Source organism: Lacrimispora brassicae, assembly GCF_054772055.1.
The window spans coordinates 57,672-115,342 of record NZ_BRYH01000031.1 but is presented as its reverse complement, the minus strand read 5'-3'; the positions used below and the strand labels follow the sequence as shown (position 1 = coordinate 115,342).

At 47.0% G+C, this 57,671-nt stretch carries 55 protein-coding genes and 1 other annotated feature (2 of these 56 cut by a window edge); of the genes, 45 read left to right on the top strand and 10 right to left on the bottom strand.

The features are described 5' to 3' along the window. From lon to ACYVD3_RS16145, 5 genes are all read left to right on the top strand, one after another. On the top strand, positions 1–403 hold the final stretch of the coding sequence (gene lon, locus ACYVD3_RS16165) for an endopeptidase La (RefSeq protein ID WP_460643509.1). It extends 1,916 nt beyond the left edge of the window; 403 of the gene's 2,319 nt are visible here — the last part of the coding sequence; its start codon lies beyond the left edge, outside the window; the stop codon is at positions 401–403. A 273-nt stretch (positions 404–676) separates the two neighbouring features. Further along, positions 677–1,276: a ribosome biogenesis GTP-binding protein YihA/YsxC gene (gene yihA, locus ACYVD3_RS16160; RefSeq protein WP_460643508.1), complete on the top strand. Its 600-nt coding sequence runs from the start codon at positions 677–679 to the stop codon at positions 1,274–1,276. 67 nt (positions 1,277–1,343) lie between these two features. Continuing rightward, positions 1,344–2,222 carry a transporter substrate-binding domain-containing protein gene (locus tag ACYVD3_RS16155; RefSeq protein WP_460643507.1) on the top strand — a complete coding sequence of 293 codons (879 nt, stop codon included), beginning with the start codon at positions 1,344–1,346 and terminating at the stop codon, positions 2,220–2,222. Between the two features lie 176 nt (positions 2,223–2,398). After that, positions 2,399–3,193 (top strand): amino acid ABC transporter permease, encoded by a 795-nt coding sequence (locus tag ACYVD3_RS16150; protein WP_460643549.1) that lies wholly within the window; start codon positions 2,399–2,401, stop codon positions 3,191–3,193. Then, positions 3,194–3,937: an amino acid ABC transporter ATP-binding protein gene (locus ACYVD3_RS16145; protein ID WP_460643506.1), complete on the top strand. Its 744-nt coding sequence runs from the start codon at positions 3,194–3,196 to the stop codon at positions 3,935–3,937. 134 nt (positions 3,938–4,071) lie between these two features. On the opposite strand, the gene ACYVD3_RS16140 is transcribed toward ACYVD3_RS16145, so the two are convergent. From ACYVD3_RS16140 to ACYVD3_RS16130, 3 genes are all read right to left on the bottom strand, one after another. Continuing rightward, positions 4,072–4,383 (bottom strand): glycoside hydrolase family 23, encoded by a 312-nt coding sequence (locus tag ACYVD3_RS16140; protein WP_460643505.1) that lies wholly within the window; start codon positions 4,381–4,383, stop codon positions 4,072–4,074. Positions 4,384–4,419: 36 nt separating this feature from the next. Beyond that, entirely contained in the window at positions 4,420–4,944 is a 525-nt protein-coding gene (locus ACYVD3_RS16135) for a DUF4364 family protein (RefSeq protein ID WP_460643548.1), read from the bottom strand. 186 nt (positions 4,945–5,130) lie between these two features. After that, positions 5,131–6,285 carry an NAD(P)-dependent malic enzyme gene (locus tag ACYVD3_RS16130; protein ID WP_460643504.1) on the bottom strand — a complete coding sequence of 385 codons (1,155 nt, stop codon included), beginning with the start codon at positions 6,283–6,285 and terminating at the stop codon, positions 5,131–5,133. Positions 6,286–6,521: 236 nt separating this feature from the next. Between ACYVD3_RS16130 and ACYVD3_RS16125 the strand changes: the two genes are divergently transcribed. The 17 genes from ACYVD3_RS16125 to ACYVD3_RS16045 all read left to right on the top strand — a co-directional run bounded on the left by ACYVD3_RS16125 (position 6,522) and on the right by ACYVD3_RS16045 (position 26,259). After that, a complete protein-coding gene (locus ACYVD3_RS16125; RefSeq protein WP_460643503.1) occupies positions 6,522–10,094 on the top strand; it encodes a DUF5717 family protein in 3,573 nt (1,190 codons plus the stop codon). A 16-nt stretch (positions 10,095–10,110) separates the two neighbouring features. After that, complete coding sequence (locus ACYVD3_RS16120) at positions 10,111–11,334, top strand: DUF5716 family protein (protein WP_460643502.1); 1,224 nt, start codon at positions 10,111–10,113, stop codon at positions 11,332–11,334. After that, positions 11,331–12,146 carry a hypothetical protein gene (locus ACYVD3_RS16115; protein ID WP_460643501.1) on the top strand — a complete coding sequence of 272 codons (816 nt, stop codon included), beginning with the start codon at positions 11,331–11,333 and terminating at the stop codon, positions 12,144–12,146. Before ACYVD3_RS16120 ends, ACYVD3_RS16115 begins: the two co-directional genes overlap by 4 nt. A 90-nt stretch (positions 12,147–12,236) precedes the next feature. Beyond that, positions 12,237–12,461: a binding site (T-box leader), on the top strand. Between the two features lie 49 nt (positions 12,462–12,510). Then, positions 12,511–12,639: a hypothetical protein gene (locus ACYVD3_RS16110; RefSeq protein ID WP_460643500.1), complete on the top strand. Its 129-nt coding sequence runs from the start codon at positions 12,511–12,513 to the stop codon at positions 12,637–12,639. Next, positions 12,639–15,278 carry a valine--tRNA ligase gene (locus ACYVD3_RS16105; protein ID WP_460643499.1) on the top strand — a complete coding sequence of 880 codons (2,640 nt, stop codon included), beginning with the start codon at positions 12,639–12,641 and terminating at the stop codon, positions 15,276–15,278. The genes ACYVD3_RS16110 and ACYVD3_RS16105 overlap by 1 nt, the downstream gene beginning before the upstream one ends. Positions 15,279–15,520: 242 nt before the next feature. After that, the gene (locus tag ACYVD3_RS16100) at positions 15,521–16,414 is read left to right on the top strand and encodes a sigma-E processing peptidase SpoIIGA (RefSeq protein ID WP_460643498.1); all 894 of its coding nucleotides are present in this window, start codon (positions 15,521–15,523) and stop codon (positions 16,412–16,414) included. 28 nt (positions 16,415–16,442) lie between these two features. After that, a complete protein-coding gene (gene sigE, locus ACYVD3_RS16095; RefSeq protein WP_460643497.1) occupies positions 16,443–17,183 on the top strand; it encodes an RNA polymerase sporulation sigma factor SigE in 741 nt (246 codons plus the stop codon). Between the two features lie 116 nt (positions 17,184–17,299). Beyond that, positions 17,300–17,779: an RNA polymerase sigma factor gene (locus tag ACYVD3_RS16090; protein ID WP_460643496.1), complete on the top strand. Its 480-nt coding sequence runs from the start codon at positions 17,300–17,302 to the stop codon at positions 17,777–17,779. Positions 17,780–17,798: 19 nt separating this feature from the next. Then, positions 17,799–18,668, top strand: a complete 870-nt coding sequence (gene rsiV / locus ACYVD3_RS16085; RefSeq protein ID WP_460643495.1) for an anti-sigma-V factor RsiV — start codon at positions 17,799–17,801, stop codon at positions 18,666–18,668. A 666-nt stretch (positions 18,669–19,334) separates the two neighbouring features. Then, positions 19,335–20,438 (top strand): L-ascorbate 6-phosphate lactonase, encoded by a 1,104-nt coding sequence (gene ulaG, locus ACYVD3_RS16080; protein ID WP_460643494.1) that lies wholly within the window; start codon positions 19,335–19,337, stop codon positions 20,436–20,438. Positions 20,439–20,457: 19 nt separating this feature from the next. After that, positions 20,458–20,913: a PTS sugar transporter subunit IIA gene (locus tag ACYVD3_RS16075; RefSeq protein WP_460643493.1), complete on the top strand. Its 456-nt coding sequence runs from the start codon at positions 20,458–20,460 to the stop codon at positions 20,911–20,913. Positions 20,914–20,931: 18 nt separating this feature from the next. Further along, positions 20,932–22,422, top strand: a complete 1,491-nt coding sequence (locus tag ACYVD3_RS16070) for a PTS ascorbate transporter subunit IIC (protein WP_460643492.1) — start codon at positions 20,932–20,934, stop codon at positions 22,420–22,422. Positions 22,423–22,446: 24 nt separating this feature from the next. Next, entirely contained in the window at positions 22,447–22,758 is a 312-nt protein-coding gene (locus ACYVD3_RS16065; protein ID WP_460643491.1) for a PTS sugar transporter subunit IIB, read from the top strand. Between the two features lie 101 nt (positions 22,759–22,859). Next, positions 22,860–23,630: a DeoR/GlpR family DNA-binding transcription regulator gene (locus ACYVD3_RS16060; RefSeq protein ID WP_460643490.1), complete on the top strand. Its 771-nt coding sequence runs from the start codon at positions 22,860–22,862 to the stop codon at positions 23,628–23,630. Then, positions 23,631–24,473, top strand: a complete 843-nt coding sequence (locus tag ACYVD3_RS16055) for an L-ribulose-5-phosphate 3-epimerase (RefSeq protein WP_460643489.1) — start codon at positions 23,631–23,633, stop codon at positions 24,471–24,473. Positions 24,474–24,488: 15 nt separating this feature from the next. Continuing rightward, the gene (locus tag ACYVD3_RS16050) at positions 24,489–25,538 is read left to right on the top strand and encodes a hypothetical protein (protein WP_460643488.1); all 1,050 of its coding nucleotides are present in this window, start codon (positions 24,489–24,491) and stop codon (positions 25,536–25,538) included. Between the two features lie 10 nt (positions 25,539–25,548). Next, positions 25,549–26,259 (top strand): L-ribulose-5-phosphate 4-epimerase, encoded by a 711-nt coding sequence (locus tag ACYVD3_RS16045; RefSeq protein WP_460643487.1) that lies wholly within the window; start codon positions 25,549–25,551, stop codon positions 26,257–26,259. Between the two features lie 167 nt (positions 26,260–26,426). Here ACYVD3_RS16045 and sigG read toward each other — a convergent pair whose 3' ends face one another. Together sigG and ACYVD3_RS16035 are read right to left on the bottom strand one after the other, a co-directional pair. After that, on the bottom strand, positions 26,427–27,203 hold the full coding sequence (sigG, locus tag ACYVD3_RS16040; RefSeq protein WP_460643486.1) for an RNA polymerase sporulation sigma factor SigG: 777 nt from the start codon (positions 27,201–27,203) through the stop codon (positions 26,427–26,429). Positions 27,204–27,411: 208 nt separating this feature from the next. Continuing rightward, a complete protein-coding gene (locus ACYVD3_RS16035) occupies positions 27,412–28,182 on the bottom strand; it encodes a type III pantothenate kinase (RefSeq protein WP_460643485.1) in 771 nt (256 codons plus the stop codon). A 114-nt stretch (positions 28,183–28,296) separates the two neighbouring features. Here ACYVD3_RS16035 and coaBC point away from each other — a divergent pair, with 114 nt between their 5' ends. The 15 genes from coaBC to efp all read left to right on the top strand — a co-directional run bounded on the left by coaBC (position 28,297) and on the right by efp (position 41,304). Then, the gene (coaBC, locus tag ACYVD3_RS16030; RefSeq protein ID WP_460643484.1) at positions 28,297–29,505 is read left to right on the top strand and encodes a bifunctional phosphopantothenoylcysteine decarboxylase/phosphopantothenate--cysteine ligase CoaBC; all 1,209 of its coding nucleotides are present in this window, start codon (positions 28,297–28,299) and stop codon (positions 29,503–29,505) included. Positions 29,506–29,511: 6 nt separating this feature from the next. Then, complete coding sequence (locus ACYVD3_RS16025; RefSeq protein ID WP_460643483.1) at positions 29,512–30,327, top strand: alpha/beta hydrolase; 816 nt, start codon at positions 29,512–29,514, stop codon at positions 30,325–30,327. Positions 30,328–30,451: 124 nt separating this feature from the next. Continuing rightward, positions 30,452–32,041 carry a peptide chain release factor 3 gene (locus tag ACYVD3_RS16020; protein WP_460643482.1) on the top strand — a complete coding sequence of 530 codons (1,590 nt, stop codon included), beginning with the start codon at positions 30,452–30,454 and terminating at the stop codon, positions 32,039–32,041. 141 nt (positions 32,042–32,182) lie between these two features. Further along, positions 32,183–32,635 carry a GatB/YqeY domain-containing protein gene (locus ACYVD3_RS16015; protein ID WP_460643481.1) on the top strand — a complete coding sequence of 151 codons (453 nt, stop codon included), beginning with the start codon at positions 32,183–32,185 and terminating at the stop codon, positions 32,633–32,635. Positions 32,636–32,652: 17 nt separating this feature from the next. After that, the gene (gene pepV, locus ACYVD3_RS16010; RefSeq protein WP_460643480.1) at positions 32,653–34,056 is read left to right on the top strand and encodes a dipeptidase PepV; all 1,404 of its coding nucleotides are present in this window, start codon (positions 32,653–32,655) and stop codon (positions 34,054–34,056) included. A 397-nt stretch (positions 34,057–34,453) separates the two neighbouring features. Next, the gene (locus ACYVD3_RS16005) at positions 34,454–35,476 is read left to right on the top strand and encodes a methionine ABC transporter ATP-binding protein (RefSeq protein ID WP_460643479.1); all 1,023 of its coding nucleotides are present in this window, start codon (positions 34,454–34,456) and stop codon (positions 35,474–35,476) included. Further along, entirely contained in the window at positions 35,466–36,131 is a 666-nt protein-coding gene (locus tag ACYVD3_RS16000; protein WP_460643478.1) for a methionine ABC transporter permease, read from the top strand. Before ACYVD3_RS16005 ends, ACYVD3_RS16000 begins: the two co-directional genes overlap by 11 nt. Positions 36,132–36,177: 46 nt before the next feature. Continuing rightward, complete coding sequence (locus ACYVD3_RS15995) at positions 36,178–37,086, top strand: MetQ/NlpA family ABC transporter substrate-binding protein (RefSeq protein ID WP_460643477.1); 909 nt, start codon at positions 36,178–36,180, stop codon at positions 37,084–37,086. A gap of 265 nt (positions 37,087–37,351) precedes the next feature. Continuing rightward, a complete protein-coding gene (locus tag ACYVD3_RS15990; RefSeq protein WP_460643476.1) occupies positions 37,352–37,699 on the top strand; it encodes a hypothetical protein in 348 nt (115 codons plus the stop codon). Beyond that, positions 37,696–38,526, top strand: coding sequence for a DUF975 family protein (locus ACYVD3_RS15985; RefSeq protein WP_460643475.1), 831 nt, complete (start codon positions 37,696–37,698; stop codon positions 38,524–38,526). Before ACYVD3_RS15990 ends, ACYVD3_RS15985 begins: the two co-directional genes overlap by 4 nt. Positions 38,527–38,580: 54 nt before the next feature. After that, a complete protein-coding gene (locus ACYVD3_RS15980) occupies positions 38,581–38,841 on the top strand; it encodes a PRC-barrel domain-containing protein (protein WP_460643474.1) in 261 nt (86 codons plus the stop codon). Positions 38,842–39,014: 173 nt separating this feature from the next. Further along, positions 39,015–39,467 carry a transcriptional regulator NrdR gene (nrdR, locus tag ACYVD3_RS15975; protein ID WP_460643473.1) on the top strand — a complete coding sequence of 151 codons (453 nt, stop codon included), beginning with the start codon at positions 39,015–39,017 and terminating at the stop codon, positions 39,465–39,467. Positions 39,468–39,474: 7 nt separating this feature from the next. After that, positions 39,475–39,984, top strand: a complete 510-nt coding sequence (locus tag ACYVD3_RS15970; RefSeq protein ID WP_460643472.1) for a YqeG family HAD IIIA-type phosphatase — start codon at positions 39,475–39,477, stop codon at positions 39,982–39,984. A gap of 221 nt (positions 39,985–40,205) precedes the next feature. Further along, positions 40,206–40,634 (top strand): type II 3-dehydroquinate dehydratase, encoded by a 429-nt coding sequence (aroQ, locus tag ACYVD3_RS15965; protein WP_460643471.1) that lies wholly within the window; start codon positions 40,206–40,208, stop codon positions 40,632–40,634. A 112-nt stretch (positions 40,635–40,746) separates the two neighbouring features. Further along, a complete protein-coding gene (gene efp, locus ACYVD3_RS15960) occupies positions 40,747–41,304 on the top strand; it encodes an elongation factor P (protein ID WP_460643470.1) in 558 nt (185 codons plus the stop codon). Between the two features lie 494 nt (positions 41,305–41,798). On the opposite strand, the gene ACYVD3_RS15955 is transcribed toward efp, so the two are convergent. From ACYVD3_RS15955 to ACYVD3_RS15935, 5 genes are all read right to left on the bottom strand, one after another. Further along, complete coding sequence (locus ACYVD3_RS15955) at positions 41,799–41,978, bottom strand: hypothetical protein (RefSeq protein ID WP_460643469.1); 180 nt, start codon at positions 41,976–41,978, stop codon at positions 41,799–41,801. Beyond that, a complete protein-coding gene (locus ACYVD3_RS15950; protein WP_460643468.1) occupies positions 41,975–43,837 on the bottom strand; it encodes a heavy metal translocating P-type ATPase in 1,863 nt (620 codons plus the stop codon). The genes ACYVD3_RS15955 and ACYVD3_RS15950 overlap by 4 nt, the downstream gene beginning before the upstream one ends. A 113-nt stretch (positions 43,838–43,950) precedes the next feature. Next, complete coding sequence (locus ACYVD3_RS15945) at positions 43,951–44,226, bottom strand: metal-sensing transcriptional repressor (RefSeq protein WP_460643467.1); 276 nt, start codon at positions 44,224–44,226, stop codon at positions 43,951–43,953. Between the two features lie 317 nt (positions 44,227–44,543). Next, the gene (locus ACYVD3_RS15940) at positions 44,544–45,719 is read right to left on the bottom strand and encodes an ROK family transcriptional regulator (RefSeq protein WP_460643466.1); all 1,176 of its coding nucleotides are present in this window, start codon (positions 45,717–45,719) and stop codon (positions 44,544–44,546) included. Between the two features lie 8 nt (positions 45,720–45,727). Then, positions 45,728–47,191 (bottom strand): arylsulfatase, encoded by a 1,464-nt coding sequence (locus ACYVD3_RS15935; protein WP_460643465.1) that lies wholly within the window; start codon positions 47,189–47,191, stop codon positions 45,728–45,730. Between the two features lie 297 nt (positions 47,192–47,488). Here ACYVD3_RS15935 and ACYVD3_RS15930 point away from each other — a divergent pair, with 297 nt between their 5' ends. The 8 genes from ACYVD3_RS15930 to ACYVD3_RS15895 form a co-directional block, all read left to right on the top strand. Beyond that, positions 47,489–48,805, top strand: coding sequence for an ABC transporter substrate-binding protein (locus ACYVD3_RS15930; RefSeq protein WP_460643464.1), 1,317 nt, complete (start codon positions 47,489–47,491; stop codon positions 48,803–48,805). Between the two features lie 104 nt (positions 48,806–48,909). Beyond that, on the top strand, positions 48,910–49,803 hold the full coding sequence (locus ACYVD3_RS15925) for a carbohydrate ABC transporter permease (protein WP_460643463.1): 894 nt from the start codon (positions 48,910–48,912) through the stop codon (positions 49,801–49,803). An 11-nt stretch (positions 49,804–49,814) separates the two neighbouring features. Beyond that, positions 49,815–50,648, top strand: a complete 834-nt coding sequence (locus ACYVD3_RS15920) for a carbohydrate ABC transporter permease (protein ID WP_460643462.1) — start codon at positions 49,815–49,817, stop codon at positions 50,646–50,648. A 12-nt stretch (positions 50,649–50,660) separates the two neighbouring features. Further along, complete coding sequence (locus ACYVD3_RS15915; RefSeq protein ID WP_460643461.1) at positions 50,661–51,971, top strand: alkaline phosphatase family protein; 1,311 nt, start codon at positions 50,661–50,663, stop codon at positions 51,969–51,971. After that, complete coding sequence (locus tag ACYVD3_RS15910) at positions 51,971–52,807, top strand: MBL fold metallo-hydrolase (RefSeq protein ID WP_460643460.1); 837 nt, start codon at positions 51,971–51,973, stop codon at positions 52,805–52,807. The genes ACYVD3_RS15915 and ACYVD3_RS15910 overlap by 1 nt, the downstream gene beginning before the upstream one ends. A gap of 40 nt (positions 52,808–52,847) precedes the next feature. Further along, the gene (locus ACYVD3_RS15905) at positions 52,848–53,132 is read left to right on the top strand and encodes an MgtC/SapB family protein (protein WP_460643459.1); all 285 of its coding nucleotides are present in this window, start codon (positions 52,848–52,850) and stop codon (positions 53,130–53,132) included. Positions 53,133–53,439: 307 nt separating this feature from the next. After that, positions 53,440–55,209, top strand: coding sequence for an arginine--tRNA ligase (argS, locus tag ACYVD3_RS15900; RefSeq protein WP_460643458.1), 1,770 nt, complete (start codon positions 53,440–53,442; stop codon positions 55,207–55,209). A 23-nt stretch (positions 55,210–55,232) separates the two neighbouring features. Next, on the top strand, positions 55,233–57,671 hold the 5' portion of the coding sequence (locus ACYVD3_RS15895; RefSeq protein WP_460643457.1) for a DEAD/DEAH box helicase. It continues 705 nt past the right edge of the window; 2,439 of the gene's 3,144 nt are visible here — the first part of the coding sequence; the start codon lies at positions 55,233–55,235; the stop codon falls past the right edge of the window.

The window sequence follows — 57,671 nt, the reverse complement described above, 5'->3', positions numbered from 1 at the left end:
TTTAAGCTATGTCAGGTCGGTGTGTCCGGAATTTAAGGTGAAGGATGACTATTTTGAAAAGCACGATATCCATCTTCACATTCCGGAAGGAGCTGTGCCAAAGGATGGCCCGTCGGCGGGAATCACTATGGCAACGGCTATGCTGTCAGCAGTTACCAACCGGAAGGTAAACGCCAGGGTGGCCATGACAGGGGAGATCACTCTCCGCGGCCGTGTTCTGCCCATCGGAGGCCTTAAGGAAAAGATCCTGGCTGCCCGTATGGCCCATGTGGAGAAGGTTCTTGTTCCTGAGAGAAACCGTCCGGATATTGCAGAACTGTCAGAGGAGATCACCGGCGGCCTTGAAATCGTTTACGCAAAGGACATGTCAGAGGTTTTAAAAGAAGCTTTCGCCCAGGAATAGAGACGCTCAAAGAACCATGGGATGGGAGTGGAAAGGAAATACTTTCTGGATGTACCGTTGCACCCGTAAAAGCGGGGTGGCCTTGCCAAAAGAGCGTGGGCAAGAAAGAGGAAACCCCTTACAGGGATACCTGTATGCCCAAAAACATGGGCAAGAAAGAGGAAACCCCTTACAGGGATACCTGTATGCCCAAAAAACATGGGCAAGAAAGAGGAAACCCCTTACAGGGATACCTGTATGCCCAAAAAACATGGGCAAGAAAGAGGAAATCATATGATCATTAAAACAGTAGAACTGGAGACTGTATGTGGAATCACCAGCAAGCTTCCGGAGAATACAAAACCGGAGTTTGCCTTTGCAGGCAAGTCCAATGTGGGAAAATCTTCTCTCATTAATGCCCTGATGAACCGCAAATCCTTTGCCAGGATCTCGTCCCAGCCGGGGAAGACTCAGACCATTAATTTTTATAATATCAACGATGCGTTTTACTATGTGGATCTTCCAGGCTACGGCTATGCCAAGGTATGTCTGGAAGTAAAGGCCAAATGGGGGAAAATGATAGAAAATTACCTCCATAAGTCACCAATGCTCCGGTGTGTGTTTTTGTTGATCGATATCCGTCACGAGCCTTCTGAAAATGATAAGACCATGTATGACTGGATCGTCCACAACGGTTACCAGCCTATAATCATTGCGACTAAGCTGGACAAGATCAAAAGGAGTCAGGTACAAAAATCAGTAAAAATTCTTCGCCAGGGTCTTGGGCTGGGAAGTGATGTGACGGTCATTCCCTTTTCCGCTGAGACAAAGCAGGGAAGGGAAGAGATATGGGAGATGATTTCAGAAACCGTAAATAGTCTTGACAAGGAGTAAAAATCTTTTTATAATGAACCTATTTATTACATAGAGTTCATTATAATAGGAAGAGGAGAAAACAGTTATGAAAAAGACAATGAGAAAAATTGCATCAGCGTTTATGGCGGCAGCCATGGCAGCGTCCTTTTTGACTGCCTGCGGAGGCGGAAATGCCGCCACAGGCACGTCTGCGGCAGCCGGAGGAACAGGAGATAAAAAGGTATTAAAGGTTGCCATGGAATGCAGCTATGCACCCTACAACTGGACCCAGCCGACAGATTCCAATGGAGCCATCCCCATTTCCGGAAGCTCCGATTTCGCTTATGGCTATGACGTCATGATGGCTAAGAAGGTTGCAGAGGAGCTGGGCTATGAACTGGAAATCGTAAAGCTGGACTGGGATTCCCTTGTTCCTGCGGTTCAGTCCGGAAAGGTTGACTGTGTCATTGCCGGACAGTCCGTTACTGCGGAACGTATGCAGTCCGTTGATTTTACAAACCCTTACTATTATGCAACCATTGTGACTCTGGTAAAAACGGGAGAAAAGTATGAGAATGCAAAGAGCGTTGCCGATCTTTCCGGCGCAACCGCTACTTCCCAGTTAAATACCATTTGGTATGACAACTGCCTGCCTCAGATCCCCAATGCAGACATCCAGCCCGCCCAGGAATCCGCACCGGCAATGCTGGTAGCATTAAGCTCCGGCAGATGCGATGTGGTTGTAACGGACAAGCCTACCGGACAGGCAGCCCTGGTCGCTTATCCTGATTTCAAGCTTCTTGATTTCACCGGAACAGAAGGTGAGTTTAAGGTTTCTGATGAAGATGTGAACATCGGTATCTCACTGAAGAAGGGAAATACGGAATTAAAGGATGCATTGAACGAGGTACTTGTTAAAATGAACAAGGATGACTTTAACAAGATGATGGAAGAGGCAATTTCCGTACAGCCATTATCACAGTAATCCAGGTCAATACCCCTCAGTATTTTGCCGGATGCAGGCATTCCTGTGTCTGGCTCATTGCTTGTAGGAATAAAGAATAGAATCAGGGCTTGCAGGCACGGAACAAGAGCGTTCTTATTTCGTGCCGCTTGTTCTGTTTCCATGAAGTTACGAAAAGGAGAAGGTAGCATATGTCTTTGCCATCAGATTTTTTTGGAAGAATTGTGTTTATACTGCAGAATTATGGCCCTTCCTTTTTAAACGGGGCTGGAAAGACAATGGCAATTGCCATTGTGGGAACATTCATCGGCTGTGTCATCGGTTTTGCCGTGGGAATTATTCAGACGGTTCCGGTACAAAAAAGTGACAATCCGGTAAAAAGGTATTTGTTAAAATTAGTGAAGTTCATCTTAAATATTTACGTAGAGGTATTCCGCGGAACTCCTATGATGGTTCAGGCCATGTTTATATTCTACGGCTCTTCCGTGCTGTTTGGCATCAACATGTCTATCGTTTTTGCTGCTTATTTCATCGTCTCCATTAATACAGGAGCCTATATGGCTGAGACAGTGAGAGGAGGAATCCTTTCCATTGATCCAGGCCAGACTGAGGGCGCCAAGGCCATCGGCATGACCCATTTCCAGACAATGGTCAATGTGATCATGCCCCAGGCACTGCGCAATATCATGCCTCAGATCGGCAATAACCTGATCATCAATATTAAGGATACCTGCGTACTTTCCGCCATTGGAGTAGTGGAGCTGTTCTACGCCACCAAAGGCGTTGCAGGCGCATATTATACTTATTTTGAAGCATTCGGCATTACTATGGTCATTTATTTTATCCTGACCTTTACCTGTTCCAGGATTCTGCGTTACTGGGAGAAGAAGATGGACGGTCCGGACAGCTACGATCTGGCGACCACGGATACCCTGGCCTATACCAGCGGAATGGTAAAATTTCCAGATCCCAAAGAGAAGGAGGATAAATAAATGGCAGGCAAGAAAGTTTTAGAGATTCATCATTTAAGCAAAACCTTTGGAGCCAATGTGGTGCTGCGGGATATTGATTTTTCCGTCAATGCCGGAGATGTGACCTGCATCATCGGAGCCTCAGGTTCCGGAAAGTCAACGCTGCTGCGCTGCATCAACCTGCTGGAAACTCCCACCACCGGCGAGATTCTGTATCACGACGTAGACATTACGGACCGGAAAATGAACATTCCCTCATACCGCGCCAAGGTGGGCATGGTGTTCCAAAGCTTTAATCTGTTTAATAACATGACTGTTTTGGAGAATTGTCTGGTAGGCCAGATGAAAGTGCTTAAAAAAGATAAGGAAGAGGCCAGAAAGAAAACCATGATGTATCTGGAGAAGGTAGGAATGGCTCCTTATATCAATGCAAAGCCAAGGCAGCTTTCCGGCGGGCAGAAGCAGAGGGTGGCCATTGCAAGAGCCCTGGCAATGGAGCCGGAGATTCTGCTGTTTGACGAACCCACCTCCGCGCTGGATCCTCAGATGGTAGGGGAAGTACTGGCGGTTATGAGAACCTTGGCAAAGGAAGGCCTTACCATGATCATCGTAACCCATGAAATGGCATTTGCCAGGGATGTGTCCAGCCGCGTGGTTTATATGGCAGGCGGCGTCATCGAAGAAGAAGGCGCACCGGCCGATATCTTCGGCAACCCAAAGAAAAATTCAACAAAGGAATTTTTAAACAGGTTCATGCAGGGATGAGAAAAAGCTGATTCAGGATATTCACTGGATCAGCTTTTTCTTTGCGCGGGCAATGAGCCGAGCTAATACGCTTGTATATTCTTTGGGCAAATGCCGCGGCAACTAAGAAAAACTCACAAAGTGTGTTTTTTTCATCAGGAATCCCCGGAAACCCGTTGGGGATGGATAATTTCCTTATCCACCGGCTCTGCCTGAACAGGAACTGCCACTCCTGACTTTTCAGTTGTGCTGTCATGGACCGGTTTGGCAAAAAGATTCCGCACCTTGATACGGATAAAGGTTTCAGCCACTTTGATGGAAAGCACAAGAATAATAATGGGAAGGATGACGGTTAAAATCAGCCTGGCCTTAAAATAGAACTTTTTTTTCTTATATTTCTTTAAATGAAACTGATATTGTTGGCTTATCTCCGGAAACAATGGCTTTCTTGTCTGGTTTTTATTCAAGATGAATCCCCCTTCTATTTACTGTTGGATGAAATATTAAGAGCCGCTCATAAGCGCTTTCATGGCAAACGCATAAATTTCCTGGCTTTTTGATTTCCAGTGGTCACACATGATTTCTGCCTGATCCTTGTCAGGAACTGACAGTTCCAGGTTGATCAGACAGCTTTTTCCCTCCCGGACCTGGCAGTGGACAATATAGTCCTGGCTGGTTGATTTATAGAAATCAGCAGTCACCCCAACCTCATTGCGGAGCCGGAACTTGTTTTCTTTTAAATATTCATCCATATCATTGATGATGGCCGGGGAAATTTTGTTACCGAAAAAGGAAAGGGTTTCTTCCCCTTCCCTGGTAATCTCGTACCGGCTGCTGTTGTGGTTGGTTTCCACATGAAGCAGTCTGGCCTCCAGCAGTTCATTCAATGCCTGATTGAGCGTGAAATATGTGGTATATTCATGCTCCAGAAAAAAGTTTGACAATTGTGCGCTTGTCAGGGGGAAATTAACCTGTTTAAGCATGTATAAAATCATTAGTTTGTACAGGGTCATGGGTTCTGACAGCATGGTTTCCTCTTTCCTGCCCATGCTCTTTGGGCATATAGGTATCCCTGGAAGGGGTTTCCTTTTTTCCTGCCCATGCTTTTTGGGCATATAGGTATCCCTGGAAGGGGCTACCTCCAGTGATGCGCTTACCGCGCCGTAAATTCAGGGATGGTGAAAGCAGCTTTCAACCGGATCTTTCGTGTTTTTCTACTGCCGGATATGGTCTTTGACTGCCTGGCTTACGGCAGCCGCAACCCGGGGATCAAAGGCTTCCGGCAGGATGTTGTTTTCGTTCAGCTCTGAAGGCGCTACAAGACCGGCAATGGCAGTGGCCGCAGCAAGTTTCATTTCTTCCGTGATGGCGGTAGCCCTTCCTTCCAATGCCCCTTTAAAGATGCCGGGGAACACGACTACATTATTGACCTGATTGGGGAAGTCCGACCTTCCGGTCCCCACCACTTTTGCTCCGGCTGATTTTGCAAGATCAGGCATGATTTCGGGAACCGGATTTGCCATGGCAAACAGAATGGCATCAGGATTCATGGAAGCGACCATCTCCTCTGTGACGATTCCGGGAGCGGATACTCCTACAAAAATATCGGTACCCTTCATGGCATCTGCCAGAGAACCCTGTTTTCCTTCCAGGTTCGTCACATCCATCATTTTTTCCTGCATCCAGTTTAATCCTTCCATGCCCTTTGCCAGGATCCCTGCACGGTCGCACATGGTGATGTGGGTGAAACCATAGGTGAGAAGAAGCTTTGCAATGGCGATTCCGGCAGAGCCTGCACCGTTTACCACCACCTTGCATTCCTCTTTTGTCTTTCCTGTCACCTTTAAGGCATTGATGGTGCCGGCAAGAACTACAATCGCCGTTCCGTGCTGGTCGTCATGAAAAACGGGAATGTCAAGAAGCTCTTTTAACCGTTCCTCGATTTCAAAACAGCGGGGAGCGGAGATATCTTCCAAATTGATCCCACCGAAAGCGGGAGCGATATTTACCACGGTCTTAATGATCTCTTCCGTATCCTGGGTGTCCAGACAAATGGGGATGGCGTTGATCCCTCCGAACTCCTTAAAAAGCACCGCTTTTCCCTCCATGACCGGCATGGCGGCCAGGGGTCCGATGTTGCCAAGTCCAAGAACAGCGCTTCCGTCAGAAACGACGGCAATGGTGTTGGATTTGATCGTATATTGATAGGCGGCCTCCGGATTTTCGGCAATGACCTTGCAGGGTTCCGCTACGCCGGGAGTGTAGGCAAGTGCCAGATCCTCCCTGCTTTTTACCTTTGCTTTGGAAACAATTTCCAGCTTCCCTTTCCATTCTTCGTGCAGCAATAAAGCTTTTTCATTGATCGTCATAATTGTTTGTCCTTTTTTTCACAGTTTTTATTTTATCATACCAATTTTAGGGTTTTAAATCAATAGAAAATATGTTAGAATACAACTTATCTGAACTTGCAACGCAAGTGAAGATAAAAGGGCTGTTTTTTAGCCCGTCCATCCGGTTATGAAAACATCTTTTTGTTTTCATAATATAGAGTAATTGAATTCAAACAAGCCAATAAGATAAGGAAGTTAAAGATACAGGTGGTACTATGAGAGAACGGATCAACAGGCTGGCAAAAGGCATCATCGATTCAGAGATTCCAAAGATTAAGGTAACACCAGGGGAAATTGATGATGTGGTGCGTTCAGGCGGAGCCACCAGGCGGGAGCTTGTCATCACCAGTGAGAATAATCTGCATATAAAAGGACTTGCATATTCGTCAAACTTCCGTGTCAAACTCATAAGCGGAGCATTTGGCGGGACATACAACCATCTGGTCTATGAGATCAACAGCAGTTTCCTGGAAGATGGAGATATGATTAAGGGTTCTTTTTATCTGGTTACCAATGGCGGCGAGAGAGAAGTCCCTTATTCTTTTTGCGTGGAACTGAGCACGTCAGGGAAAGCGCTGAGTGATTTAAAGACAGCAGAGGATTTTGCGGATACCGCAAAAAAAGATATGGACACGGCTCTTCGTTTGTTCGAGTACCGGGATTTTGCCACGGCCCCGTTTATGCAGGACCTTCATGTAAGGGCAATCTACGACGGATTAAAAGGAAGGCCTGACAGAAGAAAGGAACTGGAAGAGTTTCTGACCGCTTTAAAGGTGAAAAAGCCGGTTCAGTTATTGGCGGAAACCGAAGAGCGGAGATTTGGAGAATTGGAAGAGGTTGTGACGGAATGGGTGGTCATAAAGCGCAGCGGCTGGGGCTATGTGAACCTGGAAGTCACAACGGACTGTGATTTTATAGAGTTGCCCAAGAAAAATCTTGGGGAACAGGATTTTGAAGAAGAGGAATGCATGGTAACCTTTCTGGTTCATCCGGAGCGCATGCATCAGGGAGAGAATTACGGAAGGATTCTCATAACAGGGATCGAAGATCGTTTTGTCATCCCTGTTACGGCGGTCATTAACCCAGGAGGCGGGATATCCGCAGAAAACGCTTTTGCAAAGGAAGCTTTTGGCCGGTTTCTGCGGCTTCGCCTGGAAGAGGAGTACGGGAGGAAGGATTTAAACATTCTTTATGATGAGATGGGAAGGGCCCTTGATGAGATTGAACTGATGAAGGGCGACAGCAGCCTTCTTAAGCTGTTCCGGGCTGAGATATTCCTTGGACAGGGAAATCCTTCAAAGGCAGCCCTGCTCCTTGATGAGTGCAGGGATGAGATCCTTAAGGAACGCCAGGAAAAAAAGGAGATTTACTGCTATTACCAGTTCCTGCGTTTAAAGGTACAGCCGGACGAGTACCAGAAGGAATCCCTGATCCGTCTCATGAAAAAGTATCTGGAAGAAGACAGACGGCTCTTCTGGCTGTTTTTGCTGCTGGTAAAACTGGAAAACAGGCTGTTTGAGAATCTGCCGGCCTTGCTTTCCATAATGAAAAAGCAGTTTCATATGGGCGTCAGAAGCCCGTTTTTCTATGTCTGGGGCTGCAGAGTGTTAAACCAGGCACCGGAGGCCATAAGGACCATGGGAGCCATGGAGCTTCAGATCCTTTACCACTGTGCAGGTAAAGGGCTTGTGGATAAAAAGCTGGTTGTGGCCCTATCGAAGCTGGCCCTGGCAGCAAAGCACTTTAACCGGCTTCAATACCGGATGCTGGTTAAGCTTTATGAAGAATATCCTATAAAAGAAGTGCTTGAGGCCATTTGTGCCCTGCTGATCAAAGGGGAATGCCGGATGGCGGAAGCCTTTGCCTGGTATGAAAAAGGGGTAAAGGCCGGAATCAGCCTGACCCGGCTGTATGAATATTATCTGTACGCTTTGCCGGGAAATTACTGCTATCTCCTTCCAAAGGAAGTGCTCCTTTACTTTTCCTATGGAGGAAATGAGCTGGATATCCACAGCAGAGCAGTCCTTTATAAGAATGTTCTGGTCTATTTAGAGCCTTCGGATCCTCTTTACCAGGCCTATGAACGGACCATTGAGAAGTTTGCCACGGAGCAGTTATTTGAATCCCGGATCGACAAGCAGCTTGCCGGAATCTATGAGCGGATGATATTAAAGGATGTGATCGACCTTCCCATGGCCATGGTGCTGCCCTCCATTCTCCGGTCCTACCGGGTGGAATGCAGCAATAAAAAGATGAAGTACGTCATTGTGTGCTATGAGGAGATGACAGAGGAGGATGCTTTCCTTCTTGACGATGGGGTCGCTTATGTGCCTCTGTTTTCAGAACACAGCATTTTGCTTTTCCAGGATGCCTTTGGCAACCGGTATGCGGGCATCCCTTATAAAAAAGAACCGGTCATGGACCGTCAGGAACTGGAAGACCGTTGCTTTGAAGTGTATCCGGAACATCCCATGCTCCGGCTTCGGGCCTGTGAACGGGTCCTGGCTGAGGGAGCCTCTAAGGTGGAAGAGGTGAAGATTTTAGAGGGAACGTTGGAAGATAAAAAGCTGCGCCCCCTTTATCAGAAGCTCCTTCTTTCCAGAGTCATTGAATTTTATCAGAAACAGGCGGATGCCCGGGAAGAAGGGGGAGAAGGGGCCGGATACCTGCTTAAGCTGGATAAAAAGGTCCTTTCAAAGCAGGAGAGGATAAGCGTCTGTAACACACTCATCCATAACAATCACATGGAAGAGGCGTTCCTGATGATCCGGGAATTCGGCAGCGAAGGGACCCCAACGGAACGGCTTTATGAGTTATGTTCGAAAATGATACTTAAAAATCTGTTCGACGAGGATCCTTTGCTTTTGCATCTGGCTTACGATGTTTTCAAGGAAGGAAAAAGTGACGGCGTAATCCTTGATTACTTATGCGAGCATTTTAATGGCTTGACGGAACAGATGTATCATGTACTTATGAAGGGAGTTGCCGAGCATGTGGAAACATACGATCTGGAAGAGCGCCTGACGGCCCAGATGATGTTTTCCGGCTGCAGTTCAAAGCTTGATAAGGTGTTTGGCCTCTACCGAAGCCGTAAGGAAACCGGCGATATGATCGTAAAGGCTTACTTCACTATTAAGTGTACAGAGTACTTTATGGAGGATAAGGAGCCGGAGGAAAAGGTTTTTGCCTATCTGGAAGGAACGGTCCAGGCCGCTTCCTTAAAAGGCCGGCTTCCCACCATCTATCTGCTGGCAATAACAAAGTATTATTCCCAGCTTTCTGCCCTTGACGAGGAGCAGCAGAAGCTGTGCTGGAATACAGTATCCTTTCTTCTGGAAGAGGGGTTTGTGTTCCCGTATTTTAAGGCTCTTGCAAAATATGTCCCAATGCCGGAGGATATCATGGACAAGGCCATGATCCAGTACTGCGGGGACCGGGATTCCAAGGTGGAGCTTAAGGTGAGGATTCTTCCCGATGAAGAGGAATTCCGCAGCGAAGATATTTCCCGTATGTACCAGGGGGTTTTCGTCAAGCAGAAAATATTGTTTGAAGGCGAGATCATGGAATACCAGGTGAGAGAACTCATAGAGGAAACGTGGGTCGTGAAAAAAGAGGGCAGCGTTAGCTGCGATGCCGGAGGCTCTTTAAAGGATTCGGACAGCAGGTTTGCCTGCTTAAACGAAATGAGCCTGTCCTTAAGCTTAAAGGATGAAAACGGGCTAAAAAAGCGGATGCAGGAGTATTTAAAAAAGAATGCGGCTGCAGAAGAATTATTTCCACTGATATAAGATAAGGGGGCTGTCAATGGACGGACTGATAATAGGGCTTGACCTTTGCGATGCCTATACCCGCATATGCTGCCATGACAGGGAAAAATCATGGTGCATTCCTACAGTCATCTGCAGGAAAAAGGATGAAGATGCCTGGTTTGTAGGGGAGGAGGCTTATGCCTATACCCTTGTAGGCGAAGGCATTATTGTAGACAAGCTGATAAAAATGGTTAGGAAAGAAGGGACCGCGACCCTGGGCGGGACCAAATACAAAGGTCTTGACCTTTTAAAAATGTTTTTGAAAAAGATATTAAAGCTTCCCATGGAGGAATTCTTCTGCGAAGAGGTGAAGCAGTTGGTGGTCACCATGCAGAAGGTGGATGGAAAGCTCATGGATGCACTTATGTACTGCGCCGACTATCTGGAGATCCCAAGAGAACGGGTGCACATCATAAGCCACACGGAAAGCTTTGTGTATTATGCCCTCAGCCAGAAAAAAGAGGTTTGGAGCAATCAGGTAGGTGTGTTTGACTTATCGGAAGACGCGTTTCACTACCATGAGCTAAAGGTGCAGAGAGGCCTTCGCAAGGCGGTGGTGATCGCGGAGGATGAGGCTTTGGAGGAAAGCTTTAATCTGGATATTCTGGACACGCCTTCCGGAGGAAAGCTGGCGGATAAAATCTTAAGCTCCTGTGCGGAACGGCTTCTCCAGAAGAAATTATTTTCCTCCATATTCCTGACGGGAAAAGGCTTTGAGAGTCACGAATGGGCGGGGGATTCCATGAAGGTCCTCTGCTCCAGGCGAAAGGTCTATATGGAACCGGAGCTGTTTGCCAGGGGCGCGGCTTTTAGGGGAATGGATCATCTTGAGGACAAGACTGCATATCCCTTTACCTGCATCTGCCAGGGACGGCTTCATTCCACTGTTTCCATGCGGGTACTCCACAAGGAACGGGAAAGCCAGTTGGTGGTGGCCGCCGCCGGAGATAGCTGGTATGAAGCTAAGAGCACCGTGGATCTTATTGTGGATCATCAGGATTATGTGGAATTTATGGTAACGCCTATGGATCCCAAACAGAAGCGGCTGGTGAAGATTCCGCTGGAAGGGTTTCCCCACCGGCTGGACAAGACCCTGCGCATAGGGATCAGCTTTGGATTTCTGGATGAAAAAACCATGGCAGTGGTACTGAAGGACAAAGGCTTTGGTGAATTATTTCCGGCCACCGAGGCCGTAATAAGGCAAGAGGTTATGCTATGAGTCTGATTCTTTGCCGGCAGGAGCCGGTCAAACACCCCTTTTATTTTGAGGGCCTGGGAATCCGCCTGTTTTCCTCCCAGGAGCTTTGCTATGTGATTTATAACAATCCCCTTCTGGTAATGGATCAATTTGTGGATAACAATCTGATCCGGTTTATCAGAGAGGACCTGGATATGGCCTTTCTGGCTGCCAGGCTGGAAAAGTGGCAGCAGAGCGGCGAGGAGCCGGATGAGCTTCTTACCATGATCCTCCATGAATGTGACTATTATACTGCTGATCAGGTCAGCCGGTTCCGGCAGAGCTTAGCCGCTTTCCGCCGGATGCCTGCTCCGGAATTTTTAAAGGCAAAGGCGGATTACCTCTTTTCCAGAAAACAATATGGAAAGGCTGTGGCTGAATACGGCCGGATCCTTGACCTTCCCAAAGGGGACCGGATGGATGATGCTTTTCAGGCTAAAATCCATAATAACCTGGGAGCGGCTTATGCAAGGCTGTTTATGACGGACAAAGCCTGCCAGGCATATCAGAAATCCTTTGATCTGGCGAAAAACGGTGAGGTTTTAAAAAGGATATGCCATCTGGCCCAGTGGAATCCGGGACTGGTGTTAAATGAACGGTTTCAGGCTCTCCTTACCGATGAATTAAGAGAAGAGTGCCAAGGGGAAAAGGAACGTGCGGAAGCTCTGGCGGCTCAGGCAGACAGCCTTCAGGAGCTGGAACGGCTGTTTCAAAAGGACCCGATCAAGCGTTTCCAGGGGGCCAGTGAGCTTATCCAGAAGTGGAAACAGGAATACAGAAATATTATGTCTTGACAAATCCGTAAAAAAACACTATCATTACAAGGTATAAGGAAACATCCTGAGGATATCCCTCTATGCCCAAAAAGCATGGGCAAGAATAAGGAAAAGGTAGAGAAGAAGAGGAGTACGCTTATAACCCTGAAAGAGAAAACCATCCACCGGCTGAAAGATGGTTAAGGAAGTGTATGCGGAAGGTAGCTTCAGAACCGGAAGGCTGAAAACGAAAGATTCAGTAGGCTTTCACGCGTGGCTGCGTTACAGGCCGTGTGAGGTATGGCAGATTCTGCCATATGAATAAAGGTGGTACCGCGTTGATTCGCCCTTTGCATCCTGAGGATGCAGAGGGCTTTTTTTAATTCATAGGAAATTATGTCTTATGAATCAAAAAGCGCTCCGCTATGGATACACACTCCGCCCAAAGGCAGTATGGCTGCTGAAGCAGCCGCGCTCCGGCGCAAGAGTCTTTGTTTTAGGGGAATCAATAGAAGCAGGAAGGAGAAAATAATGAAAGAATTGGAAAAAACCTATAATCCGGCAGGGATTGAAGACAAGCTTTATGAGAAATGGCTGGAGAAGAAGTATTTCCGTGCACAGCCCAACAAGGATAAAAAACCCTTTACCATTGTGATGCCGCCCCCCAATATTACGGGACAGCTTCACATGGGTCATGCCCTGGATAACACCATGCAGGACATTCTGATCCGTTATAAGAGGATGCAGGGGTATGAGGCCCTTTGGCAGCCAGGCACGGACCATGCGGCCATTGCTACGGAAGTCAAGGTAATTGAAAGCTTAAAGAACCAGGGAATTGACAAAAAGGAACTGGGCAGGGAAGGGTTCCTGGAAAAATGCTGGGACTGGAAAAAAGAATACGGCGGACGGATCATCAACCAGCTTCACAAGATGGGCTCTTCTGCCGATTGGGACAGAGAGCGTTTTACCATGGATGAAGGCTGTTCTGCGGCTGTGCAGGAGGTTTTTATCCGTTTATACGAAAAAGGCTATATTTACAAGGGCTCACGCATCATAAACTGGTGCCCGGTATGCCAGACCTCTATTTCCGACGCAGAAGTGGAGCATGAGGACCAGAACGGTTTCTTCTGGCATATCAATTATCCCATTGCAGGAGAAGAAGGCAGGTTTGTGGAGATTGCCACCACAAGGCCGGAAACCCTTCTTGGAGATACTGCTGTGGCAGTCAATCCGGAAGATGAGCGCTATCAGGACTTAATAGGAAAAATGCTGAAGCTTCCCCTTACAGACCGTGAAATACCGGTTATAGCAGACACCTATGTGGATAAAGAATTTGGTACCGGCTGCGTGAAGATCACCCCGGCCCATGACCCCAACGACTTTGAGGTAGGAAAGAGGCACAGCCTTCCTGAAATCAACATCATGAATGATGATGCAACCATCAACCTTCCAGGCAGCAAGTATGACGGCATGGAGCGGTATGAGGCCAGAAAGGCAATGGTAAAGGATCTTGAGGAGCTGGGCCTTTTGGTAAAGGTGACACCTCATTCCCATGCGGTAGGAACCCATGACCGCTGTAAGACCACTGTAGAGCCTATGGTAAAACAGCAGTGGTTCGTCAAGATGGAAGACATGGCAAAGCCGGCGATTGAGGTTGTAAAAACAGGAAAGCTGAAATTCGTTCCGGAGAGATTTGATAAGATCTATCTTCATTGGCTTGAAAATATCCGTGACTGGTGCATCTCCAGGCAGTTGTGGTGGGGACACCGCATCCCGGCTTATTACTGTGACCAGTGCGGGGAGATCGTCGTGTCAAAAGAGGTTCCCAACCTATGTCCCAAATGCGGAGGAACCCATCTCACTCAGGATGAGGACACCCTTGATACCTGGTTTTCCTCCGCTCTCTGGCCTTTCTCCACCTTAGGCTGGCCGGAAGAAACAGAGGATTTGAAATATTTCTACCCCACCGATGTGCTGGTTACAGGATACGACATTATTCCCTTCTGGGTAATGCGAATGGTATTTTCCGGAATTGAGCAGACTGGAGAGCTTCCCTTCCATACGGCGCTCATTCATGGCCTCATAAGAGATTCCGAAGGCCGCAAGATGAGCAAATCCTTAGGAAACGGGATCGATCCTCTGGAGATCATCGAAAAGTACGGAGCCGATGCCCTTCGCATGACCCTGATTACCGGAAATGCCCCTGGCAATGACATGCGTTTCTACTGGGAGCGTGTGGAAGCCAGCAGAAACTTTGCCAATAAAGTATGGAACGCGTCCCGTTTCATTATGATGAATATTGAAAAAGCGCCGGATGCAAAGGCAGAGCTTTCAGAACTTACCGTTGCAGATAAATGGATCCTGTCCAAGGTGAACACCCTTGCTAAGGATGTGACGGAAAATATGGATAAGTATGAACTGGGAATTGCCCTTCAGAAGGTTTATGACTTTATCTGGGAGGAATTCTGCGACTGGTATATTGAGATGGTGAAGCCAAGGCTGTGGGATGATGAGGATAAGACAAAGGCGGCGGCCATCTGGACGTTAAAAACCGTGCTGATCAACTCCTTAAAGCTCCTTCATCCCTATATGCCTTTCCTCACGGAAGAGATCTTCTGCAACCTGCAGGAGGAAGAAGAGTCCATCATGATTTCCAACTGGCCGGAGTACCGGGAGGAATGGAGCTTTGAAACTGAGGAACATGGGGTTGAAACAATCAAGGAAGCCGTAAGAGGGATCCGGAACGTGCGCACTTCCATGAATGTTCCCCCAAGCAGAAAAGCAAAGGTTTATGTTGTTTCTGAGAATCAGGAAATTCTTGATATCTTTGAACGCAGCAAGGTGTTCTTTGCCACTTTGGGTTATGCCGGTGAAGTATATTTGCAGAAGGATAAAAACGGCATAGCGGACGATGCGGTATCCGCAGTGATCCATCAGGCAGTCATTTACATGCCTTTTGCAGAGTTAGTGGATATTGAAAAAGAGATCGAGCGCTTAAAGAAAGAAGAAGAGCGATTAGGCAAGGAATTGGCCCGGGTTCAGGGGATGCTTAAGAACGAGAAGTTCGTCAGCAAGGCTCCGGCGGCCAAGATTGAAGAGGAAAAGGCAAAGCTTGAGAAATATGCTCAGATGATGGATCAGGTGAAGGAAAGGCTTTCACAGCTTTCTTAAATCTCCATCTTGAAAAATCGACAATCTGGAATAGAATGTGAAAAACAGTCGAACATGGCAGAAAATGCTGTGTCCGGCTGTTTTTTCTTGCGCAGTACGGGAGAAAGCCTCCCTTTTTTATTTTGTCCATTTGTCAGGAAGAGGGGCTGGAAGGGCGAAGGGGGAACGTGTGGTCTGTAAGAATCTGTCGGCAAATGCCGTGTCAGGATGGAAAAAGGCGATAAAAAATTGGAATCATCCCCATGGTTTTGACAAATTCTGAATGGCTTACTGGCTATAATGTTCGTACAGGGCGGGAGGTGAAAGCGGCGACGGAAATAAACCTGTACATTGATGTGTTGTTCTTAACTAATTTTGCCATGGATTTTTTGGTATTATCCATTGTGAGACGGGGTCTGAAGTACCGCCTTATATGGTGGAGAATGATTCTTGGGGCTATTTTGGGGGCAGCGTGGGCTGTATTTGCTGCCGTTTTTCCATTTTTACCCCTGTGGCTTGAAATGGTAATAACCTATTTGGCAGTAAGCACCTTGATGGTGATGACGGCTTTCGACGTAAAAAGACCAAAGGAAATCGGGAAGGCAGTAGGGGCTCTTTATCTGTCTGCAGTTACAGTAGCAGGAATTATGGATGCCCTATATCAGCATACGAAGGCCGGCTATTATATAGAACAGATTCTTAGAGGAAATGGCCAGGAGGCCATGCCCTTTTACCGGTTGATTTTTTTAGCAGCGGGTACTTACTTTGGAATCCGCTGTTTTCTGCGGCAGATTTCCGCCATTCTAAAGGGAAAAAGCAATTTTTATGAAGTTACCATGCATTACAGGGGGAAGAAAAAGGTCGTAACGGCGCTGCTTGATACAGGAAACAGGCTGTATGAACCGGTGAGCCGCCGTGCCGTTCATGTTGTGACCTATGAGGCCGTCCGGGAACTTTGCGAAAGCGTGTCGGAGGTCATCTATATTCCCTTTGGAAGTGTCGGGAAAAGTGACGGCGTACTGCCCGGAATCTTTTTAGATGAGATGGAGGTACGTCAAGGGGATGAAGTGAAGGTGATTGAAAGGCCTCTGGTGGCCGTGTGCAAAAAAGCATTATCCAAAAATGGAGAGTATCAGATGCTGCTGCATGAAGAGTGAGTGAATGATGTAAAGGAGAGATTATCACATGATTATAAAAGTATCCGTACCAAACCGTTTTCAGTTTAAGGCAATTCCAACATTTAAAACGCTGATGATGCCGAACCAGGGAGAGGTCCATTACATAGGGGGAGCGGATATCCTTCCTCCGCCTCTGGACAATGAAAAAGAGGCGCAGATCATTGGCCTCCTTGGCAGCGATGACGACCAGAGGGCAAAAGCAGAGTTAATTGAACATAATCTCCGCCTTGTGGTCTACATAGCAAAGAAATTTGATAACACCAGTGTTGGGGTGGAAGATTTGATTTCCATAGGTACCATCGGGCTTATTAAGGCCATCAATACCTTTAATCCCAATAAAAACATTAAGCTGGCAACCTATGCCTCCCGCTGCATTGAAAACGAAATACTCATGTACCTGCGCCGGAACAATAAGACAAAGATGGAGGTTTCCATTGATGAGCCTTTGAATGTGGATTGGGATGGCAATGAACTCCTTTTATCAGATATTCTCGGAACAGAGGAGGATGTGATTTATAAGGATTTAGAAACTGAGGTGGAACGAAACCTTCTTAATACTGCCATCAGCCGCTTAAGCCCAAGAGAACGGAAGATCGTGGAGCTGCGGTTTGGATTAACGGATGAGGAAGGAGAGGAAATGACCCAGAAGGAAGTGGCGGATTTATTGGGGATTTCCCAGTCCTACATATCCAGGCTGGAAAAGAAGATCATGAAGAGGCTGAAAAAAGAAATTGTACGGTTTGAGTGACATATTTTAGCTGAAAAAAGGAAAGGCTCCTGAGAGTCTTTTCTTTTTTTGTAAACATGCAACTTTTATTGAGTTATAATACGTCTAATAGATAGAACCCCAGAGAGGAGGAGAAAATGAAACAAAAGATTGAGGCGGAGGCGGAACGGATCCTCTTGAAAAATTATGAGTCGTATTACCGGCTTGCGTACAGCTATGTAAAAAATGAACAGGATGCCCTGGATATTGTTCAGGAGAGTGCATACCGGGTAATAAAGGAGTGCAGGAAGCTGAGAGAAGAATCCTTTCTGTCTACCTGGATTTACCGGATTGTCATAAATGCATCCATTGACTTTATGAGGAGGCATAAAAGGGAAAGCGTAAGCTTTGACCAGGTGGAGCTCCCCCATGAGGATCATTATAAAGAGGATGATTACTTAGAGCTTTTAAGTTCCTTAGAGGAAAAGGACCGTACCATCGTGATTTTAAAATATATAGAGGAATGGAAGCTGGAAGAAATCGCTGAAATTCTGGAAATGAACGTAAGCACCGTTAAGGCCAGGCTTTACCGGGCGCTTAAGAAACTGAAGATTGTGCTGGAACCGGAGGCTACTTAGAAAGAAAGGAGCAGTTGTTATGGAACACAGTGACAAGGATAAACTGTTGAAGATAAAAGAGGAATACAATCACATCCCTGTGCCGGAGGCCGCCCGTGGGGGCATCATGGCAGGAATTGAGAAAGCAAAAAAGGAAAAGAGGAGAATTCATATGATGAAGATGACAAAACGAACAGTAATGACAGGGGCTGCGGCAATGGCCGCCATTGTAATTATGGCAAATGCCAGCCCGGTTACCGCAAACGCCATGGAGGATATCCCCGTCCTTGGGGCAATCGCAAAGGTTGTTACTTTTCGCACCTTTGAGGACACCAAACAGAATTATGAAGCAAAGATTGATATTCCCAAGGTTTCTATCAATGAAAAAGACAATGACAAGGTAAACCGTTCCATTGAAGAGTATGCCAATCAACTGATTTCAGAATATGAAAAGCAGGTGGCCGGAGATCTGGCAGGGGACGGCCACTATTCCGTGACCTCCAGTTATGATGTTGTGACGGACAACGATAAATACCTTTCCCTGCGGATCAATACAACGGTTATCATGGCCAGCGGAGCGGAGTCTGTGAAAATCTTCACTATTAACAAAGAAACCGGAAATGTAGTGTCCTTAAAGGATTTAATGAAGGATAAGCCGGACTACATTACCGCGATCAGCGATAACATTAAAAAGCAGATGGCAGAACAGATGGCAGCGGATGATTCCAAGATATACTTTTATAATACCGGAGAGGATTTTGTAGATGAATTCAGCCAGATCACCGGAGATGAGAGCTTTTATTTTAATGAAAAAGGTGAGATCGTGATCGCATTTGATGAATATGAAGTAGCGCCGGGATACATGGGCGCAGTGGAATTCACCATACCAAAGGATGTTACCGGATTTTAACTGAATCAAGTAAGTCCCCACCACCACTTTAAATGCGAAAAGCATTAAGTGGGGGTGGGGACTTGCTTGTGTCAGGTGGAGTACAAGATCCACCTGACAAGCAGCGGTAGCTGCTGCTCGGTTATGCCAGGTGGAGCGGAGCACGCTGTAAGCAAGTAGCAAAGCGGATTGCGAATATCCGCTTTATTATTATGTGATATAGACCTGCCTTTTTATGTGGAAAGGCGGGCTTATTCCTTTATGGAATGGACCTTCTGCAGGCAGTTCGTAAGATTTTATCATTAGATCCGGCTGTCTGCATGGGGTCTTTTTTTATTGTTTTTAAACCAGATTCTTACAATGCCCTGGAAGTAGTTTCGATTATATAATAATATTATAAAATGACTAAATGGAATAAAAATTACAATTATAAGATTGAATAGTATGAAAAAATATGGAAAAATGTATTTTGAAACATAATAAAAAATGTTAATATAAAAATATGCACAAATAATTTGGTTTAAAATATATAAAATAAACAAAAAATAGAAAACAAACATATAATATTAAAACGATCATTAAACGCTCTTGAAAAACTTACGTTATAGTGATATTATCTACTTGAAAAGAAGAAAAGTGCACAATAACGATCATTAAACGATCATAAAAGCAAAGGAGGATGTTTGGATGAGCAAAATGGAAGAAATCACAAGGGAAAGCTGGATCATGAGCACGTTCCCTGAATGGGGAACCTGGCTCAATGAGGAAATTGAAAATGAGACAGTGGAACCTGGGACAGTGGCCATGTGGTGGCTGGGCTGTACCGGCGTGTGGTTTAAAACTCCGGGCGGCTGCAACCTTACCGTGGATTTATGGTGCGGAAACGGAAAACGATCTCATGGAAACGGAAAGATGGCTGTGGGTCATCAGATGGCAAATATGTGTGGTGCAAGAGCCATGCAGCCTAATTTAAGGGCAGTGCCTTTTGTAATCGACCCGTTTGCCGTTAAGCATGTAGACGCTGTGCTTGCAACCCATTACCACCAGGATCACATGAGCCCGGAATATGCCGCCCATGTAATACAAAGCAACATAACGACAGTAGATGAGAATGGAAAAGAGATTCCGGTTCCTTTCATCGGCCCTAAAAAATCTGTGGAGCTGTGGCAGAAATGGGGGGTTCCGGCGGACCGCTGCATAACAGTGGTGCCTGGAGACCGCATCAGGATCAAGGATGTTGAGATCGTGGCTCTGGATTCCTTTGACAGGACCTGTCTTGTAACAACAGATTCTACCGGCTCTGACCGGGAGGAGCTGACCGGGAAGTGCCCTATGGATATGGATGAAAAAGCAGTAAATTATCTGATCAAAACTCCTGGCGGCAATATTTATCACAGTGGGGATTCCCATTACTCCATTTATTTTGCAAAACATGGAAAGGATCATGACATTGATGTAGCCTTTGGCTCTTATGGAGAAAATCCCGTGGGAATGGCCGATAAGATGACCTCCTGCGACATCCTCCGCATGGCAGAGGCTTTAAAGTGTAAGGTGGTAATCCCTATCCATTATGATGTATGGACCAACTTCATGGCGGATGTGAACGAAATCAAGGTGCTTTACCACATGAAGAAAGACCGGCTGGATTATAAGTTCCATCCCTTTTTCTGGGAGGTAGGTGGAAAATACGTCTATCCAACAGATAAGGACAAGCTGGCTTACCACCATAAAAGAGGCTTTGAGGATTGCTTTGAGGCGCCTCAGAATATTCCGTTCCGTTCACTTTTGTAATCTGGAAAAAGGAGAAAATATGCTGAGAGATTTTGTGGAGAAGAAACATTATAAGTTTGCCAGAGAAGCAAAAAATTGGGAGGATGCCATCCGGATGAGCTGTGAGTGCTTAGAAGAGGATGGGACGGTAGAAGCAAATTACAAGGAAGAAATCATTGCCTGCATTAAAAAATACGGTCCTTATATCATTGTTCTGCCGGATATTGCAATGCCTCATTCCCAGGAGGGCGCAGAAGGTGTACATAAAACCACCATCGCCTTCATGAAACTGGAAAAGCCGGTCAGCTTTGATGCGGAGGACCCGGAAAAGGATGCCCAGCTTTTCTTTACACTGGCCTCCTGTAACCCGGATCAGCATCTGGACAATATGAGCCGGCTATCGGAGCTGCTTGGCAATGAAGAAGTGATCGGGGAACTTAAAAAAGCCAAAGATTCAGAGGATTTGCTGCGGATTCAGGAACGATATTTGGATTAAGGAAAAGGGGATAATACAATGGATATTTTAATGAAGGTATGGACTTTTTTTGCCACAAACGTATTACAGCAGCCGGCATTTATGATAGGTTTGATCGTTATGATTGGTTATATCTTGCTGAGAAAACCGTGGTATGATATACTGGCTGGGACTTTAAAAGCGATCGTAGGCTATTTGATTTTAATGGTTGGTTCCGGCGGACTGGTCAATAACTTCCGGCCGGTACTGGTAGGACTAAAGGACAGATTCCATATAAATGCCATGGTAATAGACCCTTATTTTGGCCAGAATGCCGTTACGGCAGGGGTTGGGGAAGTGTTTGGAAAAGGATTCGGTGATGCAATGATCCTGTTGTTTATTGCATTTATCGTGAACATTCTTCTTGTGCGTTTCTCTAAATATACCAAGCTCCGGGCCCTGTTTACCACCGGCAATGTTCAGGTCCAACAGGCTGCCACTGCATACTGGCTGATCATGTTTGCCTGTCCCTTCCTGTTAAATGGAAGAGTTGCCATGCTGGCAGTAATGGCCCTTCTTTTAGGAGCTTACTGGGCGGTAGGTTCAAACCTGACCATAAAGCCCTGCCAGGAGGTTACGGATGGGGCCGGCTTTTGTCTGGCTCATCAGCAGATGTTCGGTGTTGCAGTCAGCTATTATCTTGCAGGAAAGCTGTTCGGAAAAGAAAATAAGAGGAACAACGGAAAAGAAGTTAAAAAAATCGAAGATATTGAGCTGCCTGGTTTTATGTCCATCTTTAACGACAATATGGTTTGTACTTCCATCTTAATGGTTGTGTTTTTCGGAGCGATCCTCTGTATCCTTGGCAGGGATTATCTGGTTGAAGGACAGTTTATGAAAGAAGGAGCAAGCATGTTTTTCTATGTCCTTCAGACCTGTTTATATTTTGCGGTGTATCTGGCAATTCTGCAGTTAGGTGTGCGTACCTTTGTGGCGGAGCTGACAGCATCCTTCCAGGGAATTGCAGAACGAATTCTCCCAGGCTCTGTTCCGGGAGTGGACTGTGCCGTAATCTTTGGCTTTGGTGCGGCCAATGCCGTGACTTTGGGATTTTTAGCAGGCTTTGTCGGGCAGATCCTGGCCATTACGGCGCTGATCCTGTTAAAGAGTCCGGTACTGGTTATATGCGGTTTCGTTCCTGTGTTCTTTGATAATGCTACCATCGGTGTTTTTGCAAATGAAAAGGGCGGATTTAAGGCGGCACTGGTGCTTCCCTTCCTGTCCGGTTTGTGCCAGGTATTCGGTTCTGCATTTATCGCAGGCTGGGTAGGCATGGCAGCTTACGGCGGATACCTGGGAATGTGGGACTGGGCGGTCATATGGCCGATATTTACCGTGGTCATGAAGTATTTAAGCTATATTGGTATTGGAATCGTACTGTTTGCGCTGCTGGCCATTCCGCAGATCCAGTATTGGAAAGATAAAAAAGGTTATTTCCTTATGACAGAGGATTATGAAGCGTATAAAGAAATGAAGGCAAAAAAAGAATAAACGAGATTAAGGAGGGTTTTCATCGTGGCAGGTAAAAATTTAAGCTTTTTGGTGTGTTGTGCAAATGGGGCAGGCTCTAGCCTGATGGCTCAGATGACTTTGGAAAAGGTGCTGAAAACGCATAATATCAAGGCAACAAAGGTCCATCACTGCGCTCTTTCCGAAGGAAAAGGGTCAGCTCCCCAGTATGACGTGGTGGTTTGCGCCCAGAACTTTAAGGACATGTTTGCTGACGCTGAGAAAAAAGGCATTAAGGTGGTCGGACTTAAAAATGTGATGTCAGCTCCGGAGATCGAAACCAAGTTAAAAGAGCAGGGGATCATTCAGGAAGATTAATCAATAAATTTTCGTCTGCCGGGGATTAATCCGGCAGACGGTATCCCATAAACTGTGGATCGCAACAGTGATCAAATATTGATAAAAGTGCAGGTGAGCCGATGAAAAGAGAATATGCCCTTGTGGAGGAAAGAAGAGAGCATATATTAGATATTGTAAGAAACAGTCCCAAGGTGTCCGTGGGCAGCTTGGCAGAGCAATGCGGGATTTCTGTAATAACCGTCCGGAGAGATTTACAGTATCTGGAAGACAGGAAGCTTTTAAAGCGCTGTCACGGCGGTGCCATTCCCATTGAAAAAGGCCCTGCACAAGCAAATGAAATATTACTTTACAGGCGGTTAATTGCCAGCTATGCTGCAACTTTGGTGGAAGACAATGACACGCTGTTTATAAACACAAGCAGCACTGCCTTGCAGATATTGGAATACATTAAGGCCAGGAATGTTACGGTCATAACCAACAATGGAAAGGCGATCAACAGTGAACATGGAACCGGGGTAAATATCATTCTCACCGGAGGTGAGCTTCGCTATCCCAAAGAAGCCATGGTAGGAGATCTTGCGGTCAGGAATCTTCAGAATATCTATGCAAAAAAGGCATTTATGGGGTGTTCAGGCATTTCCGTCATGTCCGGAATGACCACGGAGATCATGAATGAGGTGTGTCTTAACGAACTGATGATCCAGCACACGAGAAATGAGCTGTACATCCTGGCCGACCATACGAAAATAGGAAAGAACAGCAGCTTTTCAAGCTGCAGCATAAATAAAGTTCAGCATTTGATCACTGATGAAAAGGCACCTAAAGAGATATTAAAAGAATTTAAGGAGGCTGGAGTGGAGATCCACCAGGTGAAAAAAGGAGGTTTTTAAGTGAAAACCTATACGCTTGGATTGTATGAAAAGTCAATGCCGTCTGAATTAAGCTGGAAAGAAAAGCTGGATGCTGCAAAAAGCGCCGGTTTTGATTTCTTAGAAATGAGTGTAGACGAAACGGATGAAAAGCTGGGACGTCTTGAAATGACTTCAAAGGAACGGTTAGAACTGATAAAACTGATGAAGGCCGCAGGGATTCCCATAGGGACGATGTGCCTTAGCGGACACCGGAAGTTTCCTCTGGGAAGCCATGACCCGGAAGTAAAGAAAAAAAGCATGGAGATCATGAGCAAAGCCATAGAACTGGCATCGGATCTGGGGATCAGGATCATCCAACTGGCCGGATACGATGTGTACTATGAAGAATCTGATGATGAAACCAGGCGGTATTTTGAGGATAACTTAAAAAAAGTTGCCGATATGGCTGCCTGCGCCGGAGTGGTGCTTGGATTTGAAACCATGGAGACAGGATTCATGAATACGGTGGAAAAGGCCATGAAGTATGTAAAGCAGGTCTCCTCTGTATATTTAAACGTTTATCCTGATATAGGGAACATAACAAATGCCGCATTCGCCTATGGAACGGATGTACTGGAGGACTTAAAGCTTGGAAGCGGGCGGCTGGCAGCCATGCATTTAAAAGAGACAAAACCGGGCATATTCCGTGAGGTTCCATACGGGGAGGGCCATGTGGATTTTAAAAAAGCCATTGAGACGGCCTGGAACCTTGGAGTGAGGAAATATGTAACAGAGTTCTGGTACACAGGAAGCCCGTCCTGGAAGGAAGACTTAGTTGCGGCAAACCTTAAAATGTCCAGGATATTGATGGAACAGGAGTAAAGAGGAGAAGACATAATGAAGGTTAAAAAAAAGGTCATGGAAAATCTTACGAAATGTTATTCCATAGCACCGCTTCGATACAAAGGAACCGATCACATTCTGGTTGCGGCGGAAAAGGTGGACCGCTGCCTGTTGTTTGACACAGACTGCAATTTAGAGGATACCATCTGGACGGAGCCGGGAGGTGTGATGACCATGGTTCAGGTCCCGGGGACAGACGGACAGTTTCTGGCAACTCATAAATTCTATTCTCCCAATGATTCCAAGGAAGCAAAAATCGTCATAGTGACTCCTAACCAACAGAGAGGCTGGGAAGTAAGGACTTTAGTGGACCTGCCCTTTGTACACCGGTTTCATATCATGGAACGAAACGGCACCAACTATTTGATCGCGTGTACCTTAAAATCAGGTCATGAATTCAAGGACGACTGGTCTTCCCCGGGAAAGGTCTATGGAGCGGTCCTGCCGGAGGATTTAAGTGGATTTGACGAAACCCATCAGATCAGGCTGGAAGTGATCAAGGATGGTATGTTAAAAAACCATGGGTATTATAAAGTGGAGGACTGTGGTCTTCAGACCAGCATTATATCTTCTGACAGCGGCGTTTACCAGTTCATTCCCCCGGAGCAGCCCTCAGGGTCCTGGGAGATCCGGCAGTTGATAGAGACGGCGGCCAGTGATGCGGTTCTGGTGGATTTTGACGAAGACGGGGAAAAGGAATTAGCGGTTATATCCCCATTCCACGGGGATAGGATCAGCATCTGGAAGAAAGCAGACGGGAAGTATAAGGAGATCTATGTTTATGATGGTCCGGCTGAATTCAATCATGCCATTTTCGGCGGCATGGTGTACGGAAAGCCGGCCCTGATCATCGGCCACCGGAGCGGGGAGCGCAATCTTCTGGCCTTCACTTATGATCCCGCCCAGGCTTCCTATGAGGTTCAGATACTGGACCGGGACTGCGGCCCTGCCAATGTATATAAATATACAAAAGACGGGAAAGAGATTCTCATATCCACTAATCATGGAGTCAATGAAATTGCCATGTACACACTTACGCCATAGGAGGTAACACATGTTAGAAGCCTTAAAACAGCTTGTTTATGAAGCCAATATGGATCTTCCCAGGTATGGGCTCGTCACATTTACCTGGGGTAATGTCAGCGCCATTGACCGTGAAACTGGCATGTTTGTCATTAAGCCCAGCGGAGTTGATTATCGTGAGCTTAAGCCGGAAGATATGGTGGTCATGGATCTGGATGGGAGAAAGATAGAAGGCAGGTATAACCCTTCCTCTGATACAGCCACTCATCTGGAACTTTATAAGGCATTCCCAAAGGTGGGAGGAATCGTACACACCCACTCCTCCTGGGCCACTAGCTGGGCCCAGGCCGGCCGGGGGATCCCCTGCTACGGAACCACCCATGCGGATTACATATACGGAGAAGTACCCTGTCTGCGCTGCCTGACAAAGGAAGAGATTGAGGAAGGCTATGAGAAAAACACGGGACTTCTGATCACAGACTATTTCAGGGATAAGGAATATATGGCGGTACCGGCCTGTCTCTGCAAAAATCATGGCCCTTTTACCTGGGGAAAGGGACCCAAAGAAGCCGTTCACAATGCAGTGGTTCTGGAAGAGGTAGCAAAGATGGCCTGCCGGTGCCGGCAGATCAATCCGGATGTGGCCCCTGCACCTCAGGAGCTTCAGGATAAGCATTATCTGAGAAAGCATGGGACAAATGCTTATTATGGCCAGAAGACGGACCCATCAGAGGGGAAGTGAGAGCAGCAACAAATGATTATGTAAAAGCCTGCCTTCCTGATTGGAAAGGTGGGCTTATGTTTTGCATGGAAGTCAATTCATCATTGGCTTACCTCGCGGCTGATTTACGGAATCCGGGCTGTGGGGCTTTGGCCTTTATTCAGTAAATTGTGCCAAGAAAATCATGTCTATGAAAGGTAATTCTTCATGGTCTTTAAAGCATTTTTTTCCAGGCGGCTTACTTGTGCCTGGCTGATGTGGATTTCTTCCGCCACCTCAGTCTGGGTTTTTCCTTCGAAAAAGCGCATATCAATGATGTGTCGTTCCCTTTCCGGAAGGCGTCTCATGGCCTCATTTAAAGAGATGTCCTCCACCCAGTTTTCCTCCAGGTTTTTTTTGTCACTGATCTGGTCCATGACAAAAAGAGGGTCTCCGCCGTCAGAGTAAACCGGCTCATAAAGGCTGACCGGGCTTTGAATGGCATCTAAGGCATAGGTAATGTCCTCCTTGCTGACTCCAATCTCTTCTGCGATTTCCATCAGGGTCGGTTCCTTTAAGTTCTTTTTCATCAGATTCTCTTTGGCGTAGATTGCTTTATAAGCGGTATCACGCAGGGAGCGGCTGACGCGGATGGAATTATTATCCCGAAGATAACGCCGTACTTCTCCCAAAATCATGGGTACTGCATAGGTGGAGAACCTGACATTCTGTGTAATATCAAAATTGTCAATGGCTTTGATTAAACCGATGCAGCCAATCTGAAATAAGTCGTCTACGTTTTCGCTACTGCTGGAAAAACGCTGTATCACACTGAGAACCAGTCTTAAGTTTCCCTTGATGTAATCTTCTCTGGCCTTTTTATCCCCGTCAAGAATTCGTTTGAACAGAACTTCCTTTTCCTCGTTGCTCAGAAGAGGCAGTTTGGAAGTATTGACCCCGCAAATCTCTACTTTGTATCCAGACATATCTTTCCCTCCGCATCATTCTTTATTCCTGCAAGCAATGAGCCATGGGCAGGAATGTTTGCATTCCTGCATCTGGTCAAAGCTGCAAGGGTCAAATACCTTTTAGCTTACTGCGGGGTATTTGACTATCATAAAGGAATGATGTACTCATTCGAGGGCTTTTATACGATAGGCGAATCAAATTTTATTTCCAGTTTTTAGGTCATTATTAATCCTGCTTATTTTTTTCATATAGAATCAGCAGTCCCTTTAATAGGAGAGCGTCGTCATAATGAATTTTATGATAACACAGGTGGACGACAGAGGAAGCCAGGCCGCCAGTGGCCACAAGGCTTGCAGAAGTCCCAAGTTCTGCCTCCATTCGGTCGATAAGACCATCGATCATTGCTGCATTGCCGTAAAGGATTCCGTTTTTCATACAATCAATGGTATTTTTGCCGATCACCCTGGTGGGTTTGTTTAAGCCGATATAAGGAAGCTGGGCGGCCCGGCTGCTTAAGGAATCCAGGGATACTCCAAGGCCGGGAAATATAATGCCTCCGGTGTAGTTGCCCTCATGGTCAATGACGGACATGGTAGTGGCAGTTCCCATGTCAATGACAATGATAGGGGCAGGATATTCATTTAAGGCAGCGATTGCATCCACGATTAAATCGCTGCCCACGGTTTTGGGATTGTCCATTTTGATGTTAAGTCCTGTCTTCATTCCGGAACCCACCACCATGGGCGTTTTTCCAGTTATTTTTTTAACAGCCCCCAGGACCACATCCGTAAGAGGCGGAACAACGGAAGATAAGATCGCCCCTTCTATGGAAGAGAGAGGAAGATCGTGAATTTCCATAATATCTTTTATATTAACCGCATATTCCAGCTCGGTTTTTCCGTGATTTGTAGTGACCCGTTCTACAAAGTAAATACCGGTATTGTCAATGCCGCCTATGACAATATTGCTGTTTCCCATATCAATGGCCAAAATCATAAAGGGAACTCCTTTCCAACTTTTTTTTCTTGTGCTATACTGTAGAGTATCATATTTTAATTTGAAAAACAAGGAAGTTTGATTGGCCTTTGGCTCATCAAACGGGAGGCACTTATGCTGAAAGAAAAAAATATTATTTTGGGAGTAACAGGAAGCATTGCAGCCTATAAAATAGCCGGACTTGCCAGTATGCTGGTTAAAAAAGGCTGCAAGGTACATGTCATCATGACCAGGAATGCCACCAACTTCATCAATCCCATTACCTTTGAAACATTGACAGGCAATAAATGCCTGGTAGATACCTTTGACCGCAATTTCCAGTACAACGTGGAGCACGTATCCCTGGCAAAGCTTGCCGATGTGATGATGATCGCTCCGGCCAGCGCCAACGTGATTGCAAAGCTGGCCCACGGGATTGCCGATGACATGCTGACTACCACGGCTCTGGCATGCAGATGCAAAAAGATCATTTCCCCTGCTATGAATACCAATATGTACGAAAATCCCATTGTTCAGGATAATTTAAAGATTTGCCAGAACTATGGCATGGAAGTCATAAGGCCTGATTTCGGGTATCTGGCCTGCGGGGATATTGGAGCAGGAAAGATGCCGGAGCCGGAGGTGCTTTTTGACTTCATTGAAAAAGAGGTCTGCTTTGAAAAGGATCTGGCAGGAAAGAAAATTCTGGTTACGGCCGGTCCAACCAGGGAAGCCATTGATCCGGTCCGGTTTATCACCAACCATTCCACAGGAAAAATGGGGTATGCAATTGCAAAAGCGGCTTCTCTCAGAGGGGCTGATGTGACCTTAGTGAGCGGGAAAACCGATATCCCAAAGCCCAGGTTCGTGGGCTTTATAGAGATTGAAAGCGCAAAGGAAATGTTTGATGAGGTCACGGCTATAGGAGAAACCCAGGATGCCGTCATCAAGGCCGCTGCTGTAGCAGATTACCGTCCAAAACACGTGAATGGGGAAAAAACAAAGAAAAAAGACGGAGAAATGGTTATAGAACTGGAACGGACGGACGATATCCTTAAGTACCTGGGAGATCACAGGAAAGAAGGGCAGTTCCTCTGCGGCTTTTCCATGGAAACCCAGAACATGCTGGAAAATTCAAGGGCAAAGCTGGATAAAAAGAATGTGGACATGATCGTTGCCAACAACTTAAAGGTGGCGGGAGCCGGTTTTGGAACGGACACCAATGTAGTCACCATCATAACCAGGGAAAAAGAGCTGTCCTTGGAAACGATGACAAAGGAGAAGCTTGCCCATCGCATTCTGGATGAGATATTTTCCGGTCGGAATGAGGGAAAGAAGGAGTAAGACAATATGAGAATTGAGAAAAGGCAGATCATTGTACCAGGACAGGTGACCGGCCCTGCATGTTTGACCGGTTATTTATTAGACAGCATAAGCGTAAATCCAGATAAACTCCGCCCAGCGGTTATCGTGCTTCCCGGAGGCGGTTACAGCCGCAGATCGGACCGGGAGAGCGAGCCTGTAGCCCTGCAGTTTATGTCCATGGGCTGTCATGGATTTGTATTGGACTACAGCGTGGATCCAAACCGTTTCCCTACCTCCTTAAGAGAGCTTGGGGAAGCCGTGGCTGTTATCAGGGAGCACGGGGCAGAGTGGAAGGTGGACACAAACCGGATCATTGCCTGCGGATTTTCTGCTGCAGGGCATCTGGCCTGCAGCCTTGGGGTTTTCTGGGACAGGGATTTTGTGTGGGATGCCATAAAGCGGACTCCCGAGGAAGTGAGGCCCGATGGGCTGATCTTAAATTACCCGGTGATCACAAGCGGGGAATTTAAACATGCCGGCTCTGTTTTAAGCCTGTTAGGCCAGGAGGCCACAAAGGAGGAAACAGAAGCAGTATCCCTGGAGCGGTTTGTAACGGAAAAGATGCCAAAGACCTTTCTGTGGCATACCTACACCGATGCTGCAGTACCCCTGGAAAACAGCCTGCTCCTGGCTGACGCCATGAGAAAGCATCGGGTGAATTTTGAACTCCATATTTATCCTTCGGGAGGCCATGGCCTGTCCCTGGCCAACGAGGAAACCGCTGGCTCCAATGAGGCCCTTCTCGAACCTTCCTGTCAGAGTTGGATTTCCCTTGCAAAGACCTGGATTTCGAATTTTTAACCGAATCAAGCAGCGGAGCAGATTGGGAATATCCGCTTGACTATGGAAGAGTGAATCTTGACTTATGATTGGAATCATAATACAATAGACAAGTTGAGACGTAAAATTTGGAGGAACTATTTTTGTGAATATAGCGGAAGAAATTAAAAAGAGAAGAACATTTGCCATTATTTCCCATCCGGATGCGGGAAAGACCACGCTGACAGAGAAATTTCTGCTTTATGGAGGAGCCATCAACCTGGCAGGAACTGTAAAGGGAAGAAAGGGCGCCAAGCATGCTGTTTCCGACTGGATGGAGATTGAAAAGGAGAGAGGTATTTCCGTCACCTCTTCTGTATTACAGTTTAATTACGACGGATTCTGTATCAACATTCTGGACACACCTGGCCACCAGGATTTCTCCGAGGATACCTACCGTACCCTCATGGCGGCCGATTCCGCTGTCATGGTCATCGACGGTTCCAAGGGCGTGGAGGCTCAGACCATCAAGCTGTTTAAAGTCTGCGTTATGCGCCATATCCCTATTTTTACATTTGTGAATAAGATGGACCGGGAAGCAAGAGATCCTTTTGAATTGATGGATGAAATCGAGGAGGTGCTTGGGATCAGGACCTGTCCGGTCAACTGGCCCATAGGCTGCGGAAGGGAATTTAAAGGGGTTTATGACCGCTTTAAAGAGACCATAACCACATTCCGGGCATCTATGAACGGTCAGAAGGAAGTGGAGGCAACGGAGGTCCAGTTGGGAGACGCCCAGGTGGATGGGCTGATCGGAGAAGGCTTTCACCGGCAGCTTATGGAAGACATCGAACTTCTTGACGGTGCCAGCGATGAGCTGGATATGGACCGGGTGAACAAGGGAAACTTGTCTCCTGTATTCTTCGGTTCTGCTCTTACAAACTTTGGGGTGGAGACATTTTTGCAGCATTTCCTGAATATGACTACCTCTCCCCTTCCAAGGCTGACCACAACAGGAGTTGTGGACCCCTTTGAAGAGGAGTTTTCCGCTTTTGTATTTAAGATACAGGCCAACATGAATAAGGCTCACCGGGACCGCGTTGCATTCATGCGGATCGTATCCGGCAAGTTTGACGCAGGCATGGAGGTAAACCATGTACAAGGCTGCAAAAAGCTGCGCCTGTCCCAGCCTCAGCAGATTATGGCCCAGGACAGGAAGATCGTGGAAGAAGCCTATGCAGGCGATATTATCGGAGTCTTTGATCCTGGAATCTTTTCCATTGGAGATACCCTTTGCAAGTCCAGTGAGAAATTCGAATATGAGGGAATCCCAACCTTTGCGCCGGAGCATTTCGCAAGGGTGCGGCAGATGGATACCATGAAGAGAAAGCAGTTTATCAAGGGTGTGAACCAGATTGCCCAGGAAGGCGCCATTCAGATCTTCCAGGAGTTTAATACAGGAATGGAAGAGATCATTGTAGGGGTCGTGGGAGAGCTGCAGTTTGAGGTATTGACTTACCGTCTGGAAAATGAATACAATGTGGAAGTAAGGCTTGAAAAGCTTCCATACGAATATATCCGCTGGATCGAGAATAAGGATGAAATCGATGTGACCAGGATTCAGGGCACATCTGATATGAAACGGATCAAGGATCTTAAGGACAATCCGCTTCTTTTATTTGTCAATAGCTGGAGTATAGGCATGGTATTGGAGCGCAATCCGGGACTGAAGCTTTCTGAATTCGGCCATAACTAGAAAAATCCGCTTTGCGAGTTTTTCTTAGGTGACGGGGCATTTGCCCAATGAATATGCTTGCATATTCGTTGGCTCATTGCCCGCACAAATCAGAAGCCGGGAACGGGAAATAAAGAATAATATATAAGGAGGCAGCAGACAATGAGCAGAATTGATGAAGTAAGGGCAGCCATGGTAGAGGCCATGAAGGCAAAGAATAAGCAGAGGAAGGATTCCTTATCCATGCTTCTTTCCGCCCTTAAGAATTTTGAAATTGATAAGAAGGACCATACCCCCATTACAGAGGAAGAGGCCGATGCGGTTGTAAAGAAGGAAATCAGGCAGACTCAGGAGACCCATGACCTGTCGCCTGAAGACAGGACGGATATCAGGGAAGAAGCGGTGTTCCGCATTTCCGTTTATAAGGAGTTTGCCCCAGAGGATATGGGAGAGGAGCAGATCAAGGAGATCATCCGGTCTGTTCTTGAGGAACTTGGAATCGAAGTGCCTACCGGAGCGGATAAGGGAAGGATCATGAAGGTCCTGATGCCCAAGGTAAAAGGAAAAGCCGATGGCAAGGCGGTAAATGAAGCACTGGCATCTATGATGAAGTAAGAAAAGGGGTATGGACCATGTATAGGAAGGAAATAGAAGAATATATTGAGTCTCATAAGCAGGAAATGATAGATGACATCTGTACGCTGTGCCGCATTAACAGCGAAAAGATGTCCTACAAGGAAGGGATGCCCTATGGACCGGGAGCGTTTGAGGCTTTGACCGAAGCTTTGGCAATGGCGGAATCCTACGGCTTTTCCATTAACAATTACGATAATTATGTGGGAACGGCAGATTTAAATGATAAGGAGCGCCAGCTTGATATCCTGGCGCACCTTGATGTGGTTCCGGCAGGAGAAGGCTGGAAGGAGACAGAGCCCTTTGAGCCGGTGGTAAAGGGTGATAAGCTGTTTGGCAGGGGAACAGCGGATGATAAGGGGCCGGCTGTTGCAGCCCTTTACGCCATGAGAGCAGTAAAAGAGCTGAATATTCCCCTTAAGAAAAACGTACGGCTGATCCTGGGAACTGATGAAGAGTGCGGAAGCTCCGACATCGCCCATTATTACGCCGTAGAAAAGGAATCTCCCATGACCTTTTCTCCTGACGGTTCCTTTCCGGTGGTGAACACGGAAAAAGGTGGCTTAAACGGCCATTTCACCGCAGAATGGGCTTCCTCTGAGGAACTTCCCAGGCTGGTGAGCTTAGATGCCGGAACCAAGGTAAATGTGGTGCCTGGAAAAGCCACTGCGGTGGTAGCCGGTATTGATGCCAAAGCCCTTGAACATGCGGCATCAAAGTGTGAAGAAAAGACGGGCATCCGCTTTGAACTGGAACTGGAGGAAGACATTGCCACCATTACCGCCATCGGTGAGAGCGCCCATGCTTCCCTTCCTGAGGAAGGAAACAATGCCCTGACCGGACTTCTTTTGTACTTAACAGAGCTTCCCCTGGCAGAATGTGAGCAAATGACCATGATCCGCCGCCTTCTGGAACTGATCCCTCATGGGGATACATCAGGAAAAGCTTTGGGAATCGCCATGGAAGATGAGCTTTCCGGCAGTCTGACCCTGGCATTCAGCTTATTACAGGTAAGGTCATCCTGCCTGGAGGGAACCTTTGACAGCCGGTGCCCGGTATGCTCCACAGAGGAAAATGTCCTGGAGGTTGTAAGAAGGAATATGGCGGAAAAGGGCTTCACCCTTCACAATGATTCCATGAAGCCTCCTCATCATGTGGATGGTAATTCAGAATTTGTAAAGACCCTGCTAAATGCCTATGAAAGCTATACGGGCCGCAAGGGAGAATGCGTATCCATGGGTGGCGGCACCTATGTTCATGCCTTAAAGAACGGCGTTGCCTTCGGCGCATCCATGCCAGGGACAGATAACCGCATGCATGGAGCCGATGAGTACGCAGTCGTTGAAGAGCTGGTGGTAAGTGCCAAGATCTTTGCCCAGGTGATCGTGGATCTGTGTTCATAAAAATCAGGAATTTGCGCCTAATTTTAAAATAAGTATTGACAAAAACAGGAAGAGAGCGTAAAATACGGCTCATAAAGCAATTCCTAGTTTGCCTATAGGAATCAGTGGAAGGAGTAGCTGCCATGAACCAGTTAAAAGCTATGCAGATGAATATGGATCAGATGAACGGCATGTGTATGATGATGTGTCGTGTATCAGAGTGCATAAAAATACGGTAATCATTTCATTTGTATGGATTGTGATTGGAATTCGCTGAAAGCAGCAAAACGCGGAAATTTTAGGTCGCAAGTCTGTGCAGGGCTTGCGGCCTTTTTGTACCTTAATGAAACACCCTATGGGTATACCTTTATGTCCAAAAAACGTGGACAGTGATAATGAAAAGAAAGGAAATGGACATATGCAGTCAGCAGAACCTATTATCCAGTTAGTAGGACTAGGAAAAGAGTTCCGTACCTCAAACGGCCCCATTAAGGCCCTAGATGATATCAACCTGTCCATTGAGCAGGGAGAAATATTTGGAATTATTGGTTTGAGCGGAGCCGGAAAAAGCACCTTGGTCCGCTGTATCAATTATTTGGAAATACCTACATCGGGAGATGTACTTTTTGAAAATAAAAGCCTGGCTTCCATGCGGTCCCGGGAGCAGAGGCTGGCCAGACAGTCCATGGGCATGATCTTTCAGCAGTTCAACCTGCTGGCTCAGAGGAACGTTTTACAGAATGTATGCTTTCCTTTGGAAATCGCAGGAATTCCTAAAAAGGATGGGATAAAAAGGGCAATGGAGCTTTTGGAGATCGTGGGCCTTAAAGACAGGGCCAAGGCCTATCCGGCCCAGTTGTCAGGAGGACAGAAGCAAAGGGTCGCCATAGCAAGAGCACTGGCAACCAATCCCAAGGTTCTCCTTTGCGATGAGGCCACAAGCGCTTTGGACCCTAATACCACAAAATCCATACTTGGGCTTTTAAGGGACATTAACCGTTCCATGGGTGTGACCGTAGTTGTCATCACTCATGAGATGACAGTAATAGAAGCTATCTGCGACCGGGTGGCCATCATTGACCAGAGCCACATTGCAGAGGTGGGAAGTGTTTCGGAACTATTCTCTGAGCCAAAGTCCAAAATCGGCAGGCAGCTTATATTAGGGGATGCAGCAGAACAGGTCAACCGGTTCGGCGGATCCAGAAGGGTCAGGATCTCCTTTGACGGACGGTCTTCCTTTGAACCGGTCCTTGCCAACATGATATTGGCCTGTAAGGTGCCGGTGAATATTATGCACGCTGAGACCAGGGACATTAACGGGACTGCCATGGGACAGATGGTCATCCAGCTTCCGGAAGAGGAAGTGGACCAGAAACGGATCTTTAATTATTTAAAAACAGCGGGAATTACTCATGAGGAGGTGAAGGATTATGATCTTTGATGCAAACGTTTTACAGATGCTAAAAACCGGCATATGGGAAAGCTTGTTCATGACATTTACCTCATCCTTTTTTGCATACCTTATCGGAATCCCTTTAGGCATTTTTTTGGTTGTTACGGATAAAGACGGAATTTATCCCATCCCATGGTTTCAGGGGGCCCTGGGGCTGATTATAAACCTGCTCCGGTCCGTACCGTTTATCATCTTACTTATTATGGTGCTTCCTGTTACAAGGGTTATTGTGGGTACTACCCTGGGAGCAAAGGCGGTGGTCCCACCGTTGGTATTCGCCTCTGCACCCTATGTAGCCAGGGTCGTGGAAGCCTCCTTTAAGGAAGTGGATCCAGGGGTGATCGAGGCGGCCAAATCCATGGGTTCCTCCACCTTTCAAATCATATGGAAGGTTCTTCTTCCGGAAGCAAAACCGTCCCTTTTGGTAGGCGCGGCTCTTTCCATCACTACCATATTGGGCTACTCCGCTATGGCGGGCTTTGTAGGCGGTGGCGGACTTGGAGATATTGCAATTAAATACGGATATTACCGCTACCAAACGGAAATGATGTTCATAACAGTGGCGATCCTTGTGATCATTGTCCAGGTCATCCAGGAAGCGGGAATGAAATTTTCCAGGGTGAGCGACAAGAGAATTAAGTAGTAACCGCCTAAGGCGTTACCATATAAAATTTTAAGGAGGAAAAATTATGAAAAAATCACTTTATGTACTTACGGCAGCATTGGTTGCCGCAGGAGCGCTGACCGCATGCTCAGGAAGCAAGGGAGCACCGGCAACAACAGCGGCAGAGACAACACAGGCTGCAACAACAGAGGCAGCCAAGGCAGAGGAGACAACGGCAGCAGAGAGCAAAGAAGCTTCCGGTGATCTGGAAAAGATCATTGTGGGCGCAACTCCGGCTCCTCACGCAGAGATTTTAAACGCTGCAAAGGATATTCTGAAAGAAAAGGGATATGAGCTGGTAGTAAAGGAATATACGGATTATGTGCAGCCAAACCTGGCTCTTGAATCCGGAGACTTAGATGCCAACTATTTCCAGCACAAGCCATACCTGGATCAGTTCAATGAGCAAAAGGGAACCGGCCTTGTGAGTGCGGCAGCCATTCATTACGAGCCTTTCGGCATTTATGCAGGAAAGACCGATGCTCTTGACAAGCTTGCTGACGGAGCCCAGATCGCAGTGCCAAATGACGTTTCCAACGAGGCAAGAGCCCTTCTTTTACTGGCTGACAAGGGTCTGATCGGCTTGAAGGAAGGCGTTGAGCTGAACGCTACCAAAAATGATATTGTAAAGAATGACAAGAATTTTAAGATCGTTGAAGTGGAAGCAGCTCAGCTTCCCCGTTCTTTAGGCGACGTGGATGTAGCTGTTATCAATGGAAACTATGCCATTGAGGCAGGTTTAAAGGTATCCGATGCCCTGGCTACAGAAGACGCCAAGTCCATAGCAGCCACCCTTTACAGCAACATTGTTGCCGTTCGTGCAGGAGAGGAAAGCAGCGAGAAGACAAAAGCCCTTGTAGAGGCTTTAACAAGTGATACCATTAAAAAGTTTATTGAAGATACCTACGATGGAGCAGTAGTTCCTTCTTTCTAAATAAGGAATTGTTGCAGAAGTAAGTAAGAAGCCGTTGTGGAGGCAGATTTAAGCTGCTTTCACAGCGGCTTCTTTGCGGCAAAGGCCGGTGAAAGAAAAACTTAATTTTACAGGCCTTGGAAAATATTGTATAATTATCATATTATCGGAATAAAATTCATATTTCAATAATCGGATAGGGGCAGTAAAAAGTACTGCCTTTTATTAGAAATTTAAAAAGCGATTTCTGATAAATAATATTATGAGAGAAAGGGAGATGATAAAAATGGATCAGGATAATCAAGATGGGACCTGGCAGGAAATCAGGGAGCGGGATCAGGATACGGTTTATGTGCAGCCTGAGAAACCAGCTCAGAGCAATATGGCCCTTGCATCTCTGATCATGGGGATCCTTGGAATTATAACCTCCTGCTGCTGTTTCGGAGGAGTGCTCTTTGGAAGCCTTGGGATCCTGTTTGCCCTGCTTTCTAAGACAGAAGACAGGTTTGAAGGCTATGCCAAGGCAGGCCTTATTACTTCAGCCATTGCCATGGTGCTGGTTGTATTGGTTGCAATCATATTTGTCGGTATTGCGGCGATGAGTGACATGGGGACAGGAGGTGTGTTTTCATGAAAACTTCATCATCAGAACTTAAAAGGCGTGCAAGGCGAAGCCTGAAAGGCAGATACGGTCTGTGCATTGGTGTCCAGTTCCTGGCAGGTGCCGTTATTATGGCTGCTTCCCTGGTGTATGTTTTAACATCGTTTTCCCTGGGACTAACGCAAACTTCCCTTTTTGACGGCTCACGCAGCATATCCCCAGGATATATTGCCCTGAGGGCAGGGATTTATTTATCCTTCCTGGTGATCCTTTCTGTATCCGGCCTATTAATGCCGGGAATCCTTAAGATTTATTTGAATATGAGTGCTGGCCATACAGCCAGACTGTCTGATCTTTTCTTTGCTTTTCAGAATAAGCCTCATAAGTTTTTAGGGCTTTATTTTATAAATACTCTGATTGGATTTGCATGGTCTGTCCCATATTTCGTGGTACTTATTGTTGCGGGCATTACTGATTTTATACCGGTCATGGTGGTATTGCTGGTGCTTACGTATCTGTTTCTGCTCATTGGAAGTACGGTTACAATGCTGTACTTATCCCAGTCCATGTTCATTCTCATCGAGTCTCCGGATCAGAGGCTATGGAGATGTTTAAAGGAAAGCGCAGAAATGATGAAGGGAAATAAGGGCGGACTTTTTTATCTTCTTTTAAGCTTTTTTGGGATGATAATTCTGGGATACTGCTCCCTGGGGATCGGTTTTCTCTGGATATTCCCTTATATGTACGCTACTATGACAGAGTATTATCTGGATCTTAAAGAGCGGCGTTCCCATAACTCCTTTAAAGGAGGCGAAGAGGCACTTTCCCAGTCCATGTGGAACCGGGAAAATCAGTGGTAGAACCGTGTCATGGAGGATGAATGCGCATAGAATACACTAAGGAGGTGTGTATCTATGCGCATTTGTGATCTTAGGCAAAAAGAAGTGATTAATATCTGTGACTGCAGACGCCTCGGCTATGTTGGTGATGTGGATTTTGACATGGAAACAGGCTGCCTGATAGCCATTATTGTACCGGGACCAGGATGCTTTTGCGGTTTTTTAGTCAGAGAAAAGGAGTATGTGATCCCCTTCTGTGACATCAGGCAGGTAGGGCCGGATATCATCCTTGTAAATGTGGATTTGGATAAAGCCACGGAAAGATGTGGGATATAAGGAGGATGGGCTTGCGGATCTTGGGATTGTAAGTTATGATATATACAGGGAAGTTCGATTGGCCTTTGGCTCATCGAACGGCTGATTTACTGAATGCAACTCCATGGCCTTAGCTTTCCTTAAGTAAATTATGCCAATAAAATTACAGTCCGTAAGACAGGAGGACCAGAAACGTGAAATGTCCATTTTGCAATGAAGCAGATACAAAAGTCATTGATTCCAGACCGGCAGACGACAACAGCTCCATCAGACGCCGCAGACAGTGTGAGAAATGCGGAAAGCGGTTTACTACCTATGAGAAGCTGGAGACCATGCCTCTCATGGTGATTAAAAAAGATAATTCCAGAGAGGTTTATGACCGTTCAAAAATAGAATCAGGAATTCTTCATTCCTGCCATAAACGTCCCGTATCATCCCAGCAGATTGATTCCATGGTAGATGAGATAGAAACCCAGGTGTTCAACCGGGAGGAAAAAGAAGTGGAAAGTACGGTGATCGGAGAGCTTGTTATGAGAACGCTGCAGGATGTGGATGAGGTAGCTTATGTCCGCTTTGCTTCCGTGTACCGGGAATTTAAAGACGTGAATACATTTATGGAAGAAATAGGAAAACTGTTAAAAAAGTAGGAGATTTATGTTTAAAAAATTTTATCCGAATGAAGATGCGGCCTCTGCATATGACATACCTTTTGAGGAATTATATAAAAGCGGGATCAGAGGTGTGGTTTTTGATATTGACAATACGCTGGTGCCTCATGGTGCGCCTGCGGATGAAAGGGCAAAGAAGCTGTTTTTGCGTCTGCATGAGCTTGGGATGGAAACCTGCCTCCTTTCCAATAACAAAGAGCCGAGAGTGGCCGCTTTTGCCAGAGCTGCAGGCAGTCCCCGCTACATTTTTAAAGGAAATAAGCCGGGGAGAAAAGGATACCAGAGAGCCATGGAATTAATGGGAACGGATGCAAAACAGACGGTGTTTGTGGGGGATCAGCTTTTTACCGATGTTTATGGAGCGAAAAGAGCAGGAATCCACAGCATCCTTGTTAAACCGATCCATCCGAAAGAAGAAATCCAAATTGTTTTAAAAAGATTTTTAGAGGCAGTGGTGCTGTATTTTTACCACAGAGATAAGAAAAAACAAAAATGAGCAGCGTCAAAGGAAGGAATATTTCCGGCGGGTAAAAGACCGTTTAACCGGTTATAATACGGATGAAACGGCCCGGACAAGCCGGCTGCTCCTAAGCATACAGGAAATTACAAAAGAGATCCTTGATTTGCGGACATGGAGAATTACCCTTTAAGTATCCCTTTGGGTATCCTTTTATGCCGGAACCCATGGACAGGAGAGAGGAAAGGCGGTAGGAGGATATGAAAATTCTTGTATTAAATGGGCCGAATCTAAATTTTTTGGGAATCCGTGAAAAGGGGATATACGGAACAGAGGATTATCATGGGCTGGTATCCATGCTGGAGGAAAAGGCCCGGAGAGAAGGTCATGAACTGGAGGTCTATCAGAGCAATTATGAAGGCGGGATCATCGACAAAATTCAGGAGGCATACCACAATGGCACAGAAGGGATCATCATCAATCCCGGAGCCTTTACCCATTACAGCTATGCCGTAAGAGATGCCCTGGGTTCTGTAGAGATTCCCAAGATTGAAGTCCACATATCCAATGTCCATAAAAGGGAGGAGTTCCGCCATACATCGGTGACCGCTCCTGTTTGTACCGGGCAGGTCGTTGGCCTGGGACTTAAGGGATATGCTCTGGCAATGGATTTTTTAACAGGGAAATAATCCCTCCCATTCAAAGAAATGGGAGATATTTGTAAAAAACGGTTGAAAATGTATTTATTATAGTATAGAATATAAAAGGTTAAGAAGAGAAATTCAAGGAGGAATATCATTTATGATATCAGCGGGTGATTTTAGAAACGGTATCACATTGGAGATCGAGGGTACTGTATATCAGATTATGGAGTTCCAGCATGTAAAGCCTGGAAAGGGTGCTGCGTTCGTAAGAACTAAGATTAAAGATGTGGTAAACGGTGGCGTTATAGAGCGCACATTCCGCCCGACAGAGAAGTTCCCACAGGCAAGAATCGACAGATTGGACATGCAGTATCTGTATGCCGATGGCGATCTTCATAACTTTATGGATACCAATACCTATGAGCAGGTCGCATTAGCGCCGGATGTAATCGGTGATGCGTTAAAGTTTGTGAAAGAGAACGAGACGGTTAAGATATGCTCTTATAATGGTAAGGTGTACTCTGTAGAGCCTCCGTTATTTGTGGAACTGGTTATCACAGATACAGAGCCGGGATTCAAAGGCGATACTTCCCAGGGCGCTACTAAGCCGGCTACAGTTGAAACCGGTGCAGTGGTATATGTTCCATTATTTGTTGATCAGGGTGACAAGATTAAGATTGATACACGTACAGGTGAATACATGTCCAGAGTTTAACCTTATCAAGTAAGTCCCCCACTTCAATGCCGGAAAGGCATAAGTGGTGGGTGGGGACTTACTTGTGTCAGAAGGGGTGCAAGCCCCTTCTGATAAGCTGCGATAGCAGCTACGAGGTTATGAGCAAGTAGCGAAGCGGATTGCGAATATCCGATTGACTCAGAAAGAAAAGGACCGGGCTGCCCGGTCTTTTTTGCTGTGATGCACCCGGTAAGGACGGGAAAAACAGGCTGCCGGAGAATGTCCGGCAGCCTGTTTGACTTGAAAGCATTGATTCATATGTACATAAGGATATTCGCCCGGTTATTTAACTGCTTATTGGCCGTAAACGATACGCCCATCAGAGATGGTGTATATGCCTCAAGCATTTCATAAGGTGTCAGAGCCTGTTCCGGCCAGCGGTACATACCCGTATTGTCTTCGCCTGCATAAGGGCTGTTGCGGGTTACCCCTGTCTTGATCTCGTCAAGCACAGGAAAGGGCGGAAGTATGAATCAAAATACAAATTTCATCAATAGGGCAGCAGCAGTCAAAACAACACCTATAATAGAAACCGCATTGTAAATCTTTACGGATTCAGGATCATTCTTTTCCTTGTGCCTGTAAACAAGCCCGGCACTGAGCATTCCTGACCCTACAAGGATAAACAGTATAAATAACAGCCATTCTTTCATTTTGATTTCCTCCAGTTTAATAGCAATGAAGAATTAATAATAACAGCAACGGAACCGGCATTATGTACCAGCGCCCCCAAAACCGGATTTAAGATACCGGCAATGGCAAGTCCTATGGCGATAAAATTCAGCATCATAGAAGCAGTAAGATTGACTCTGATTGTTCTCATTGTTTTTTTAGCCAGCCATAAAAGATGGGGGATTTCCTGGATATCATCCCCTATAAGAGCAATAGCGGCGGCGTCAATGGCGATATCACTGCCAATGCCTCCCATGGCGATGCTGACATGTGCTGCCTTTAAGGCGGGAGCGTCATTGATGCCGTCACCAACCATGCAAACCAATTCCCCTTGTTTTTGATAGGTGTCAATGACTTGCAGCTTGGTTTCCGGAAGGCATTCCCACTGTATGTCGTTGATTCCGGCAAGCTGCCCGATCCGGGCGGCAGCCTGGGGAGCATCCCCGGTTAAAAGCACCGTTTGTATTCCGGTTTGATGAATTGCATCTATGGTCTGGGGGGCATCCGGCCGCATGGTGTCCGACAGAATAATCCCACCGACTGCTTTTCCGTTCTGAGCCAGATATACGGCGGTGCACCCGTCATTCTTCACTTTTTCTTTCAGGTGTACCAGTTCATTGGACAGGGAAATGTTCTGTTCTGCTAAAAGGGCTTCATTTCCTGCGTAAACCTCATTCCCTTTATACCGTGCATATACGCCGCGTCCGGCCAGCAGGGTGAAATCCTCCGGCTGCTCCGGCTGTGTCCCATAGCGCTGCTTAAATTCCGCTGCAATTGCTTTGCCAAGGGGATGCTCAGAACGAATTTCCGCGGTGGCGGCCAGCTCCAAAAGCGCCGAATTCTCCCATTCAGGAGATACGCTGTGTATCTCAACCACGGCAGGCTTACCGTAGGTAAGAGTACCAGTTTTGTCAAATGCAATGCGCTTGATCTGTGCCAGCCTTTCCAGAGCATCGCCTTCACGGATCAGAATGCCGTGTTTGGTGGCATTCCCAATTCCGGCCATAATAGCCGCAGGGGTAGCCAGAACCAACGCGCAGGGGCAGAATACCACAAGAATGGTAACAGAGCGAATGATTTCTCCTGTCACAAACCACGTAACAACCGCTGCAAGCAGGGCAATGACCACAATCCAGGTGGCCCACCGGTCGGCAATGCCCACAATTCTCGCTTTTCCTGCATCTGCAGATTTTACCAGCCGTATCATCCGCTGCAGGGAGCTGTCTTCGCCGACCTTTTGGGCTGCCATGTCAAAGGTGCCGAATTGATTGACGGTGCCGCTGAACACCAGGTCACCCTCGCCTTTATCCACGGGAAGGGATTCGCCGGTCATAACAGCCTGGTTGATGGAGGTTTGACCCTTCAGAATGATACCGTCCACAGCAATGGTTTCCCCGGCAAATACACGCAGAATATCTCCCTGCTTCACTTGCCCGGCGGGAATTATAACTTCCTCATTTCCCCGGGCAACTCTTGCCGTAGTCGGTGTCAGATGAACCAGCTTTTCAATCCCTGCACGGGCCTTAGCCACAGTACGCTCCTCTAAATAAGCTCCAAGAGCCATAATAAATGCCACCTCACCGGCAGCAAAAATTTCTCCGATAAAAATAGAGGCAATCAGTGCAATGGAAACGAGAACATCGGCCTTAATATCGAATTCCCTTACCAGCCCGGCAATGGCTCCTTTTACAATAGGGAGGCCGCAAAGAAGAATGGCAACCCAGGCAGGATCAACCGGGAGAGAACCAATATGGAAAAAGCTGATGATCAATGCAGGGAGAGAGAGTATAAGAAAAAGAATTGTTCTCTTTTCCTCGTTTTTAAGAAATGTAATAATCAACACGCTCCTTTCTATACCTATGGGGGTATATGTATATTATACCCCCATAGGTATATGGTGTCAATAAAAAAACAGCCGCTTTTTTTAAGCTGCTGTTTTTTATTCCCATGATATTAAGTCATTCTTGAAAAATGCTCTACGGCCTTTGCAAAATCGGCAACTGTTTTATCCGCATCACCGTGTTCAATTCCTTCCCGAACACAGTGGTTTAAGTGGCCTTCTAATACAACTTGCCCGACTTTATGCAAAGCGCTTTTTGCAGCGTTGATTTGAATAAGGACATCCTCGCAGGGAAGATCTTCTTCAATCATTTTATCAATGGCTTTTATTTGTCCCATAATCCTGTTCAAGCGCTTATGCAGATTCTCGAAATCCATACATTGACGCATAATTCCACCTCCCTTATACCCATAGGGGTATTATCACTATATCATGTATTCAGGAGACAGTCAATGAATACAGAAACCATCTGACTCAAATGACTCAAATTTATTCAGGTGTTCCTGCCTGTACACATCCCCCCAGCTCCGGGAACCATCCAGTTTAATGAGATGATACCGTTCTCGGGGGGACAACCGGCTATCCGTTGTCTTCCAGGAATGTTCTCCATCTTGGAAACTACAACAGGATTTCAACCATCCCAACGGCTGCCACTGCACTCAAAAAATCCAGGATAAAGGACCAGCCTGCAGAATCCGCCACTTTTTCATTGCTCCTCCCCGGGGGTTCTGGTACAGAGCTGTTTAAAATAAAATTCCCGGCTTGTAGCGATCAGACCCAGCACAGACGCCTTTTCCCCCAGTCTTGACGGGATAACCGGCACAGGGATGGCGGCATGATTATCAACAATCTCCTGTATCCTTGGGATCAGCCGTTCCTCAAAGGCCAGATAATCGCCGCCGATGATCACTATTTCGCAGTCAATGGCGGATAGAAGATTGCAGACTGCACAACCCAGCTCCGTGCTGATTAAATCCACCAGTTCCATGACCTGAGGATCCTTCTCCTGAAACCGTGTGATCATTTCCGGGAAGGTGACGGATTCTCCATGGGGGTCAGCCTTAAGCTTTTTTAACACAGAGTCGATGCAGATTCTGTTTTCCAGGGAGGTGTTTTTTGAAGTAAGGCTTTCCGGGGTGATGGAAAAACCGATTTCACCTGCCGCCAGATGCTTTCCTTCGTGCAGTCTGCCATTTAACAGGATTCCTGCGCCCACACCCTGGCCGCAGCTTATAAACGCGAGATGGCTGCAGCCTTGGCCTTTGCCGCAGCACCATTCCCCAAGGGCGGAAGCGTTGGCGCTGTTCTTAATCAGCACAGGAACAGGAAAAGCCTCTAATAGCCGTTCCTCCATTTGTCCTACATTAAAATCCCCGTATTTGGAACTGACAATATAATTTTTGTCACTGTCATTTAAGATACCGGGAGCAGACACGGCAATCGCCGCCAGGTCCTGGTGGGTAATGCACTGGGATGCCATCAGCATGGATACCGCATTGATGCACATGGTGATCCAGGAATTTAAGTCGGCAGTAGGCGTCTGCTGGATGGTAAACTGGTTGATAATGGCGCCTCTTAAATCGCTTAAACAGAAATAAGAGTGCTGGTATTGAAAATCCATTACAATGATATATTTGAAATTATCACAGAAACGCAGAAGAGTCGGTTTCCTTCCGCCGCCGCTGGAACATGCCCCTTCACCGATCTCTTTTATAATACCGATTTGCAGAAGGGCTGCCACATTGTCGGCCATGGAAGGTTTGCTCATGTCCAGCATGCGGGCCAACTGGGCCTTGGAAGTATCTCCTTTCTGGAAGATGGCGTCTAAAATGGCCCTTTGATTGATTGTGCGGACATGGCTGAGATTTACTGTTTTTTTCATAAGCGCTCCTATTTATCAGATACTTTTTTCAACTGAAACACCGGTTTTTTCCCCGGGATCAGCGAAAAGCCGTCGGTATAGCCTTCCTCCCGGCCCTTCAGGACTTCTATGAGACGGCCCCGCAGGCAGGCGATCCGATCCTTGCAGCCGGGATCATGGATCAGGTCATGAAGTTCCCTGGGATCCTGATCCAGCCGGAAATAATGCTCCTGGCCGGTCTGGCTGTACCAGATATACTTGTCTGTGGGAGTGACGATAAAGTGGTTGGATATTTCTCCGCCGCTGTGCTCGCCATGTAAGTATTCCCTGTCAAAGCCGGATTCCCCGAACAATGAGGGGAAGAAGCTTTGTCCATCGGCCTCATCCGGAACCGGAAGCTTTATGGAATCCAGGATGGTGGGCATAATATCCCTGATTTCCACCAAGTCCCGGCAGACGGGAACCTGGGACTTGCCCGGAAACAGGTTCTTTCCCACACGAACGATCATGGGGATCCGGATGCTGCCCTGGTAAGGCTGCACTTTCCGGAACAGACCGTGATCAAACAGCAGTTCTCCATGGTCGGAAAGGAAAATCAGGATGCTGTCCTCCAAAAGCTCCTCTCTGTAAAGGGCCTGCAAAAGCCGTCCGATCTGGTGATCCATATGGGTAATGCAGGCGTAGTAGCCGATCATGGCATCCTGCTTAAGCTTATCATTCTTTGTTCCGTAGGGAGAGTCATAAAGCCCTTCATAATCCTTTGCTTTATGGGAAAAGTCCTCCCAGGTCCCCATGGCCGGAGGCATCAGCTCCCGGTTACGGTAGATGTCAAAATATTCCGAGGGAGCGTCTAATGGGGGGTGGGGCCTTACAAAGGAGGTCATGAGGAAAAAGGGCAGGTCAGGATCCCGCTTTTCCAGGAAGCGGATGCTCTCTGTAACCGTCCAGTTGGTGGGATGGGACATGCTGTCGTATACCCAGGGCGCAGCAATAAAGGAATTGCATTCCAGCCCGGTGTCGTTAACGTCCGCGGCATTCCCGTACCGGTCCTTCAGCCATCTTAAATAGCTGTCGCTGTAAACCTGGTTCTGCCTGGTGGGAAGGCTGGGCCTGCGGTAAAAGCCGATATATCCGTCATGAAGGGCCAGGTTGTGGAAGCCGCAGCGGCGAAGGGGCGGATGAACGTGGAGCTTTCCCACCGCTTCTGTGTGGTAGCCATGCCGGGAAAGAACCTGGGGAAGCATATGGGGATAATCCCAGTCAATTCCGTCCTGATAGCCCACCCGGCCGTGGCGTTCCTGGCTCATGCCGGTAAACAGGGCGGCCCTTGAGGGGATGCAGCTTGGACAGGAAGCATAGGCATTGGGGAAATAAGTGCCCTCTGCTGCCAGAGAATCCAGATACGGCGTCTGAACATCCGGGTGTCCTGCAATTCCCATACAATCCCCGCGCATCTGGTCGCACATGATTAGAACAATATTCGGCTGTTTCATAAGCTCCTCCTGAAATAGAAATTTTATTTAGTAAATCCCATAGCAAAGAAAGTAAGGAATAGTTACCAAATTGATAAAAATATTATACGTCATTATAAAGGGAAAGTAAATGTATTTTAAGATTTTGACAATTAAGTGGTAAAAAAATACGAATAAAATCAATAAATAGAATATAAAAGATACAAAACACACAAAAAAGTTTAAAAACCCTATTGACTTGATAAGGAAAACTTGCTAAGATGATGCCATCTACATAAAACCCATGGACCTATTATTAAAAAAGGAGGAGAATCAATCATGAAAAAAAGAATCGGAATTCTCGCATTATCTTTAGGGCTTGTCTGTTCACTTTTGGCCGGCTGCGGTAAGAGCGAACCGGCACCTGCCAAAACAGCCGGGGAGGCAACCACGGCTGCAGCAGGGGAAACGGCCAAGAAAGAGGAAACCAAAGCAGGAGGCGACCAGGTTACCTTGGAGCTATACCTGCAGAAAACAAATGTAGTGGATGTTTTTAAGGAATTGATCACCCGTTTTGAAGCTCAGAACCCTGGAATCAAGATTGAACTGACAAGCGTTCCGGATCCGGAGACAGCGCTGGTTACGAGAATTGCTTCTAATGATTACCCGGATATTGTGACCATCTGGCCGGCGGAAAAGTTTTACCGGGACTTAATGAGAGACGGAGCCCTGATGGATATTTCCGATCAGGCGTTCTTAAACGACGTTGCAGATGAAACCAGGGAGATTGCCAAGTATGACGGCAAAGACTATGCGCTTTCCATGACCATGAGCGCCTACGGCCTTATTGTTAATAACAAGCTGTTCAAGGACAACGGCATTGAGAAGCCCCAGACCTGGGATGAGCTGATCGCCGCAGCCGAAGCATTTCAGGCAAAAGGAATCCAGCCTTTCGCATTTTATGACAAATCCACAGAGCAGTTGGGCCAGATGGCAGAGAGGCTCATCGGCGTGATCAACAACGACATTACCTCCCAATTTAAGAAGGTGGGAAAGAAGGAAACAACCTGGGAAAATGAGAAGGAGATGAAGGAACTGGCAGACGCCATGCTTCAGCTTCGCCAATACGGCCAGAAGGATACTCTGGGCGCAGGCTATGAGGACGCCTTCAACGATATCGCCACAGAAAAGGCAGCTATGATTTTTTACGGAAGCTGGGGAATCCAGACAATCCTTAACTTAAATCCTGATCTGGATGTTGAGATGATAGCCATCCCAAATCCCACCGGAGGGGCCAGCAAGATTCCTGCCAGCATTGATACGGCGCTGTCCATCACAGAGAACTGCAAGAACAAGGAAGCAGCCCTTAAGTTCCTGGAATTCATGGGCTCCAGTGAGACTGCCCAGTATTATGCCGACACCGAGAAGAATCCATCCGTTATCAAGACCGTAGATTACAAGCGTCCGCAGCTTCAGACCATGAGTGAGAAGCTGAAAGCAGGGGATATGTTCTTCAGTCCGTCCGTATACTGGCCGGCAGGCTTCCGCAAAAGCTGGGAAGCTCCCCTGCAGCAGATGATCCTTTCCAAGGATGTGAATGGGTTCTTAAAAGACAGTGATTCCATCAGCATTGAATATTTTGTAAATGAACAATAAGCAACCGTAATCTGTATTGGTACCGGTATGTGTTATATGATGCGGCTGCCGTTTCCGGTAATTCCTATAAACGGCAGCCGCACTCTGATAGAGGGAGACAGAAAATGAACAGCCAAAACAGAAGGATGACGTTTTATAAAAAACAGTCCATTATTTTGAGCCTATTTGCAATTCCCCAGGCAATTGTCTATGTAATTTTTTTTATTGCCCCGATTATTGGTGGAATCATTTACAGCTTCACCGATTATAACGGAATCAACAAAAAGCTGAACTTTGTGGGGCTTGAGAACTACCGGGCAGTATTCAGCAATTCCCGGTTCTTGAAAACCGTAATGTTCAATGTGAAATACAGCGCGTTCCTGGTTATCTTCGTCGTGTCATTGAGCCTGATCCTTGCAATCATCTTAAACGGCAGCCTGCGGGGAAAAACCGTGTTCCGTTCTGTATTCTTTTTTCCGGCGGTGCTTCCGCTGCTTACCATGGGACTGGTGTTCAACAGCATCATTACCAAGGGTTTGCCGCAGCTTGGCGCAAGCCTGGGCCTTGAAAGCTGGGAGATAAGCCTTTTGTCAAAGCCGGATACAGCCATGTACGCCATTTTGTTCGTAGCCATATGGCAGGGACTTGCGATTCCCACAGTACTGTTTCTGGCAGGGCTTCAGACCGTTCCCAGGGAGTTGGAGGAGTCTGCAAGCCTGGACGGCGCTACGGCCTGGAAGAAATTCCGCTTTATCACCCTGCCGTTTCTCATTCCCACCATTACCATGGTGTTTGTGCTGACGTTAAAGCAGGGGCTGATGGTATTTGATCTGATCATGTCCATGACCCAGGGCGGCCCGGCAGGCTCCACCGAGAGCATGGCCATGCTGATCTATAACCACGGTTTTGTAGAGCGCCGTCTCAGCGTTGCTATGGCCGAGGCCCTGATCCTGGCAGTGATCGTCTGCACCGTTTCATTTATCCAGATCGTCTGGTCCAACAGAAAACGCATCTACTAGGAGGGCATGGCATGAACCAACGTAAAATACTAAATGCAGTGAAATACGGGCTCCTGGTGTCCGGTTCGGTCCTCATCCTCCTTCCGCTGCTTCTGGTGATAATGACTGCTTTTAAGTCAAATCTTCAGATTGCGGAAAGCTGGTTTTCCCTTCCGGTCCCGCTGTACCTGGATAATTTTAAAACCCTGTTTGCCAAGAACGAGCTGAAGTACGCGTTCTTAAACTCTGTTGTGATCGCAGGTGTTTTCCTGTTTGTCAGCACCGTGACTCTGCCGCTGACAGCCTACGGCGTATCCCGGACAATGGCCAATAACCGTTTTCTCCGGCTTTTCTATTACTTTTTGATTATCGGTCTCTTTGTTCCCTTCCAGGCGAAAATGATTCCCTTAATCATGATCGCCAGCAAGCTGGGAATGATGAACGTGCCGGGCATCATTGTGCTGTACATTGCCGGTTCCACCTGTGAGGGTGTATTCCTGTGCGCCGGTTATCTCCAGTCTATCCCGCCGGACATGGAGGAAGCCGCCTATATAGACGGAGCGGGCTTCTTCGGAACCTACAGCAAGGTGATTCTGCCCCTTATGAAGCCGATTCTTGCCACGGTGGCAATTCAGAATGCCCTGTGGGTATGGAATGATTTCCAGCTTCCTCTGCTGGTGCTTAACAAGTCGTCCAGGTTTTGGACGCTGATCCTTTATGTGTATAACTTTAAAACTGCATATCAGACGGATTTCGGTTTGATTTTTGCGTCATTCCTGATCTCCATGCTGCCAATCATGATATTCTATGTTCTGATGCAGAAGCAGATTATCGGAGGCTTGACGGCAGGAGCTGTGAAGGGATAAGAAGGAGTTGTGATGAAAAAAAAGAAGTTGATTTTGGTATCCTTTGATGCCTTATCCTGTACGGATTTAGAATATGTAAAAACCCTGCCTCATTTTTCCAGGATGATGAAAGAGGGATCCTACTGCACCCATGTGCATTCTGTATACCCCTCCCTTACCTTTCCCAGCCATGCCAGCATTGCCACGGGCTGCCGCCCTTCCTCCCACGGAATTGTGAACAATTATGTGCTGGAGCCCTTTGCGCAGCTTCATAAATGGAATTTTTACGCCTCAAGCTTAAAGCGCAGAGCCATATGGGACTATGCAGCAGACAACGGGAAACGGGTGATGAATATGTCCTGGCCGGTCAGCGCCGGAGGGAAGATGACCTACTCCATGCCGGAAATGTCTCCGGTCAAGCCCAAAGTCTGGAATATGGACAGCTTTATGGGCCAGATGAAGGTGCTGTGCAAGTACGGAACGCCCTGTTTTGCCATCAGGACGCTTTTGTCAGACAGGGCACTTCCCAAGGCCTGGTTTCTGGGAAAACAGCCAAATCTGGATTTATCCATGATGGACCGGTTCCTGGACGCAGTAAACCGGTATGAGTTTGACATTGCACTGCTTCACATCTATGGCCTGGACGATGTTAAGCACACGGACGGGATCTATTCCAGGAAATGCCAGTATTATTTAAAGCAGTACGACAAATTTGCCGGGCAGCTCATGGACTATGTAACGGGGAGGAACGGGGAGGATGTGACCCTTCTGTTTACAGGTGACCATTCCCAAAAACAGGTGTCCTATGCCATCCACGGCAATATGGTACTGGAACGTCTGGGCTATTGCACCTATGAAAAGGAAAGGCTTACCGGCTACAGGGCTTACTTGGACTCCGGTGACGGAATGGCCTATATCTACATAAAAGGCGGAGACAAGGAGCCGGTGATCGCCAGGTTAAAGGAGGCATTTGCCTTAAACCGGGGCGTAAGCCAGGTAATGGAGAAAAAGGATTTTGAGAATTTAGGCTGCGATAAAGAGGCGGATCTGGTCCTTGAGGCAAGGGATGGTTATTACTTTGAGTCCGGATATGAGGCGGCAGCCGATGAAGAGGGGATCGTGGACAGCCATTACAAGGGGGTTCATGGATATCTTCCCCATGGAGCCGATTACCAGACCATGATGTTTGCCTGGGGGGAGGATGTGGCGCCCGTCCAGGTGGAAACAATGGGAATTATCGATATTCTTCCCTCGGTTTGTCATTGGCTGGGCATGAAAATTGATCCGGTAGACGGAACCGCCAGGAAGGAGATGTGGAAGGAAGGGACGGGAGGAGATTTCTAATGAAGATCCGGTATTTAGGTACAGGAGCCGCAGAAGGGATCCCTGCTGTTTTCTGCCAATGTGAAACCTGCAGGAGAGCGTCAGAGCAGAAAGGGAAGGACATTCGCACCAGAACCAGCGCCCTTGTCAATGATAAGCTTCTCCTGGATATTTCTCCTGACCTGTATTTCCACAAACTCCGTTATGATCTGGATTTGTGGAAGGTAAAAGGGGTCTGCGTCACGCACTCCCATAGCGACCATTTTGACGGCGCCGAACTGACACGCCGCAGCAGTGCCAATTACTGCCATATCCAGGGCGAGAAGCCTTTGTGTGTTTATGGCAATTCCAAGGTCTGCCGCCTGGGCGGCCAAAGCTTTCAGGAGGAATTTGGAAAAGAAAAGGATCCCTCCGTGGTGTTTCTGCCTGCCCGGCCATTTGAGGAAATCAGGATAGAGGAACTTTCGGTCACTCCCATTCCGGCAAACCATGATCCGGCGGAAATGTGCTTGATCTATCTGGTGGAGGAGGGAGAAACCAGGATCCTTTATGCCAATGACACCGGCCTTCTGGGGCAGGAAGCCTATGATTTCCTGAAAGGAAAAAAACTCTCCCTTGTCAGTCTGGACTGCACCTTCGGGGCTAACGGCTGTCATGGCAGTTCTCACATGGGAATAGAAGAAAATCTTGTTGTTGTAAAACGTTTGAAGGAAGAAGGCTGCCTGACTCCCTCCACCATGATCATTGCAACCCATTTTTCCCACAACTGCAGGATGAACCATCAGGAGCTGGAACAAAAGCTGGGTGAGACGGGGATCCAGGCGGCCTGGGACGGGCTGATGTTTCAATGGCAGTAACCACAGACATTGATCCAATATGGCGGAAAGGAGGGGGACAATGGAAAGCGGAGAGATATTTGAAAGCATAAATCTGGTATCTGTGCTGACCCGTCTGACCCTTGCGGTGATCCTGGGAGGGATTCTGGGATTTGAACGGGGAAGAAAACGCAGGCCCGCAGGCCTGCGCACCTATATGATCGTCTGTCTGGCCTCGGCGCTGGTAATGATAACAGGAGAATTCCTGACGGAGCGGTACCAGGCAGGTGATCCTGCACGCCTTGGGGTACAGGTGATCAGCGGGATCAAAGGGGTGAAATATCTGGAAGAGCTGGAGTACATGTAAGGCGGAAAATCCAGGTCCGGTTTAGTCAGAGATCTTGGGTGGAATGGATAAAGGAATATTCCTGAGATAAAATGTAAATATTGTAGAACATGAAAGAAAGCACCTTTTTGGGAAAAGATAAGGATTTTTTATTTTCCTGACTCAAAGAGGCGCTTATTTTATTGAAAAAGAAAATATCTCTAAACTACTTGATTTCTAAAGTAAATGAACACAATCCTGTAAAAGAATTTGATTTTTAAGATTACTTGTAATATAATTAATATTTAGCTTAGAAATATCTGGAATAGAAAAAGGAGACCAGGGACCGATGAAGAAGATTCTTGATTTGATTACGGCAGAGATGAAGGCAGCGTTTGCGGACTGCGGATACGATGAGGCCTATGCAAAGGTGACCTTATCCAACCGCCCGGATCTTTGTGAATACCAGTGCAACGGAGCCATGGCAGCAGCCAAGGTTTATAAAAAGAAACCTTTTGATATTGCATCGGAAGTAGTGGCAAAGCTTACGGCCAGCCAAGTATTTGCCGCAGTGGATGCGGTGATGCCGGGATTTATCAATTTAAAGCTTAACTCAGATTATCTGGCAGAATATATGAACGGCATGGCTGAGGAAGAACAGTGCGGCTGTAAGAGAACAGAAAATCCCATGACCATCGTGGTGGATTACGGCGGAGCCAATGTGGCAAAGCCTCTCCATGTGGGCCATCTCCGTTCCGCCATTATCGGGGAAAGCATTAAGAGAATGGGCCGTTTTCTGGGGCATCATGTGATTGGAGATGTCCATTTGGGTGACTGGGGTCTTCAGATGGGACTGATCATTGAGGAGCTTAAGGACAGAAAACCGGAGTTGCCTTATTTTGACGAATCCCATGAAGGGGAGTATCCAAAGGAAGCGCCCTTTACCATCAGTGAGCTAGAGGAGATCTATCCGGCGGCCAGTGCAAAAGCCAAGTCCCATGAGGAATTCAGCACAAGAGCCCATGATGCCACGTTAAAGCTGCAAAACGGTTTCAGGCCTTACCGTGCCATTTGGCAGCATATTATAGAAGTATCTGTAGCTGATTTAAAGAAAAATTATGGGAACCTCAATGTTTCCTTTGATTTATGGAAAGGGGAAAGCGATGCGGAACCCTATATTACCGGCCTGATTAAGGAGCTGGAGGACAAGGGCCTTGCCTATGAAAGCCAGGGAGCCCTTGTAGTGGATATTGTAGAAGAAGGAGATCCAAAAGAGCTTCCTCCCTGCATCGTAAGAAAATCCGACGGTGCGGCCCTTTATTCCACTTCTGATCTTGGAACCATTATTGAAAGGGAAAAGGAGATAAAACCTGACTGGTATATCTATATTACAGATAAACGCCAGGAACTCCATTTCATCCAAGTGTTCCGTGTGGCGAAAAAGGCCGGTTTTGTGCCACAGGATAAAAAGATGTCCCATCTTTGTTTCGGCACAATGAACGGAAAAGACGGAAAGCCCTTTAAGACAAGGGATGGCGGAGTCATGCGCCTGGAGACCCTTATATCTGACATCAGCCAGGCAGCTTATGAAAAGATCATGGAGAACCGTACTGTTTCCGAAAAAGAAGCGGAGGAAACATCAAAGATCGTGGGAATGGCAGCCTTAAAGTATGGGGATTTATCCAATCAGGCGTCCAAGGACTATGTATTTGACATGGACCGTTTCGTATCCTTTGAGGGAAATACCGGTCCTTATATTCTTTATACCATCGTAAGGATCAAGTCCATCCTGGCAAAATACCAGGACCTTGAGAATAAATACCAGGGGGAAGAGAAGATTCTTTCCGCTGCAACAGAGGCAGAGAAAGATTTGATGCTTCAGCTTTCCAGATACAATGAAATTATGGAAACAGGCTTTACCGAGCTTGCGCCCCATAAAATATGCCAGTATATTTATGAACTTGCCAATGCATTTAACCGCTTTTATCATGATACCAAGATCATCTCCGAAGAGGATAAAAAGCGGCAGGCATCCTGGGTCCGCCTGATCAGGCTTACCAAGGATGTATTAAATGCATGCATTGGCGTATTGGGTATTGAGGCGCCGGAACGAATGTAAATGGTGAACGGATGTGAGGAACTATGAAAGTATTACACTTGACGGTAAATACCTTCTGGAAAGGCGAGTCAGGCGTCAGGGCCCTGGTGGAAGACCAGGGAAAGGAATATAAGGCAAGTCTGCATGTCAAGGGTAGTCAGGTTTTTGACTACTCTTGTTCCTGTGCCCAGGGAAATTCTTACCGGGGCATGTGCCTCCACTGCAACGCTTTGTTTGAGGTTTATAAAGAGCAGGAATCAAACACCGGAAGGCCGGTGGCCACTACCCAGCAGGCAAGAGCCATGATCCGTGAATATACCAACCGGGAGGTGTCCCGCATCATGAGTGAGGGAGAAGAGGAGCAGGTAAAGCTTTCTGTATCCCTTCTGGTCAGCCGCAGGGAAGTGAAGCTGGAGTTTAAGCTGGGAAGGGACCGGCTTTATATGGTGAAGGATCTGGCCGCCTTTGCCAATGCGGTGGAAAACGGCACCTATGTTGAGTACGGCAAAAATCTGGCATTCCATCACAGCCCATCTGCCTTTGTAAAGGACAGCAGGCCTCTTCTGGAGTTTGTTCAGGAGATCGTAAATGGGTACTGTGAGCATTATGAGCAGTTCCAGAAAAGTTCTTTTTCTACAAAGCCTGTTCTGCGGTTTTTAAATCTAAGCCGTGCAAACAGGGACCGTTTTTTTGGAATCATGATGGGGGAGACCCTGGAGCTTGAGGATTACAAGGGGCAGAAGAGGCAGCTTGAGGTGGCAGACCGCAATCCTGATCTGACGGTGGTGATAAAGCGCCAGGGAAGGGATGGGGTATTGGTGTCCATTGATAAAGAGCTTCTTACCTTTGAAGGAGAACACCGCTTATACCTTGCAGATACGAAATACTTATACTGCTGCGACCAGTCCTGCAGCGAGGCCCTTTCCGTGTTTCTTAAACAGATGATGGAAGGGTTTAAAGCCTCCTATGAAACGGAAATCAATAATAAGGATATGCCTCTTTTTTATGAGAGGGTTTTAAAAAGGATCGCAGCCTACTGCACCATTGATGCCAGGGAGGTGGATCTGGAAGCATATAAGCCGGAGGAACTGAAGGCCCGGTTTGATTTTGATTCTGACGGGTCCAACGGTCTGATTTTAAAGCCGACCCTTTCCTACGGAGACTATTCCTTCCAGCCGGTGGAGGATGAACGCCTGCCCCGTACCGTGTGCCGGGATGTACCGGGAGAGTTCCGCATCAGCCGCCTTATAACCAGGTATTTTAAATACAAGGAGTATGAATCAGAATATCCTGCTATCCGGGATGATGAGGAAGCGGTATACCGGTTGCTGAGCTCAGGGATCAGTGAGTTCATGGCATTGGGAGAGGTGTATTTTTCTGAATCCTTTAAAAAATTAAAGATCCTGCCTCCTCCCAAGATATCCATCGGAGTCAGGAGTACAGGGAACTGGCTGGAGCTGAAAGTGGATACCGACGGTCTGTCAGGAGAGGATCTGACCAGGCTTTTGGAGGTGTACAGCCAGAAAAAAAGGTATTACCGTTTAAAAAACGGAGAATTTATAAGTCTTGACGACAACGGACTATTAACGGTTGCAAAGCTGGTGGAGGGTTTGTCCGCGGACCCGGATGCGCTGAATCAGACGTTCCGCCTGCCCAAATACAGGGCGCTGTATCTGGACAGCATTCTGAAAGAGGGAAATGGCATAACCCTTTACAGGGACCAGCTTTATAAAGCCGTGGTCAGGGGAATGAAGTCCGTGGAGGACAGTGATTTTGAGATTCCCAAGCCCCTCCGGCATGTGCTGAGAGGGTATCAAAAGACGGGATACCGCTGGCTTAAGACCCTGGACAGTTATGGTTTTGGGGGGATCCTTGCCGATGATATGGGCCTTGGAAAGACCATTCAGGTCATTGCCCTGCTCCTTGACGAAGCAGGGAAAAAGGAACACACCACCTCCCTCATCGTCTGCCCTGCATCTCTGGTATACAACTGGGAGAACGAGTTCCACATCTTTGCCCCTTCTTTAAAGGTGGTGACAGTAACCGGCCTTGCCTGGGAACGGGAAGAGCTGATCAACCATGGGGCGGAAGAAGATGTGCTGATCACCTCCTATGATTTGTTAAAACGGGACATTGATCTTTACAAGGACAGATCCTTCCGGTTTCAGATCATTGACGAGGCCCAGTACATTAAAAATGCGTCCACTCAAAGCGCCAGGGCGGTAAAGGACATTGATGCAGAGAACCGGTTTGCATTGACCGGGACCCCTATTGAAAACCGTCTGTCGGAGCTGTGGAGCATTTTCGATTTCCTCATGCCGGGATTTCTGTTCACCTACCGGAAATTTAAAAAGGAGTATGAACTGCCCATTGTCCGGGACCAGGAACAAACGGTTCTGGGAAGCCTTCACCGTCTGATCGGTCCCTTCCTCTTAAGGCGGCTTAAGAAGGATGTGTTAAAGGAACTGCCGGATAAGCTGGAA

What these genes read in the sequence shown, in the direction of transcription:
- yihA (WP_460643508.1), top strand. Translation starts at nt 677, where the DNA reads ATGATCATTAAAACAGTAGAACTGGAGACTGTATGTGGAATCACCAGC.
- ACYVD3_RS16155 (WP_460643507.1), top strand. Translation starts at nt 1,344, where the DNA reads ATGAAAAAGACAATGAGAAAAATTGCATCAGCGTTTATGGCGGCAGCC.
- ACYVD3_RS16145 (WP_460643506.1), top strand. Translation starts at nt 3,194, where the DNA reads ATGGCAGGCAAGAAAGTTTTAGAGATTCATCATTTAAGCAAAACCTTT.
- ACYVD3_RS16135 (WP_460643548.1), bottom strand. Translation starts at nt 4,944, where the DNA reads ATGCTGTCAGAACCCATGACCCTGTACAAACTAATGATTTTATACATG.
- ACYVD3_RS16130 (WP_460643504.1), bottom strand. Translation starts at nt 6,285, where the DNA reads ATGACGATCAATGAAAAAGCTTTATTGCTGCACGAAGAATGGAAAGGG.
- ACYVD3_RS16125 (WP_460643503.1), top strand. Translation starts at nt 6,522, where the DNA reads ATGAGAGAACGGATCAACAGGCTGGCAAAAGGCATCATCGATTCAGAG.
- ACYVD3_RS16120 (WP_460643502.1), top strand. Translation starts at nt 10,111, where the DNA reads ATGGACGGACTGATAATAGGGCTTGACCTTTGCGATGCCTATACCCGC.
- ACYVD3_RS16115 (WP_460643501.1), top strand. Translation starts at nt 11,331, where the DNA reads ATGAGTCTGATTCTTTGCCGGCAGGAGCCGGTCAAACACCCCTTTTAT.
- ACYVD3_RS16110 (WP_460643500.1), top strand. Translation starts at nt 12,511, where the DNA reads ATGAATCAAAAAGCGCTCCGCTATGGATACACACTCCGCCCAAAGGCA.
- ACYVD3_RS16105 (WP_460643499.1), top strand. Translation starts at nt 12,639, where the DNA reads ATGAAAGAATTGGAAAAAACCTATAATCCGGCAGGGATTGAAGACAAG.
- ACYVD3_RS16100 (WP_460643498.1), top strand. Translation starts at nt 15,521, where the DNA reads ATGGTTTTGACAAATTCTGAATGGCTTACTGGCTATAATGTTCGTACA.
- sigE (WP_460643497.1), top strand. Translation starts at nt 16,443, where the DNA reads ATGATTATAAAAGTATCCGTACCAAACCGTTTTCAGTTTAAGGCAATT.
- ACYVD3_RS16090 (WP_460643496.1), top strand. Translation starts at nt 17,300, where the DNA reads ATGAAACAAAAGATTGAGGCGGAGGCGGAACGGATCCTCTTGAAAAAT.
- rsiV (WP_460643495.1), top strand. Translation starts at nt 17,799, where the DNA reads ATGGAACACAGTGACAAGGATAAACTGTTGAAGATAAAAGAGGAATAC.
- ulaG (WP_460643494.1), top strand. Translation starts at nt 19,335, where the DNA reads ATGAGCAAAATGGAAGAAATCACAAGGGAAAGCTGGATCATGAGCACG.
- ACYVD3_RS16075 (WP_460643493.1), top strand. Translation starts at nt 20,458, where the DNA reads ATGCTGAGAGATTTTGTGGAGAAGAAACATTATAAGTTTGCCAGAGAA.
- ACYVD3_RS16070 (WP_460643492.1), top strand. Translation starts at nt 20,932, where the DNA reads ATGGATATTTTAATGAAGGTATGGACTTTTTTTGCCACAAACGTATTA.
- ACYVD3_RS16060 (WP_460643490.1), top strand. Translation starts at nt 22,860, where the DNA reads ATGAAAAGAGAATATGCCCTTGTGGAGGAAAGAAGAGAGCATATATTA.
- ACYVD3_RS16050 (WP_460643488.1), top strand. Translation starts at nt 24,489, where the DNA reads ATGAAGGTTAAAAAAAAGGTCATGGAAAATCTTACGAAATGTTATTCC.
- ACYVD3_RS16045 (WP_460643487.1), top strand. Translation starts at nt 25,549, where the DNA reads ATGTTAGAAGCCTTAAAACAGCTTGTTTATGAAGCCAATATGGATCTT.
- sigG (WP_460643486.1), bottom strand. Translation starts at nt 27,203, where the DNA reads ATGTCTGGATACAAAGTAGAGATTTGCGGGGTCAATACTTCCAAACTG.
- ACYVD3_RS16035 (WP_460643485.1), bottom strand. Translation starts at nt 28,182, where the DNA reads ATGATTTTGGCCATTGATATGGGAAACAGCAATATTGTCATAGGCGGC.
- coaBC (WP_460643484.1), top strand. Translation starts at nt 28,297, where the DNA reads ATGCTGAAAGAAAAAAATATTATTTTGGGAGTAACAGGAAGCATTGCA.
- ACYVD3_RS16025 (WP_460643483.1), top strand. Translation starts at nt 29,512, where the DNA reads ATGAGAATTGAGAAAAGGCAGATCATTGTACCAGGACAGGTGACCGGC.
- ACYVD3_RS16015 (WP_460643481.1), top strand. Translation starts at nt 32,183, where the DNA reads ATGAGCAGAATTGATGAAGTAAGGGCAGCCATGGTAGAGGCCATGAAG.
- pepV (WP_460643480.1), top strand. Translation starts at nt 32,653, where the DNA reads ATGTATAGGAAGGAAATAGAAGAATATATTGAGTCTCATAAGCAGGAA.
- ACYVD3_RS16005 (WP_460643479.1), top strand. Translation starts at nt 34,454, where the DNA reads ATGCAGTCAGCAGAACCTATTATCCAGTTAGTAGGACTAGGAAAAGAG.
- ACYVD3_RS16000 (WP_460643478.1), top strand. Translation starts at nt 35,466, where the DNA reads ATGATCTTTGATGCAAACGTTTTACAGATGCTAAAAACCGGCATATGG.
- ACYVD3_RS15995 (WP_460643477.1), top strand. Translation starts at nt 36,178, where the DNA reads ATGAAAAAATCACTTTATGTACTTACGGCAGCATTGGTTGCCGCAGGA.
- ACYVD3_RS15990 (WP_460643476.1), top strand. Translation starts at nt 37,352, where the DNA reads ATGGATCAGGATAATCAAGATGGGACCTGGCAGGAAATCAGGGAGCGG.
- ACYVD3_RS15985 (WP_460643475.1), top strand. Translation starts at nt 37,696, where the DNA reads ATGAAAACTTCATCATCAGAACTTAAAAGGCGTGCAAGGCGAAGCCTG.
- ACYVD3_RS15980 (WP_460643474.1), top strand. Translation starts at nt 38,581, where the DNA reads ATGCGCATTTGTGATCTTAGGCAAAAAGAAGTGATTAATATCTGTGAC.
- ACYVD3_RS15970 (WP_460643472.1), top strand. Translation starts at nt 39,475, where the DNA reads ATGTTTAAAAAATTTTATCCGAATGAAGATGCGGCCTCTGCATATGAC.
- aroQ (WP_460643471.1), top strand. Translation starts at nt 40,206, where the DNA reads ATGAAAATTCTTGTATTAAATGGGCCGAATCTAAATTTTTTGGGAATC.
- efp (WP_460643470.1), top strand. Translation starts at nt 40,747, where the DNA reads ATGATATCAGCGGGTGATTTTAGAAACGGTATCACATTGGAGATCGAG.
- ACYVD3_RS15955 (WP_460643469.1), bottom strand. Translation starts at nt 41,978, where the DNA reads ATGAAAGAATGGCTGTTATTTATACTGTTTATCCTTGTAGGGTCAGGA.
- ACYVD3_RS15945 (WP_460643467.1), bottom strand. Translation starts at nt 44,226, where the DNA reads ATGCGTCAATGTATGGATTTCGAGAATCTGCATAAGCGCTTGAACAGG.
- ACYVD3_RS15940 (WP_460643466.1), bottom strand. Translation starts at nt 45,719, where the DNA reads ATGAAAAAAACAGTAAATCTCAGCCATGTCCGCACAATCAATCAAAGG.
- ACYVD3_RS15935 (WP_460643465.1), bottom strand. Translation starts at nt 47,191, where the DNA reads ATGAAACAGCCGAATATTGTTCTAATCATGTGCGACCAGATGCGCGGG.
- ACYVD3_RS15930 (WP_460643464.1), top strand. Translation starts at nt 47,489, where the DNA reads ATGAAAAAAAGAATCGGAATTCTCGCATTATCTTTAGGGCTTGTCTGT.
- ACYVD3_RS15925 (WP_460643463.1), top strand. Translation starts at nt 48,910, where the DNA reads ATGAACAGCCAAAACAGAAGGATGACGTTTTATAAAAAACAGTCCATT.
- ACYVD3_RS15920 (WP_460643462.1), top strand. Translation starts at nt 49,815, where the DNA reads ATGAACCAACGTAAAATACTAAATGCAGTGAAATACGGGCTCCTGGTG.
- ACYVD3_RS15915 (WP_460643461.1), top strand. Translation starts at nt 50,661, where the DNA reads ATGAAAAAAAAGAAGTTGATTTTGGTATCCTTTGATGCCTTATCCTGT.
- ACYVD3_RS15910 (WP_460643460.1), top strand. Translation starts at nt 51,971, where the DNA reads ATGAAGATCCGGTATTTAGGTACAGGAGCCGCAGAAGGGATCCCTGCT.
- ACYVD3_RS15905 (WP_460643459.1), top strand. Translation starts at nt 52,848, where the DNA reads ATGGAAAGCGGAGAGATATTTGAAAGCATAAATCTGGTATCTGTGCTG.
- argS (WP_460643458.1), top strand. Translation starts at nt 53,440, where the DNA reads ATGAAGAAGATTCTTGATTTGATTACGGCAGAGATGAAGGCAGCGTTT.